Source organism: Spirosoma utsteinense (assembly GCF_014282275.1).
Taxonomy (GTDB): domain Bacteria; phylum Bacteroidota; class Bacteroidia; order Cytophagales; family Spirosomataceae; genus Spirosoma; species Spirosoma utsteinense.
The window spans coordinates 1-57671 of sequence record NZ_VFIA01000029.1 but is presented as its reverse complement, the minus strand read 5'-3'; the positions used below and the strand labels follow the sequence as shown (position 1 = coordinate 57671).

Annotated in this window: 50 protein-coding genes and 2 pseudogenes (1 of these 52 running past the window's edge); 32 read left to right on the top strand and 20 right to left on the bottom strand. The window is 53.3% G+C overall.

The annotated features are described in order from the left end of the window. Positions 1–177: the beginning of an NAD-dependent epimerase/dehydratase family protein gene (locus FH603_RS20180; protein WP_186739508.1), read on the bottom strand. It extends 810 nt beyond the left edge of the window; 177 of the gene's 987 nt are visible here — the first part of the coding sequence; its start codon is at positions 175–177; its stop codon lies off the left edge, out of view. Positions 178–242: 65 nt separating this feature from the next. After that, the gene (locus FH603_RS20175) at positions 243–446 is read right to left on the bottom strand and encodes a hypothetical protein (RefSeq protein WP_186739507.1); all 204 of its coding nucleotides are present in this window, start codon (positions 444–446) and stop codon (positions 243–245) included. Positions 447–1064: 618 nt separating this feature from the next. On the opposite strand from FH603_RS20175, the gene FH603_RS20170 reads away from it, so the two are divergent. The 4 genes and pseudogenes from FH603_RS20170 (at position 1065) to FH603_RS20155 (ending at position 7531) form a co-directional block, all read left to right on the top strand. Next, entirely contained in the window at positions 1065–4238 is a 3174-nt protein-coding gene (locus FH603_RS20170) for a SusC/RagA family TonB-linked outer membrane protein (RefSeq protein WP_186739506.1), read from the top strand. A 78-nt stretch (positions 4239–4316) separates the two neighbouring features. Beyond that, positions 4317–5777, top strand: a pseudogene (locus tag FH603_RS20165) (SusD/RagB family nutrient-binding outer membrane lipoprotein). A 65-nt stretch (positions 5778–5842) separates the two neighbouring features. Then, positions 5843–6319: a hypothetical protein gene (locus FH603_RS20160; protein ID WP_186739505.1), complete on the top strand. Its 477-nt coding sequence runs from the start codon at positions 5843–5845 to the stop codon at positions 6317–6319. 57 nt (positions 6320–6376) lie between these two features. Then, a complete protein-coding gene (locus tag FH603_RS20155) occupies positions 6377–7531 on the top strand; it encodes a pyridoxal phosphate-dependent aminotransferase (RefSeq protein WP_186739504.1) in 1155 nt (384 codons plus the stop codon). Between the two features lie 126 nt (positions 7532–7657). Here the strand turns inward: FH603_RS20155 and FH603_RS20150 are convergent, their stop codons facing one another. Together FH603_RS20150 and FH603_RS20145 are read right to left on the bottom strand one after the other, a co-directional pair. Then, complete coding sequence (locus FH603_RS20150) at positions 7658–8566, bottom strand: manganese catalase family protein (protein WP_186739503.1); 909 nt, start codon at positions 8564–8566, stop codon at positions 7658–7660. A gap of 135 nt (positions 8567–8701) precedes the next feature. Then, the gene (locus FH603_RS20145; protein ID WP_186739502.1) at positions 8702–9946 is read right to left on the bottom strand and encodes an MFS transporter; all 1245 of its coding nucleotides are present in this window, start codon (positions 9944–9946) and stop codon (positions 8702–8704) included. Between the two features lie 114 nt (positions 9947–10060). Here FH603_RS20145 and aroB point away from each other — a divergent pair, with 114 nt between their 5' ends. After that, complete coding sequence (aroB, locus tag FH603_RS20140; protein ID WP_186739501.1) at positions 10061–11089, top strand: 3-dehydroquinate synthase; 1029 nt, start codon at positions 10061–10063, stop codon at positions 11087–11089. Between the two features lie 130 nt (positions 11090–11219). After that, positions 11220–11753 (top strand): DUF4136 domain-containing protein, encoded by a 534-nt coding sequence (locus tag FH603_RS20135; RefSeq protein ID WP_186739500.1) that lies wholly within the window; start codon positions 11220–11222, stop codon positions 11751–11753. A gap of 378 nt (positions 11754–12131) precedes the next feature. Here FH603_RS20135 and gldA read toward each other — a convergent pair whose 3' ends face one another. After that, entirely contained in the window at positions 12132–13091 is a 960-nt protein-coding gene (gene gldA / locus FH603_RS20130; RefSeq protein ID WP_186739499.1) for a gliding motility-associated ABC transporter ATP-binding subunit GldA, read from the bottom strand. Between the two features lie 233 nt (positions 13092–13324). Between gldA and FH603_RS20125 the strand changes: the two genes are divergently transcribed. From FH603_RS20125 to FH603_RS20115, 3 genes are read left to right on the top strand one after another with little or no spacing between them, the layout of a single operon-like run. Next, on the top strand, positions 13325–15010 hold the full coding sequence (locus FH603_RS20125) for an amino acid permease (RefSeq protein WP_186739498.1): 1686 nt from the start codon (positions 13325–13327) through the stop codon (positions 15008–15010). A gap of 24 nt (positions 15011–15034) precedes the next feature. Beyond that, positions 15035–15286: a hypothetical protein gene (locus tag FH603_RS20120; RefSeq protein ID WP_186739497.1), complete on the top strand. Its 252-nt coding sequence runs from the start codon at positions 15035–15037 to the stop codon at positions 15284–15286. After that, entirely contained in the window at positions 15267–15641 is a 375-nt protein-coding gene (locus FH603_RS20115) for a type II toxin-antitoxin system PemK/MazF family toxin (protein WP_186739496.1), read from the top strand. Before FH603_RS20120 ends, FH603_RS20115 begins: the two co-directional genes overlap by 20 nt. Before the next feature lie 13 nt (positions 15642–15654). Here the strand turns inward: FH603_RS20115 and FH603_RS20110 are convergent, their stop codons facing one another. Beyond that, entirely contained in the window at positions 15655–16383 is a 729-nt protein-coding gene (locus tag FH603_RS20110) for a class I SAM-dependent methyltransferase (RefSeq protein WP_186739495.1), read from the bottom strand. A gap of 82 nt (positions 16384–16465) precedes the next feature. Between FH603_RS20110 and FH603_RS20105 the strand changes: the two genes are divergently transcribed. Further along, entirely contained in the window at positions 16466–16864 is a 399-nt protein-coding gene (locus FH603_RS20105) for a phage holin family protein (RefSeq protein WP_186739494.1), read from the top strand. An 83-nt stretch (positions 16865–16947) separates the two neighbouring features. On the opposite strand, the gene FH603_RS20100 is transcribed toward FH603_RS20105, so the two are convergent. The 8 genes from FH603_RS20100 to aspS all read right to left on the bottom strand — a co-directional run bounded on the left by FH603_RS20100 (position 16948) and on the right by aspS (position 26885). After that, positions 16948–17613, bottom strand: a complete 666-nt coding sequence (locus FH603_RS20100) for a zinc metallopeptidase (RefSeq protein WP_186739493.1) — start codon at positions 17611–17613, stop codon at positions 16948–16950. 215 nt (positions 17614–17828) lie between these two features. Continuing rightward, positions 17829–18254: a DUF2147 domain-containing protein gene (locus tag FH603_RS20095; protein ID WP_186739492.1), complete on the bottom strand. Its 426-nt coding sequence runs from the start codon at positions 18252–18254 to the stop codon at positions 17829–17831. 205 nt (positions 18255–18459) lie between these two features. Beyond that, a complete protein-coding gene (rfaE2, locus tag FH603_RS20090; RefSeq protein ID WP_186739491.1) occupies positions 18460–18939 on the bottom strand; it encodes a D-glycero-beta-D-manno-heptose 1-phosphate adenylyltransferase in 480 nt (159 codons plus the stop codon). Positions 18940–18974: 35 nt separating this feature from the next. Next, positions 18975–20042, bottom strand: coding sequence for a lysylphosphatidylglycerol synthase transmembrane domain-containing protein (locus FH603_RS20085; RefSeq protein ID WP_186739490.1), 1068 nt, complete (start codon positions 20040–20042; stop codon positions 18975–18977). A 76-nt stretch (positions 20043–20118) separates the two neighbouring features. Next, positions 20119–20472, bottom strand: a complete 354-nt coding sequence (gene panD / locus FH603_RS20080; protein ID WP_186739489.1) for an aspartate 1-decarboxylase — start codon at positions 20470–20472, stop codon at positions 20119–20121. Positions 20473–20615: 143 nt separating this feature from the next. Next, positions 20616–21752 carry a molybdopterin-synthase adenylyltransferase MoeB gene (moeB, locus tag FH603_RS20075; protein ID WP_186739488.1) on the bottom strand — a complete coding sequence of 379 codons (1137 nt, stop codon included), beginning with the start codon at positions 21750–21752 and terminating at the stop codon, positions 20616–20618. 155 nt (positions 21753–21907) lie between these two features. Beyond that, positions 21908–24898: a sialate O-acetylesterase gene (locus tag FH603_RS20070; RefSeq protein ID WP_235985524.1), complete on the bottom strand. Its 2991-nt coding sequence runs from the start codon at positions 24896–24898 to the stop codon at positions 21908–21910. A gap of 235 nt (positions 24899–25133) precedes the next feature. After that, positions 25134–26885, bottom strand: coding sequence for an aspartate--tRNA ligase (gene aspS / locus FH603_RS20065; RefSeq protein WP_186739487.1), 1752 nt, complete (start codon positions 26883–26885; stop codon positions 25134–25136). Positions 26886–27252: 367 nt separating this feature from the next. Here aspS and FH603_RS20060 point away from each other — a divergent pair, with 367 nt between their 5' ends. Both FH603_RS20060 and FH603_RS20055 read left to right on the top strand, forming a co-directional pair. After that, positions 27253–27942: a hypothetical protein gene (locus FH603_RS20060; RefSeq protein ID WP_186739486.1), complete on the top strand. Its 690-nt coding sequence runs from the start codon at positions 27253–27255 to the stop codon at positions 27940–27942. Between the two features lie 161 nt (positions 27943–28103). Next, positions 28104–28697, top strand: a complete 594-nt coding sequence (locus tag FH603_RS20055) for a YbhB/YbcL family Raf kinase inhibitor-like protein (protein WP_186739485.1) — start codon at positions 28104–28106, stop codon at positions 28695–28697. An 11-nt stretch (positions 28698–28708) separates the two neighbouring features. Here FH603_RS20055 and FH603_RS28980 read toward each other — a convergent pair whose 3' ends face one another. Both FH603_RS28980 and FH603_RS20050 read right to left on the bottom strand, forming a co-directional pair. Beyond that, positions 28709–28909 carry a DUF2490 domain-containing protein gene (locus FH603_RS28980; RefSeq protein ID WP_262891299.1) on the bottom strand — a complete coding sequence of 67 codons (201 nt, stop codon included), beginning with the start codon at positions 28907–28909 and terminating at the stop codon, positions 28709–28711. Beyond that, positions 28828–29157 carry a DUF2490 domain-containing protein gene (locus FH603_RS20050; RefSeq protein WP_317171297.1) on the bottom strand — a complete coding sequence of 110 codons (330 nt, stop codon included), beginning with the start codon at positions 29155–29157 and terminating at the stop codon, positions 28828–28830. The genes FH603_RS28980 and FH603_RS20050 overlap by 82 nt, the downstream gene beginning before the upstream one ends. A gap of 371 nt (positions 29158–29528) precedes the next feature. Between FH603_RS20050 and FH603_RS20045 the strand changes: the two genes are divergently transcribed. The 10 genes and pseudogenes from FH603_RS20045 to FH603_RS29445 all read left to right on the top strand — a co-directional run bounded on the left by FH603_RS20045 (position 29529) and on the right by FH603_RS29445 (position 42075). Further along, positions 29529–32096, top strand: a complete 2568-nt coding sequence (locus FH603_RS20045; RefSeq protein WP_186739484.1) for a TonB-dependent receptor — start codon at positions 29529–29531, stop codon at positions 32094–32096. A 381-nt stretch (positions 32097–32477) separates the two neighbouring features. Next, positions 32478–35378 carry a TonB-dependent receptor gene (locus FH603_RS20040; RefSeq protein WP_186739483.1) on the top strand — a complete coding sequence of 967 codons (2901 nt, stop codon included), beginning with the start codon at positions 32478–32480 and terminating at the stop codon, positions 35376–35378. A gap of 106 nt (positions 35379–35484) precedes the next feature. Beyond that, complete coding sequence (locus FH603_RS20035; RefSeq protein ID WP_186739482.1) at positions 35485–35703, top strand: DUF2281 domain-containing protein; 219 nt, start codon at positions 35485–35487, stop codon at positions 35701–35703. After that, complete coding sequence (locus tag FH603_RS20030) at positions 35703–36095, top strand: type II toxin-antitoxin system VapC family toxin (protein WP_186739481.1); 393 nt, start codon at positions 35703–35705, stop codon at positions 36093–36095. Before FH603_RS20035 ends, FH603_RS20030 begins: the two co-directional genes overlap by 1 nt. Before the next feature lie 4 nt (positions 36096–36099). Continuing rightward, the gene (locus FH603_RS20025) at positions 36100–37845 is read left to right on the top strand and encodes an alpha-glucosidase (protein WP_186739480.1); all 1746 of its coding nucleotides are present in this window, start codon (positions 36100–36102) and stop codon (positions 37843–37845) included. A gap of 1 nt (position 37846) precedes the next feature. Beyond that, complete coding sequence (locus FH603_RS20020; RefSeq protein WP_186739479.1) at positions 37847–39013, top strand: LLM class flavin-dependent oxidoreductase; 1167 nt, start codon at positions 37847–37849, stop codon at positions 39011–39013. Positions 39014–39069: 56 nt separating this feature from the next. Next, positions 39070–39426 (top strand): four helix bundle protein, encoded by a 357-nt coding sequence (locus tag FH603_RS20015; RefSeq protein ID WP_186739478.1) that lies wholly within the window; start codon positions 39070–39072, stop codon positions 39424–39426. Between the two features lie 63 nt (positions 39427–39489). Further along, positions 39490–41325 carry an SLC5 family protein gene (locus FH603_RS20010; RefSeq protein WP_186739477.1) on the top strand — a complete coding sequence of 612 codons (1836 nt, stop codon included), beginning with the start codon at positions 39490–39492 and terminating at the stop codon, positions 41323–41325. Between the two features lie 27 nt (positions 41326–41352). Continuing rightward, positions 41353–41589 (top strand): UPF0175 family protein, encoded by a 237-nt coding sequence (locus FH603_RS20005; RefSeq protein ID WP_186739476.1) that lies wholly within the window; start codon positions 41353–41355, stop codon positions 41587–41589. Then, a pseudogene (locus FH603_RS29445) lies at positions 41590–42075 on the top strand (PIN domain-containing protein). Between the two features lie 201 nt (positions 42076–42276). Here the strand turns inward: FH603_RS29445 and FH603_RS19995 are convergent. Then, positions 42277–44085: a hypothetical protein gene (locus FH603_RS19995; RefSeq protein WP_186739475.1), complete on the bottom strand. Its 1809-nt coding sequence runs from the start codon at positions 44083–44085 to the stop codon at positions 42277–42279. Positions 44086–44389: 304 nt separating this feature from the next. On the opposite strand from FH603_RS19995, the gene FH603_RS19990 reads away from it, so the two are divergent. Genes FH603_RS19990 through FH603_RS19980 form a run of 3 tightly spaced genes read left to right on the top strand, consistent with a single transcriptional unit; the run spans position 44390 to position 48441 of the window. Beyond that, complete coding sequence (locus tag FH603_RS19990; RefSeq protein WP_186739474.1) at positions 44390–47842, top strand: pyruvate carboxylase; 3453 nt, start codon at positions 44390–44392, stop codon at positions 47840–47842. A gap of 24 nt (positions 47843–47866) precedes the next feature. Further along, positions 47867–48106, top strand: coding sequence for a DUF433 domain-containing protein (locus FH603_RS19985; protein WP_186739473.1), 240 nt, complete (start codon positions 47867–47869; stop codon positions 48104–48106). Continuing rightward, on the top strand, positions 48103–48441 hold the full coding sequence (locus tag FH603_RS19980) for a DUF5615 family PIN-like protein (RefSeq protein ID WP_186739472.1): 339 nt from the start codon (positions 48103–48105) through the stop codon (positions 48439–48441). Before FH603_RS19985 ends, FH603_RS19980 begins: the two co-directional genes overlap by 4 nt. Before the next feature lie 169 nt (positions 48442–48610). Here FH603_RS19980 and FH603_RS19975 read toward each other — a convergent pair whose 3' ends face one another. Beyond that, entirely contained in the window at positions 48611–49330 is a 720-nt protein-coding gene (locus FH603_RS19975; protein ID WP_186739471.1) for a sterol desaturase family protein, read from the bottom strand. Between the two features lie 93 nt (positions 49331–49423). Beyond that, positions 49424–50008 carry a Crp/Fnr family transcriptional regulator gene (locus tag FH603_RS19970; protein WP_235985523.1) on the bottom strand — a complete coding sequence of 195 codons (585 nt, stop codon included), beginning with the start codon at positions 50006–50008 and terminating at the stop codon, positions 49424–49426. A 68-nt stretch (positions 50009–50076) separates the two neighbouring features. Here FH603_RS19970 and FH603_RS19965 point away from each other — a divergent pair, with 68 nt between their 5' ends. Then, complete coding sequence (locus tag FH603_RS19965; protein WP_186739470.1) at positions 50077–50466, top strand: DUF4870 domain-containing protein; 390 nt, start codon at positions 50077–50079, stop codon at positions 50464–50466. An 83-nt stretch (positions 50467–50549) separates the two neighbouring features. Beyond that, positions 50550–51338, top strand: coding sequence for a DUF2490 domain-containing protein (locus FH603_RS19960; RefSeq protein WP_186739469.1), 789 nt, complete (start codon positions 50550–50552; stop codon positions 51336–51338). Between the two features lie 48 nt (positions 51339–51386). Here FH603_RS19960 and FH603_RS19955 read toward each other — a convergent pair whose 3' ends face one another. Continuing rightward, positions 51387–51974 carry a hypothetical protein gene (locus tag FH603_RS19955; protein WP_186739468.1) on the bottom strand — a complete coding sequence of 196 codons (588 nt, stop codon included), beginning with the start codon at positions 51972–51974 and terminating at the stop codon, positions 51387–51389. Between the two features lie 181 nt (positions 51975–52155). Here FH603_RS19955 and FH603_RS19950 point away from each other — a divergent pair, with 181 nt between their 5' ends. The 5 genes from FH603_RS19950 to FH603_RS19930 all read left to right on the top strand — a co-directional run bounded on the left by FH603_RS19950 (position 52156) and on the right by FH603_RS19930 (position 57497). Beyond that, positions 52156–53454: a glucuronyl esterase domain-containing protein gene (locus FH603_RS19950; protein ID WP_186739467.1), complete on the top strand. Its 1299-nt coding sequence runs from the start codon at positions 52156–52158 to the stop codon at positions 53452–53454. 19 nt (positions 53455–53473) lie between these two features. Continuing rightward, the gene (locus FH603_RS19945; protein ID WP_186739466.1) at positions 53474–54088 is read left to right on the top strand and encodes an NUDIX hydrolase; all 615 of its coding nucleotides are present in this window, start codon (positions 53474–53476) and stop codon (positions 54086–54088) included. A 93-nt stretch (positions 54089–54181) separates the two neighbouring features. After that, positions 54182–55342: a pyridoxal phosphate-dependent aminotransferase gene (locus FH603_RS19940; protein WP_186739465.1), complete on the top strand. Its 1161-nt coding sequence runs from the start codon at positions 54182–54184 to the stop codon at positions 55340–55342. A 251-nt stretch (positions 55343–55593) separates the two neighbouring features. Then, positions 55594–56451: a prephenate dehydrogenase gene (locus FH603_RS19935; RefSeq protein ID WP_186739464.1), complete on the top strand. Its 858-nt coding sequence runs from the start codon at positions 55594–55596 to the stop codon at positions 56449–56451. A gap of 596 nt (positions 56452–57047) precedes the next feature. After that, entirely contained in the window at positions 57048–57497 is a 450-nt protein-coding gene (locus FH603_RS19930) for a DinB family protein (protein WP_186739463.1), read from the top strand. The last annotated feature ends 174 nt before the right edge of the window (positions 57498–57671 follow it).

Below are 57671 nucleotides of genomic sequence, written 5' to 3'. Positions count from 1 at the left end.
TACATTGGCCGGATCGCGGAGGTCACCGGACCATATATCTACGGGTAAACCATCAAGCACCGTATGATCCGTATTGGGTCGTACGAAGGCCCGAACGGCATAACCCCGCTGGAGTAACTCCCGGCACAGATGACCACCCAGAAAACCGTTTGCACCCGTCAGTAGCACTGTTTTCATTTGTCAATTGTTGAGTTAGTCGGTCAGCTAATTAAAGGCTTGCCCGTTGGTTTTATTTCCTTATCCTATAGGTGGCAGGTCAGTATAAACGAAAAGGCATTGGTAAAAATCGTATCAAAAAGCTCCGCCGATAGCAATGTATAGTCCCGCAACCGATTTCCACTTCCTGCCAGCGATAACGCGTTGAAAGTGGCTATTTCGCCGGTCATACGTACGATATAACTGAGCGCTACGATTGCCTGGCGGTCTATTTTATGATACGTAGACACATCGATCATGTAACGGGCACGCTGGAAGTCAGTACCAATATTTTTGCTATGGCTTAACTAGGTTAGGTCGACTACAATACCTGTCGCTACTGGCACGTAATTAAATTTGGATTAAAGCAAGAAAAAATAGGGATTCTGTATTGTAATATATTTTGTTAAATGTTCATTTATAAAAATTTATTAAAAGCATTATTGAAAAATGCCAGAATAGTATTTGGATTTTAGGTTAATCACCTATATTTGAACTATTAATTAAGTACAACAAAGCATCTTCTTGTACTACATGCTCACTGGCCGCACTTGTGGAGCATGTAAGTGATGACTGGTTTGGTTGGTCCACCATAAGCAAACCGGTTAGGGTATTCGTCAGATCAGGTTAGTTAACCCGATGGTCAGGCGAAGACCATGAATGAATCGGATTGCCCGACGTCGGTCGGCGTAATCAACGTATACCTTATCTACTGTATTTATCTCTGTGTTCCACCCGCAGGCCGAAAGGCTGGCGAGGGCAATTGCATTGCGCCCGGTTGGTTCGGGCGGTTCGGATCGGGCGGCCAGTATTCGGCATCGCCCGGATGGCCGGGCGCAGGCAATTGTTCTAAAACCGACTGACAAATTATGCGAAAACAAGTACTGTTATATGTGTTGATCTGGTGTTGTACAGGGCTGGCAGCTTATGCGCAGACCCGCCAGCTGACCGGCACTGTCATATCGGCCGAAGAAGGGCCGCTCCCGGGTGTTAACGTTGTACTAAAAGGCACCTCGATCGGTACAACCACCGATGCAAAGGGTAAATACGTAATGAGCATCCCTAATGATGCCGCTATCCTGACATTCAGTTCTATCGGTTTTGCAACCGGCGAGGAAAAAGTAGGCAGCCGGTCTGTTCTGGACGTAACGATGGTGTCTGACATCCGGGCTCTCTCGGAAGTTGTCGTTACCGCCTTCGGGGTGAAAAAAGAAGTAAAATCGCTGGGCTACGGCGTTCAGGAAATCAAAGGCCAGCAACTGACCGAAGCGCGTGCTACCAACGTCGTCAATGGCCTGTCAGGCAAAGTGGCGGGCCTTCGGGTAAGCAGCAACGGTGGCCCCGGCAGTGGTTCCACGATTCAGATTCGGGGCGCATCGTCGGTGTCGGGCAACAACCAGCCGCTTGTCGTTATCGACGGAGTACCCATTCAACAAACATTCGACAAACAGTTTGGCTCTGGCCTGGCTGAAATCAACCCGGACAACATTCAGGAAATGACCGTCCTGAAAGGCCCGAACGCAGCGGCTCTTTACGGATCGCGGGCGGCCAACGGTGTCATTCTGGTAACCACCAAAACCGGCGCCGGGACCAAAGGGATCGGAGTCGAAATAAACACCAACACAACCTTCGAACGGCCCTGGGTAAAACCAAACTTCCAGAACACCTATGGCGGGGGCAATGGCTACCGGACCTGGTATAACGATGGCTGGAGCGGCTCCATCACCGACCCCCTTGAAATCAGTCAGTACCGGGCCGCCTACGGTCCGAACGCACCCCTCAACGGGACAGAGGGAACGGACGAAAGCTGGGGGGCACCCATGGACGGACGGCTGGTACGGCAATGGTATACCGGTAAAGAAGTGGCTCCTCTAACGCCCCAACCCAATAACTATGATGAGTACTGGGCCACGGGAAAAACCTTCACCAACAACATTGCCCTGTCGGGCGGCAATGACAAGGGTAACTTCCGGATGAGCATCGGGCGGCTGGATCAGCAGGGGATCATGTATTACAATGACTTCCACCGCAACAACTTCAAATTTAACTCTGGCTACAACTTCACCCCCAAGCTGAACGTGATGCTGTCGGCTGAGTACATCAAATCGGGTTCTACAAACCGTGGCTACACAGAAGGCCAGCAGTTTATCTGGTCGCACCGGCACGTATCGTGGGATCAGTTACGGAACTACGAAGCGTATCAGGACATCAGCATCAACCGCGCCGTTCCCGGCAAACCTGCCGATACCGATCCACCAAACTGGCAGCACACGTTTTTTACCAACCCCTATTTTACCCAGAAGGAGCTTCCTTTTGGCAACGACAAAGACCGGTTGGTGGGCAACATAGCGCTGAACTACAAGATTCTGCCGTCGCTGAGCCTGCTGCTGCGCTCCGGAACCGACGTCTGGACCGATACAAGGATCAACGTCCTGAACTTCGAGCGTGTCCGGAATGGTAACACCACGCCCGGCTCGTATTCGGAAGAGATACTTCGTCGTCAGGAGAGCAACAGTGATTTTATCTTCACCTTCAACAAGAATATCACCAGCGATTTCTCTCTCAACGCGCAGGCAGGTGGCATTAGCCGCTCCAACTATTACAAGCGGAACTTCCTGCGGGTAGGCCAGCTGGTGGTTGATGGCGTGTACAATGCCGGCAATGCCAACCCGAGCCAGAACACGGCCGAGAGTGCCATTGAAAAGTCACAGGTGAACAGTGCCTTCGGATCGGTTGAGCTGGGCTGGCGCAATGCCTTGTTCCTGAACGGAACGGCCCGTAACGACTGGTCGTCGACGCTGCCTGCCGAAGCGCGGTCTTACTTCTACCCATCGGTGTCGGTGAGCGCGGTGTTGTCCGAACTGTTCAACGTACAGAGTTCGGTGTTATCGTTTGCCAAAGTGCGGGCCAGCTGGGCGCAGGTGGGTAACGATGCCGATCCGTACCAACTGCTCCAAACCTTCCGGGCCAATGGTTCCTGGAATGGCTCTGTACCGGAATTTTTCGAGAACAAAAAAATCGCCAACTCCGGCCTGAAGCCTGAAATCACGACAGGTACCGAATTAGGTCTGGACCTGCGCTTTCTGAAAGGCCGCATCGGGCTCGACATAACGTACTATGATCAGCTGTCACGCAACCAGATACTGGGTGTCGAAATCTCGAAAGCCAGCGGCTACGATTCCCGGATTCTGAATGCGGGTAAGATCTCTAACAAAGGGATGGAGATCGTATTAACGGGTTCGCCGGTTCGTCTCAATGGATTCACCTGGGAAACGACCCTTAACTTCTCCCGCAACCGCAACAAGGTGCTCGAGCTGGCCGAAGGGCTGACAACCTACGTGCTCTACAGCCGTCAGGGTCTGAATTCGGAGGCTCGTGTTGGGCAGCCATATGGCACGCTATACGGTATTGGCTTTGAGCACGCGCCCGACGGGCAGGTAATTTACGGCGCCAACGGCTATCCGGTCGTTTCGTCGACACCCCGGGCGTTGGGCAATATCCAGCCGAAATGGACGGGTGGCTGGCAGAATTCATTCAGCTACAAAGGTATCGTGGTGTCGGCCCTTGTCGATATCCGGTCGGGTGGCAATCTGTTCGATGAAGGCACCGGTACCGCCCGCTGGACAGGTCAGTATGCCGAAACGGGCATTGGTCGGGAGGAAGGGATTATTGGTAAGGGTGTCGTAAAGGTTGGAACGGTTGAGCAGCCAACCTACATACCCAACACAACGATTGTACCGGCCAGCGCGCTTTATGGGTACAACAACCCCCGCCGGTATCATGAAGCCGCTATTTTCGATGCGAGCTACGTCAAACTACGGGAGGTAACGCTGGGCTACCAGATTCCGCCCGCCCTGCTGAGCCGAATCAAGGTTCGCTCGGCAAAGATTTCGCTTGTTGGTCGTAACGTGCTGATGCTGTTCAAAAACACGCCCCATATCGACCCGGAGGCCGACCGTTTCGGGTCTAACTCGCAGGGCTTTGCTTACGGTGAATTACCAAGCAGCCGGAGCATGGGCGTGAACCTGAATCTCTCCTTCTAATTGAGTTTTCTGCAACCCTGCCAGTGGCCTGACAAGGCCCTGGTAGTGGTTGAGGACTAACTCTCAAACCACATACGCATGAAACGAATCCTCCTTATTCTCCTGCCGGCGCTATTGGTCGTTGCCTCCTGTACAAAGGATTTCGACACCATGAACGTAGATCCCAACAACCCTACGGCTGTGGGTCCGCAGTATCTTTTGCCGTTTGCTACCGAAGCGTCTGTCGATCGCTATTGGGGTAGCAACGTCCGCTTTGAACGGCTCAACCTCGACGGAGCTATGCTCTGGATGCAGTATCTGACCCGTAACATCTATTCCAACGAAGGCGATAACTACGGCATCTCGGTAGCCTTGTACAACAACAACTGGAAAGGCTTTTATAACGACGGCCTGGTTAATTTTTAGCGTATCGTCACGCTGTCGAAGCCGGGCGGCAAGTATGAAAATGCCAATTACGAAGGTATCGGTATCGTAATGCGCACCTGGGTGTATTCGCTGCTGACGGATGTATACGGTGCTATACCCTACGCGGAAGCCATCAAAGGAACCGCCGAAGCACCGATTTATACGCCTAATTACGATTCCATGGACCAGGTCTATGCCGGTATGCTGGCCGACCTGAAAACGGCTAACGAAAAGTTGAGTACTGCCGGTCCTGCTGTAGCAGGTGACATCCTGTACGGGGGAGATATCCTGAAGTGGAAGAAGTTCGCCAATTCGCTGCGGTTACGGCTGGCCAACCGGCAGGCGGCCAAGAAGCCCGCCGAGTCGAAGGCGATCATGGCGGAGATATTGGGCGATGCGACAAAGTATCCTATTTTCACCAGCAATGCCGATAACGCTACACTCAAGCACACGGCTACGCGCCCCAGCAACAACGAGTGGAACGAAGTGATGGTGTTTGGCAGCCGCACCGACTGGAACATCAGCAAGACGCTGGCCGATAAGCTGAACGACCTGGGCGACGCCCGGATTACTGTATACGCCCAGCCTACAAAAGATGGTAAATACGTTGGTCATGCCAATGGCCTGCCCGATGCCATTGCCACTACCTATCTCGCATCGAGTTCGATGCTGGGAAGCTATTTTACGCAACCCAGCACGCCAAGCGTACTGATGACCTACGCGGAGTTGAACCTGACACTGGCCGAAGCCGCTGTCGATGGTGACATCACCGGCGATGCCCAGGCTTACTTCGTGAAAGGGATGACGGCCTCGTTCGATCAGTACGGGCTGAAAATCACAGATGCTTACCTTAAAACGGTGGGCGCGGCTACGAAAGCGAAGGTCATGGAGCAAAAATGGATTGCGCTCTTCGGGCAGGGAATCGAAGCCTGGACAGAGTACCGCCGGACGGGTCTGCCGGTGCTGCCTGCTAAAGACCCCCGCGCCATCTTTGAAAACGACGGCGTGTTACCAACCCGCATCAAATACCCTACCTCCGAGTACTCGCTCAACGAGGCTAACGTCCGGAAAGGTGTAACAACCAACGGGGGAGACGATTCGATGAAGACCAAACTATGGTGGGCGGAGAAGTAACCCGTAACGCGGCTGGGCGGACGTCTCCGCTTCAGTCCGCGTTACATAACCTAAAAAATCGAGCAATGAAGTCCTATAAACTATTGATACTGAGTGGTACCTTGCTGGTGAGTCTGGCGGGCTGTATGAAAGTAGATGACCCTTTCGTAGATCGGGTCGTAGCGCCGGTGCTGGTCGTGATCGACAATACCGTGGGTGACGGGGGCGGCCAAACGGGCGAACCGGTCGTGTCGCAGAAGGTGGCTGGACCGGTAACGTTGGGGGTACGTATTTATGAACTCGACAAAAGCGGAATTCTGGATAATAAAGTTGGAATCGACTCTATTCCGGTAACCTCGCTGGCCATCAAACTAACGACGCGCGCGGGTGTGGCCATTGGTGAACTGAAAACGGATGGCATGGGCAAAGCAACCATTTCGAAGACCTGGGCTGAACTGGGTATACCGGCTCCGGCTGCCGGGAGCAGTGTTTCGCTGACCTGGACGGGCGAGTACAAAGGGCAGGCATTTTCGCGGCTGTCGCGGGTGCAGGCCGTGAACTAGCCTTCACGCAGAACAATACATTTATAATTTGTTACTCATAATTCATCGTTAACGAATATGTCGATCAATCGTCGTGACTGGCTGCGGGCCAGTATGTTATCTGGCCTGGGTCTGGCCGCCCTGCCGGGTGTAGCTTCGCCACTCTCGCTTTGCGAGCCAGAACTGGAGGTGCCTACCGGGTACAACCCGCCTGTTGGCGCGCTGAAAGCCCGGTTGTCGGCAAACGAGAATCCCTATGGTCCTTCGCCAAAGGCGCTTAAGACCATTACCGAAGCCGCCCCCGATGGCTTTCTCTACGCCATGGAGTATGCAAAACAGTTTCGTAAGCTGGTTGCTGAAACCGAAGGTGTTCCGGAAGACCATGTATTACTTGGTGCCGGTTCCGGCGAGTTGCTGACAGCCGCTTCTCTCTGGGCGGCTTACCGGCCTAATGCCGGGCGCACAATTGTCGCTCCAGACCCAACGTTCGATGCGCTTCCCCGCGCGGCCATTCGTCACGGGATCACGATGGACCGCGTGCCGCTCGTTGCGGCCGATGGCTATGACATCAATCTGAACAAACTGGCCGAGCGCGTTGGTAGCCAGACGGGTATGGTGTACCTCTGTAACCCGAACAACCCAACAGCCATAACCGTCGATCCTACGAAACTGCGGGCATTCTGCGAAGCGGTCGGGGCGAAAACGCCAATTCTGGTCGACGAAGCGTACATTGACTACACACCCGATCCAAAGGGCTATTCGATGGTCGATCTGGTCCGGAAGGGCAGCAATGTGATCATTACGAAGACGTTCTCGAAAGTGCACGGTTTCGCAGGTCTTCGGGCTGGTTACATGATCGCCAAACCTGAACTGCTGGCCGAGATCGGCAAGTTTGCAACGGGCGGCAGCAGTATGAGCATGACTACGCTACGGGCGGCTATCGTTAGTTTGCAGGACAAGGACTTTATCAAATACTCGCTGGGCAAAACCAAAGAATCGAAAGAGTATCTAGCGGGTGTGCTCAAGCAGCACAACTACGAGCCGCTGCCATCCGGTGCTAACTTCGTGATGTTCCCTATCCGGATGAAAGGCGAAGACTTTGTTGGCCGGATGATGGAGCAGGGCGTAAGTATCCGTCAGTGGAAATTTGACGGGCAGTACTGGTGCCGTGTCAGTCTGGGTACCATGCCCCAGATGCAGGCATTCGCTGAGGGCTTGAAAACGATATCGTAAAACAGTCGTAAGTCGTAAAAAGAGTCATAAGTCGTAAAAGTCGAAGAGTCGTAAGGGGCTGACGCGAAAGCAACACGCGCGTCAGCCCCTTACGACTCTTCGACTTTTACGACTTATGACTCTTTCTTAGTACTCGTACTTAATCCCCATTTTCTTCGCCATATCGGCAAACATTTGAGGGTCAAAATCATCGGCACCAGGAGCGTTCAGTTGAGGCTCTTCTTCAAGGTCGGGGGGCGTATGGCCGGGAATGGCACCTTCGATGACAACACACTCCTGTCCATCTTCCGGGTGAGGCCCGTTCCAGATCAGACCAGCCTGCTTATAATCACTCTGGCTGAAGGTATACAACTGAAGGTGGAGTTTCTGCTCCATAAACTTCATCGCTTCGGGGAAGGCAGCGTTGCTCAGGTCGGGGATAGGTAGCAGTTTGGTTACCTCTACACCGGTTAGCTTTTCCAGCGCTTTAGCATAGGCTACTACGTGCAGGCCACCGCGTACGAGCAGGTAACCAACCATAGTCCGGGCGGTGGGATCGTCGACCATTTCGTAGACCCGCATTTTATTAGCACGTGCGCCACACTCCAGGAAGAAGTTATGTAACAGGTCAAGTTTAAGGTTACCGCTGCTGAAAACGTTCTCGCCACTCCAGAACCGGCCCATCGAATCCATGGGTAACGCACTCTGGCCACTGGCAATAAAATGGCTCGTATTACGGGCATCGACACCGTTTGCCAGGGGCGTTGTCGTTGGGTCCATACCCCGCTTGCTAACGCCCGTCAGCAGTAAATTGGTTGTATAAGATACCACTTCAATGTGACCATACTCTTCACCGGCAATGCTGCAGATCAGGTCATAGAAAGGGCGAAGTTTCTTGCGTCCCCGAAAGTTGAACGACTGCATCGTGTAGTTCATCAGCGTCGACATTTCCCCAAACTTACCACCCAGTAGCTCCTGGACAGCAGCAGCGTCGTTGGGCGAAGGGTTTGTTGGTTTAGGCAACTCGATGGGCAACTGATCCATTTTTAAAATCATGGCCTTGGGGGTTTGTTGGTTTGAGATAACTCGTAATGTTATTAAACCAACTTAACCTATAGGCTTTAGTTTATCAAAAGGAATAATTAATCTAAATAAATAGGAAGTGGCCTCATCAGGTTGATAGATAAAGGGCTATTCGCGGACAGTTACGGGCTTGGTCGGGTCAATTTTCAGCCACAGCAATGCGCTGACGAACAGGCAGCCAGCAATCAGGAAAAGCGGGTAATTGAAATTTTTGGTCTGCTCGACAATCATCCCGAACAGGATCGTGATGAAAAAGCCACCCAGCTGACCGGCAAAGTTCATGGAACCCGTTACCGCCCCGGCGTTGCGCTGGCCAATATCGATACATACCGCAAACGCAACCGGCAATGCCAGGTCTTTCATGAGTACGCAGGTAGCCAGCAGGTAACCCGCCGTCTGGTTATCGGTAGCAAGTCCGGCCAGCAGAAAAAAGACACTCGACAGGCCCAGGCCACCCATGCCAACCGCCCGCCGACCGATTTTTAGCCCGTAGCGTTTGCTCAGTGCGTCGCTGAGCAGACCGCCAACCAGACAGCCGATGGCACCCAGGAAGTAAGACAGTGAGATAAAGTTCTTCGAATCGTCTTCGCTCATACCGCGCCCTTCCTGAAAGTAAACAGACGACCAGTTAGTGAAGAAATACGAGCCATAGAAAAACAGGTGACACATAAGCATGAGCGCCCACAGGTCGGGGTTGCGCAGTATGGTTTGCCAGGGAATCCGGTGATCAGTTGGCCGGATGTTACGTCCCGTTTCAATTACCTCCAGTTCGGCCGCGCTAACCCCAGCCTTTTCTGTTGGTTCATCACGGAACCAGCTATACCAGCCAACGGCCCATACCACACCCACCAATCCCAGTACAGCAAACGCCCACCGCCAGCCCGCCCAGTGTACTAGTGGAATCACCAGCAAGGGCGTTAAGGCACCACCGAGCCGACCGGCGGCCCAGATGACCGACTGCGCCCTGCCGACCTCCACAGCGGGAAACCAGCGGGCAATAGCGATGGATGCATTAGGATAAGCGCCTGCTTCCCCCATGCCGAAGAGAAACCGTACGATCAGCAGATAAAGAAAATTGAAGGCGGTACCGGTAAGCATCGTGAACCCCGACCACCAGAGCACAACCCGGGTCAGCACCCGGCGCGGCCCCAGACGGTCGCCGAGCGCCCCCGTCGGAATTTCGAACAAGGCATAGGCTAACGAAAAAGCACCCAGAATCCAGCCAAACTGCTGGTTGTCGAGGTGGAGATCGGCTTTGACATACTTACTGACGACGTTCATACAGACGCGGTCGAGGTAGGTGATGGTCGAGAGGAGGAACAAACCGGTGAGGACACGGTAGCGAACGGTCATTGACAGGTGGTTAGGGGAGTGTGAAGGTAAAAACCGATGGCTAAATAGTCGGGCTGTCTGAAAAAATAAGTTGGGTCCCGTCGTAGCCACTCGCCGTCGATGTATTTTTACGGCATGTCAACTGTAACGATTGCTCCCCTTGCCGAAAGCCTGCCTGCTTTCCTCGATTCCAATGATTTTTCGGCTGTTGCCGTCATTGTCGATAACCATACCTTTAAATTTTGTTATCCCGAAATAAAAGGGCTGCTACCGAAGCATACGCTCGTTCGGATCAAGGCGGGCGAAGAGCAGAAGCATTTGGCTACGTGCGAATTGATCTGGGATGCGCTGACACGGGCCAATTTCGATCGACACGCGCTGGTGCTGAATCTGGGTGGTGGGGTTATTGGCGATATGGGCGGCTTTTGCGCAGCTACCTACAAGCGGGGCATCGCGTTTGCGCAGCTGCCTACCACCCTCCTCTCGCAGGTCGATGCCAGTGTGGGTGGCAAACTAGGGGTTGACTTCAATGGCTTGAAGAATCACATCGGCGTATTTCAGCAACCCAATGCAGTATTGGTCGACCCCGCATTTTTGACCACGCTGTCTGAACGCGAACTCCGGTCGGGTTTTGCGGAGATAATCAAGCACTGTCTGATTGCCGATGCGGCCATGTGGGAGCAGATCCGTCGGCGCGACCCCGACGAGCAGGACTGGTCGGCACTGGTGGCCCACTCAGTAGCCATCAAACAAAATATAGTGGCCCAGGACCCAACGGAGAAGGGCCTGCGCAAGATTCTAAACTTTGGTCATACGCTGGGCCATGCCGTTGAAACGCATTTTCTATCGCAGCCCCGCAAGCGGTTACTGCACGGCGAAGCCATTGCCGTTGGTATGGTGACGGAAGCGTTTATTGCGCATGAGAAAAAAATGATCGACGAAGTTTTGCTGACGCAAATCGAAGAGTATGTGTTTGCCGTATATGGAAATGCACGACTAACAGAAGCCGACGTTGAGCCCGTGCTGGCGCTGACCTTGCAGGATAAGAAAAACAGGGGTCGGGAAGTGCGTATGTCGTTACTCGATGGACCAGGCCATTGCGCCTTCGACGTGCCCGTTACAACGGCTGAAATGCGTCGGGCACTGGCTTATTACAATGGATAACCATAGTATTAAAATTTGGTATTACACCATTGTTTGCCAAACATTTACGATTAACTTTGAGTTCGACCAGTACAAACCATCATCAATTATAAACAGACATAAGTGTAGCAAAACCTTTACAAAGTACAGCATGAAAACATTTGTCGGAATTCTGTTTACGCTGGCCGTTATCGGTATGGCGAGCTGCTCGCCCAGCCGGTTATTTGTAGAGCATGATTATAGCTATGAAGGCCATTTCAAAAACTACGAATCCTTTAATTTCCTGGAGTGCGAATTTGTTGATTCTACCTTGCTTTGTTCCGACATTCAGGACGCCATCCGGCATCAGATGGAAGCTCGGGGTTACAAAGTAAGTAACCGTTCTCCCAACCTACTGATCTCTTACAATATCTTCCGCTCCGATCTGCGTTTCCGGGGCTATCAGCAGCCTGTTATCAAAGACTGGGTCGTTCGCGAGGATGACGAGGCAACTTACAAACGCATTGATTATAACCTTGACGAAGGTACCCTGATGATCTCGCTCATCGATGCCGAATCGTACCAGGTGATCTGGAAGGGCTACGCATCCAAGATGCTGCGAAACCAGAACTTCAAGAATAACTATTTCAAAGGCATTGTCCGATCCATATTTGACCAGTACCCGTTGATGGCAACTGCGCGCTAAGGCGAACATATACCCTCTTTCATCCAGAACGGCGAGACATGTGTCTCGCCGTTCTGCGTTTAAATTCAGGCTATGTAACGCAGCCGGACGGGCGATCCCCCAGCGTGTTCGCTGTGTTACTGAACCTGTCCTGGATTTTACGTTGGTCCGAATATTATCCAATCGAGGGGTTTGGCAGGACGGGCGTATCCTGGACGGCCACGTCCGGGTGATTCGCCATTTCACACCCGGACGTGGCCGTCCAGGATACGCCCGTCCTGCCAGTAATCCCATTAGCAGACATTTTTTACGTTATAGGCTGTTAACATCGCCATCTATTAGGCTTGACTATAGACTTTTTCTCAAGGGACAGGATGCGGGATCACTTGTCTGGCGGCATCACTTTGTCAACTCTTTGAAAATGGTTTCCAGTGAGTTTTCCTGTTGACGCAGGCCCACGAGAGTGAGGTTATGGTCGGCGGCAAGGCGAAAGATGGCGCCCCGCAAATCAATATCAGTCCCGGCCGTAATACGGTACTGGCCGTGTTCCAGGGGTTCTACCTGTTCCACACCCGGTACGCTCGTGAGCAGTTCCGGATTTGGCAGGGCACCCTCGAACTCGGCTACGACAACGATAGCCCCTGCTGACGCACTTCGCAACTGGCTCAACGGCCCATCGGCAACGATACGGCCCCGGTTGATAATAACGACACGGTCGCAGATAGCTTCAACTTCCTGCATGATGTGTGTGGAGAAGAGTACCGTTTTGTCCCGGCCGACGTTCCGGATCACCTGTCTGATTTCGGCTAATTGATTGGGGTCAAGTCCGGTAGTAGGTTCGTCCAGAATCAGAACGGGTGGGTTGTGCAGCAGTGCCTGGGCCAGGCCTACACGTTGGCGGTACCCTTTGGAGAGTTGCCCGATGCGTTTATGCTGTTCGCGCCCCAGACCGACCAGCTCGATCATGTCGGTGATACGCTGGCTCAGCTCACGGCTTTTAATCCCATGCAGTGACCCCGCAAAGCGCAGGTATTCTTTCACATACAGGTCCAGGTACAGCGGGTTGTGTTCGGGCAGGTAACCAACACTCCGGCGCACGTCCATCGGGTGGGTCAGAATGTCGAACCCGTTAACTTCCACCGTGCCATCAGTAGGGGGGAGGTAACCCGTAGTTATTTTCATGGTCGTCGACTTCCCTGCACCATTGGGGCCCAGGAAGCCGACAATCTCGCCAGGCTGCACGGTCAATGAAATATGGTCGACGGCTTTTTGAACCGCGCGGTCCGACGATTGGCCGCTGGACTTTCGGCCCGACGAGCCACCATATTCTTTAGTCAGGTTCTGAACCCGGATAGACATAGATAAAACGAGTAATACTGTAGACCGGTTCTTGTGTAACGAACGGGATCGATGGTTTGCTACTTAACGTCCGGTCGGGGGTGTGAATGCACAAGTAACGTACAAAAAACCGGAAAGTATCCCTATTTTTAGCGGTTTAACGCTCGTCTGGCCCTAATTTGTCGGAATATTCCTGTTGAGCAGTTCGTTCCCGGCGGTTGCTCCCTCTTCATCTCTTACCCCCGTTTTTACCCATGTCCCTCTTTCGTAAAAAGACCGTAACGCAAATTCTGAGTGATGCCGCCGAAGGCGAATCCAGTAAGCTTGTTAAAACGCTGGGCGTTCGCGACCTGACTTCGTTTGGTATTGCCGCCATTATAGGGGCCGGGATTTTCAGTACCATCGGTCTGGCCAGTTATAACGGTGGGCCGGCTGTATCGCTCCTGTTTGTTTTTACCGCCATTGCCTGCGTGTTTACGGCCTTAAGTTATGCTCAGTTTGCCAGTACGGTGCCTGTGAGCGGTAGTGCCTATACCTATGCGTATGTGGCCTTTGGAGAGATCTTCGCATGGGTCATTGGCTGGGCACTCATTCTGGAGTATGCCGTCAGTAATATGGTCGTTGCCATTTCCTGGTCCGAATATTTCACGTCTATGCTGAGTGGCTTCGGAATTACTTTCCCCAAGTATTTTGCCACCGACTATGGCTCGGCTTCCCGCGCCTTTGCGCTTGTTGAGCAAACGAAACAGTCGGGTGCAGCCCTCGACACCTTACCCGAAAATACACGACTGCTGGCCGATGCGTATGCCAACGCACCTTTGATCGGCGATCTGCACATAATTGCCAACCTGCCCGCCGGAGCCATTACCGTACTTATTACCGCGTTGGTGTACATCGGCATTAAGGAGTCTCGTACGGCAAGTAACATACTGGTTGTCCTTAAACTGGCCGTTATTGCCCTGGTCATCGGTGTCGGTGCGTTCTACGTAAAACCGGCAAACTGGTCGCCGTTTGCACCAAATGGCGTGTCGGGGGTGCTGAGTGGCGTAGCGTCGGTGTTCTTCGCGTTCATCGGTTTCGACTCAATATCAACCACCGCCGAAGAGTGCAAGAACCCTCAGCGCGACTTACCCCGTGCTATGTTGTACTGTCTGGCTATCTGCACGGTGTTATACGTGATGATTACACTGGTACTGACGGGTATGGTCAACTACAAAGAGCTGGGCGTCAGTGATCCACTAGCTTATGTGTTTCAGAAAGTAAATCTGGACTTTGTCGCGGGCGTTATTTCGGTGAGTGCCGTAGTGGCCATTACCAGTGCTCTGTTGGTATATCAGTTAGGCCAGCCCCGTATCTGGATGACCATGAGCCGCGATGGTCTCCTGTGGAAACGGTTCTCCACCATTCACCCCAAATACAAAACGCCTTCATTTGCGACCATTGTTACAGGCTTTCTGGTCGCTATTCCGTCGCTGTTCATGGATCTGAAATTCTTTGTCGATCTCACCAGTGTCGGCACGTTCTTCGCTTTTATCCTCGTCTGTGCCGGTATTCTGTTTCTGGATGCCAAGGGATTGACTGCGCAGTCGAAGTTTAAGGTGCCCTATATCAATGGCAAATACATCATTGGTGTCGTGCTACTGGCCGTAATGGGTTATGCCCTGACAACCGGCCACCTGATCCAGACCCTGGAGAGTAAACCACTGCTGGCCGTATTCTGGGGGGTCTGGATCATACTGGCGGTGCAGGGATTCCGGTATAACTTCTCGTTACTGCCCGTAATCGGAGTGCTGACAAACCTGTACCTGATGACTGAGTTGGGGGCCAGCAACTGGCAAATTTTTGGCATCTGGCTGGTGATCGGCCTGGTGATCTACTTCTCGTACGGCTTCAGAAAAAGTAAACTGGCTGGTCGCGAGAACGTTGTGAACGTTGATTGATGTTATGAGGGAAACCGGGAAGCTATGAAAATTACAATTGAAGTAGAGGACAGGCACAAGCTGGAAACGCTTATGGATTGGCTTCGGGATAATAAGTTTCTTGACGAATTAACGGTGAAGTCAACAGATCCGAATGCTGTGTCAGTACCTGAATCATCCGCTAATGATGGGCAGAAAACTGGCTGGCTGAAACTTGCCGAGGAAGTACTTCGAGACGATTGGGAGGCCCCCGAGAACGACATCTGGGACGAATTCTATGCTAAGCAAAACCCCTGAGTATACACAGGGCGAAATTGTATGGGCTGATTACCCCTTGTCCGATAAGCCCGCCAAATCAAAAATTCGTCCTGTTATCATTGTCAGTAATGCTAATTCCAATGCGTTGGATAACGATTTGCTGATTCTTCCTATCACGTCTAGAATAAGATCTGAATTATTCGAGATTGTGCTAACGGATGAAATGACAACTGTTTCATTACCGGCTCGCAGTGCTGTACGGTGTAACAAACTGCACACGATCAGAAACACACGAATAATAGGCAAGATTGCTGCCGTAACGCCAACGGCATTAAAAGAAATTATTAAGACTGTATGCCTGGCACTAAGCTTGCTGGACGAAACGAGTGGATAAAGCCTTAAGCTGCTCACTTCCCAAAGAACATGATATGCTGCTGGGGCAAACGCTTGTCGTTTTTCAGTAATTTCAGACCAACGGCTTTCATCTCTTTGGTAGCCTGCGCCACACTTAGTTTATGCAACTCCTTGATGGGTACGTTCGGGTCTTCGGCCCGGTATTCGACCAGCGCTACCCGTCCACCCGGTCTTAGGGATGACGCAATCCGGCTCATCATCTCACGCGGATACGAAAACTCGTGATACGCATCGATCAGGATGGCCAGATCGACGGTATTTGCCGCTAGTTTAGGGTCCGCTTCAGTACCCAGCACGGGCTGTACATTCGCTAGTTTTCGCTTTGTCTTTCCTTCGTTCAGGTATTCGATCATTTCCGGCTGAATGTCTACGGCCAGCACTTTCCCTTTAGGAACCCTGGGTGCCATCTGAAACGTGAAAAAGCCGGTTCCGGCACCAATATCGGCCACGACATCGGTTGGTTTGAGGGCAAGTGCTTTCAGGAGCAGATCGGTACGCTCTTCCTGCTCCCGTTCGGGCCGGTCGAGCCACGATGCGCCCAAATGGCCCATGACATGCGCAATTTCGCGTCCTGCATAAAACTTGCCGATGCCGTCGCGGCTGGCCTCGCCGAAGCGGTATGCCTGCGCCGAGTCGGCTGGGGCGGTCGTTGCTGCCTGTTGCGATGATCCCTGGCCACAGGCCATCAGGAACGTAAGGGCTATAATCCAGAGACGGTACATAGACGTAGGGCTGATTGTAGGGGTTAAACCATCTGTATACGAAAACAGTTGTTGAATGCGAATCATCTATTCTGTTTATCGCATGAACCTCATCCTACATTTACTACTTGATGCCGCTGTAATCTTTGGACTGGCTTACCTGTTGCCTCAGGTCGACGTCAAAAGTTTTGGAACTGCCCTGCTCATCGCGGTATTGCTGGGGTTGCTCAATTTCTTCGTTGGCTGGGTTATTCGGTTTCCGCTCAATCTGGTTACCTTCTTTCTGCTCTCGGGTATCGTCCGAATTATCGTGACGGCCATTCTGCTGAAGCTGATCGATAAGTTCATGGACAGTTTCACCATTGTTGGTTTCTGGCCAGCCTTACTGATTGCCATTGCTGTAGCAGTAGCCGGTACGCTGATCGACCGGTCGGCACCAACCCAGCAGATGGTCGACTCTGGCTACATGGCCAGTGTGCTGTCACAGCTTCGTTTCGCCTGATATAACGTCGTTGAACATGAAAAAGCCCGGTCGTCACTGACCGGGCTTTTTCGTAATAAAGAGGTTCATAACAGCGGTGGCCACTAGCTACTCCGGCGACCGCCCAGCAGTATACTGGCATAATACATAAGGGTAGCCAGCGAGCCCAGCGCAGCCACAACATAGGTCATTGCGGCCCACCACAGGGCGTCTTTTGCATAACCGTACTCGCGTTGATTGACAACGCCGTTGGTTTGAATCCAGGCTAGTGCCCGTTTACTGGCGTCGAACTCAACCGGTAAGGTCACAAAACTGAAAATTGTTGTCAGAGCGAACAGGGCCACCCCAATCGCGAGGGGAATGGGCGTAGTTTGCAGCAGCAAAATGCCGCCCAGCAGTACCCACTGCATGTAGCGCGACGACAGGGTTAGTACCGGCACCATACTCGAACGAAGTTTCAGCGGGGCGTAGGCCACCTGATGCTGCACGGCATGACCACATTCGTGGGCAGCTACAGCAGCCGAAGCCACACTGCGTCCATAATAGACGTCGGCACTCAGGTTAACGGTTTTATCCTGTGGGTTATAGTGGTCGGTAAGCATACCTTCAACAGAAAGCACACGTACGTCATGAATGCCATTTTCGCGTAGCATCTGCTGCGCTATTTCTGCTCCGCTCAGGCCATTGCTCAGGCCAATCTGCGCGTATTCATTGAATTTACTCCTTAGCCGCCAGCTCACAAAGGCGCTGAGACCAAAGATGATAATCATTAATATCCAGGGAGATGCCATCGTTAGTCAGGTTTGTTGTTCAATAGCGGGCAACTTAGCCGTCCGTTATTAACAAAACAACAATTGGACCGAAAAAGTATCCCGCCAAATTGACCACTTATCAGGGTAGCGATCCATTCAACAACCGCCAGAATGTCAATCGTTATACCAGCCTGGTCCAATGAACCAGTTCTATAATGACAGGATAAGAGGACTTATAAGTTCGTCGGCCGGGTGAGAACATACTCTTTACGAAGCCACCGGAAACCCTTGTAAACAGAAGCGGTGAGGGTTTTGGCGTCGCGCATGCTCAGTTCAACGCCGAAGTGGTTACCGGTTTTTGGGTTGATCAGTTCACCCCCCGACCAGCCGCGCCCGTCGAAAGTGAGGTTCTTCATAATCAGCTGATCTTTGACCAGTCCCATTTCTTCCCGACTGACCGGACTAACCTCTACCACCCGCCCAAAATACAGATCACCATGCCGGTAGAGTTCAACGCTGGCTCCCTGCGACGGGAATAACCAGCGGCCCAGAATCTGATCGGCGGTGTGGTCGGCTGATGAGTTAGCCGAGCTGGGCCAGAGCGTAAGAAACACCAGGCTCAATGCCCAAACGTAGTTTCGATTTTGTGATACGTTCATCGGCTAATGTTGTTTTACGGCGTGAGGTACACAGAGAACTGACTGGTAATCGACAGAGAAGCAAATCATCCCATAGGCAACAGGTTGCTAAAAATAGGGAATGCTTCTGTACAATCCCAGTAACGTAGTGGATTAAACTAGGGTGAAACAAAAAAAACGGCTGTAAGGCCGTCTTCTGAAGGGGATAAAGATGGGGAATACGTCGTCAATAACTCTGTTTGATGCGCTCAATAAGCTTCGATGTCGAATAACCGGGTACGAGCGCTACTGTTTCAACACGTCCTCCGCGGGCTAGCACAAAATCGGCACCTACAATAGTGTCTACCGTATAATCGTCACCTTTTACCAGCACATCGGGTTGAACGGCCTCAATCAGCTCAAGGGGCGTGGGTTCGCCAAACAGCGTTACGGCGTCGATAAATTCGAGAGCCGCCATCAATCGGGCGCGGGCATACTCGTTGACAACGGGGCGTAAAGGGCCTTTGATACAGCTAACGGATGTGTCGGTATTGAGACCCAGGATGAGCCGTTGCCCCAGGGATCGGGCCTTTTCGAGGTAATCGATGTGGCCGAGGTGGACAATATCGAAACAGCCATTGGTAAATACAATCTGCTGCCCGTCGGCCCGCCATTGGTCGGCCCGTTGAACAACCTGTTCGCGGGTAAGAATTTTAGATTCGGTCATACGATCGACAGCGTTCTTTTTATGAAAACAACCCCTTACCGTTCCAGTCGAACCGAGTTTGGGTCGGTCAGCACATCGCTGGCGGCAGTAGTTTTGTTGCGTCGGAGCAGCACGACCAATAAGCTAAAGATGCCCAGAATAATGATCATCAGCGTAGAAACGCCATGGATGAATGTTGCCAGAATTTGCCCATCCTGACTTGTCAGACCGTAGAGCAGGGCTACCTGCCCCACCAACAGATGGAAGGAGCCAATACCGCCCGGTGTGGGTGCGGCCATTCCCAACGACCCAACAACAAGGATCGTTAGACCCGCCAGCGGACTAAGGTTAGCGGTGGCAGGCATGGCAAAAAACAAGGTGTACGACATAAGGTAGTACATTGTCCAGATCAGCAGGGTGTGAAACACGAAGGCCCCCGGCCGACGGATTTTCCGGACGCTGAGGAGCCCTTCGAGCAGCCCTTTCGTGAAGGCCATCACTTTTTGATAGAGCGGGTGCCGGCCCAGGGCGTCGCGGTAGCGGCTGTACAGAAACCAGCCCAGCAACGCCAGCCCGATCAGTGCGGCCCCAATCAGCAGCAGTATGCCTGTTAGGCCATCGCCCGAATCAGCCCGTTGTCCGCCTACTTTGCTGCCAAAGAACTCCATAAAGAACTGGCTCAGCCGGTCGAACTCAAGAACGAACGTAGCACCCAGCAAAATCAGCAGCATCAACACGTCGAAAAGGCGCTCGGCTACCACGGTCCCGAAACTAACGTTGACCGGCACCCCGGCCAGTCGGTACAGCGTGCCACATCGGGCCACTTCGCCCGCGCGGGGCAGCGCTAAATTTGCCAGATAACCCGTAAGTACGCTGGTTGTGGCATCGACAGCGGTGGGCCGCTGAGGAACCACCGGCTCCAGCAGAATCCGCCAGCGTTGGGCGCGGCTCCAGTGGGCAACGATCGTCAGCAGTGCCGACGCGAGCACCCACCGGAAATCGGCCGCGCTGATCTTGGCCCACAAGTCACCCGCATCAAGGTGGCTCTGCTTAAACGTAAACCATAGCAGCCCCCCGGCAATTGCCAGTGAGATGAGGTATTTGAGTACATTCTTTGGATTCATACGGAAAAAAGGAAAGGGGCATAAAAGAGGAGGGGAGCAACCAGACAGACCATCTCGTTGCTCCCCGCTCTCCTTGTTACACGGTCACTAAGCGATTGTTGTCGTCGGGAAAAACGACAGTAGGTTTGTGTGTTCGAGCTTCGTCGGTGGTCATCATGGCGTAGGCAATGATGATGACAATATCGCCGACCTGTGCCCGGCGGGCCGCAGCTCCGTTCAAACAAATAATGCCTGACCCACGCGCTCCTTTGATAACATAGGTGATAAGCCGCTCTCCGTTATTGTTATTGACGATGTGAACCTGCTCATTCTCCAGTAAACCGGCGGCATCCATCAGATCTTCGTCGATGGTAATGCTGCCGACGTAGTTGAGTTCTGCCTGCGTGACTTTGACGCGGTGCAATTTCGATTTTAGTACGTTGACGAACATGATTGGTTAGATACCATTTAGGCGCGGCAAAGGTACGATTAAATCAGTTGATCAGTTAGTCGGTGAGTCGCAGAGTCGGTAAGTCGTAGAGTCGGTAAGTCGTAGAGTTACTGACTGACTGTACGACTTATGACTTCTACGACTTAATACACAGCCATCTCTGGCTCTATGTCCCGTGCCCAGGCGTTGATACCCCCATCGAGGTTATAAAGGTTTGTTAAGCCGCCCTGTGCGTAGAGGTATTCGGCTACATTGGCCGATCGGATACCGTGGTGGCAATAAACGACTACCGGTCGGTCGGTCGGAATGCGCTTGCGGTTATTGGGAATCATGCCCACGGGAATGAGTACCGCGCCATCCAGGTGGCATAGTTCAAACTCAGGCCGCTCGCGAACGTCGAGCAGGAACAGTTCTTCGCCTGCCATGAGCCGACTGGCCAGATCCTGGGGTGACATTTTTTGTGGTCCCGACGTAGCCACTGGCCGCATACCTGACGACGTGAGACCCTGCCGGGCGAGGTCATCGGCATCGGGCCGGCGTTTAGTCCTTATTTTTTGCTGGCTCATCGCAAGTAAATCGACCATCAGCAGGTGTTCGTTCAACGACTGTCCGATGCCGGTAATGAGCTTGATCACTTCATTTGCCTGATACGTGCCGATAACGCCCGGAAGAACCCCCAGCACGCCGGTAACACTGCAATTGGGAATTTCGATGTCGTTTGGATATTCCGGAAACAGACAGCGATAGGTAGGTCCTTTGCGGCCATTTCCCAGGTCAGCATTCAGCACGGCAACCTGTCCTTCAAAGCGATGAATGGCCCCGTAAACAAAAGGCTTACCGAGCGTAACACATACATCGTTGACCAGATAGCGCACGCTGAAATTGTCGGTACAATCCACGACTATATCATACGATTCGATGATGGACCGGGCGTTTCCCGCTTCCAGCGCCATCGCATAGGTATCGAATGTCAGGCCGGGGTTGAGCCGGTTGAGGTGCGTTACGGCCGCTTTGGCTTTCGGCTGGCCAACTTCATCGGTGGTATAGATCACCTGCCGCTGAAGGTTGCTCAGATCGACCACATCAGGATCAATAACCCCAATGGTGCCAACCCCGGCCGCGGTCAGGTATAGCAGCACCGGACAACCCAACCCACCGGCTCCTACCACCAGTACACGGGCATTTTTTAGCCGTAGCTGTCCCGGCTGGCCTATTTCGGGGAGGTTCAGGTGCTTCTGGTAACGTTGTTGTTCGGCGGGTATGAGGGTCGTTGCTTCCATAAAATCAAGCGTTGGGCAATCCCAAACATTATGCTATACTCCAACAGATTTCAGTTCGCTAAAATTGCGTAAAGCTAAAAATGCCGGGCTTATTATTTCAAATCTGTTGACTAAAAGGAATAAACCTGTATAGCCGTTGGTCAACAAACAAACAATTAACGGATACGTAGGCTCACACTGGCTTCGTCATCCTCACCGGTTGTATACCCATTTCCGGGCGTTGAGTCGGGGTCAGCCGGGGTGGCGCTACCTATCTGGGCCTGTATCAGACCGGTACTGGTCACTCGTACCGACAGGGTAAGCGTGGCTGAACCACCAGCTGCAATGGAGGAGATCGTCCCATTTACTGTCTGGCCGCTCACCGTTAAGCCGTTGGTATTGGTAAGTTGCCAACCGGCTGGCAGCAGTGTCTGAACCGATACGTTGCTGGCCGTAGCCCCGCCCCGGTTGCTAACGGTGAGGGTAAGCTGACTGATTTGATTTGACTCCAGCGTCAGACGGTCAGACACCAGGCTCAGGCTCAGGTCGGCGTTGGCTGAACTGGTTGGCGGCTGACTGGATTGCACCGGGGGCAGGGGAGTCTGGTTTGGATTTGGCGATACCGTGAGCGAGCCGTTGCTATCAAGTGTCCGGAGATCAACCAGTGCTTCGTCGTCCTGGCCGTCGCCGGTGCCTGAATTGGGTTGCGAGTCAGGATCGGGGACACTACTGGCCGTAATCTGGGCCGCCGTCGCAAAACTACCTGAACGCGTGGCCCGGAGCCGGAATGTAGCCGACGTACTCGCGCCACTGGCCAGGCTACCCGCGCTGATGTTTACGGCATTGGGTGAGGCACTTACCGTGGGTGATGAGGAGTCCAGAAAAACCAGTCCATCGGGGAGTAAGCTGCCTGCCGTTACGTTCGCTGTTGGTTGCGGCCCCGTATTCGTGAGCACCAGCGTCACCGTAACAGGTTGCCCTACGAGGGGCGTTCGGTTGCTCAGGCGCATAGCCAGCGATAGGTCGGCACCGGCGCAGATCGACAACGGTTCACTGGGTGCGCTGGCTACGGCCGGGTTGCTGGCTACCACCCGTATCCGGTACTGACTGCCGCCGGGTAAGGAGCTTGGCAGGGTTACCTGAATAGGACTGGTTGGGCCGCTACCGATGGTCGTTTCGCTGGCAAAAGAACCAGTGGCATCCGACAGGCGGACGCTGAACGTGTTGCCGCCGTTCAGGGTACCGTCGGTGACGTCGACGGCCACCGGAAAGGAAGGGCCAAGACAGGTTGCTGCGGCTGGACTGGTGATGGTAACAACTGGAGGAATAGCCGCAATGGGTTCCATGGTAAAGTAGAGGATTTGCCGCCCGTCGAGCAGCGTAGCGTCAAACCAGACGCCTGATCCGGTAGTACCCTGACGCCGTACCGATAGCCGGTAGCGTCCCGGCTCCACACCGCCTACGCCAAACGAGGTGGGCGGGTAATTACGCAGGTAATTGAAATCGGCAAACTCGGCATAGTCCGGCAGCTGCGAACTGGGTAGTGGCTGATACCAGCCAGCGTCATTGAATCCACCACCATCGATCCGTTCCATCCTGATCTCCACCTGCGCATCGGCCTGAACCATGAAATAAAAACCATGACTTTGCATTTCATAGCGGTACCCTATCCGCGTAATGGCTGCATCGGCTACGCCACTCGCTACGGGTGATCGCAGAATGGTTTGTGGTGCCGGGGTGGCTGGCGCTGACTGCCGTACCATGAACGGCTCGCCCAGCGCACCCGTCGTAACAGGATGGTTTGAAAGCGTTCGCAGGCGATAGGTACCATCTGCCAGGTTGGTGGGGAGCGTTACTAACAGCGGGTTCTCCGAGCTGGCCGGTGACTCATATACGATGGTATTGTCAGTAGCTTTCAGTACCTGTGCCCGGTACAGATTGTCGAATTCGTGGGCATCGCTGCGCAGTGATGCCGCTATGATCGTTTCGCCCGGCCGACGTGTAAGGGGAAGCGTATAGCCGCTTGTGATCAGGGCCGATTCGTCGGTTGGGGTAAACGGGACCGCCTTACTGAAAAAATCAGCCGTCAGGCTCTGATCCCAGCTGTTGGTGAAGGTAAAGAACCCGGCACCCCGAAAGTGAAGGCCATCCGGCCGCTTGTCAGGGCCCTGGATGGTATCGGTGGCGGGTCCGGCATAGACACGCGGTACCTCGGCAATAAGCCGGTTCTGGGCTGCAATGATAGCCGGGCTGCTTCGGCCGTCTATAAAACTGGCGCGGGCCACCATCCAGGGCAGCATCTCCTGCCCGAGTTGCTGACGGCTTTTGTTGATCACATACTGAATATTGTCGAAATACGCCTGAGTCGTTGTATTGTTAAGCAGGTCACTTTCGCCCTGGTGCCACAGGACCGCCCTGGCCCCTGTTCGCCGGACATAATGCAGCAGGACGGCTCCCAGCCTCCTGTAGACAGCCGCATTTACGGAGGCACCGATGTTGCCGGCCGCCGACTGCTGCCACTCGAAACTATTGGTACCACCCAGCGCTGCGCCTATGAACAGCACGGGTACGTTGAGTCGTTGCGCCAGTTTGTCACCCAGCAGGCTCCAGATGTGCGGGGGCTGGCTGGGGCCAATGTTGGTGCCGTAACTGATATGGCTGAAGGCAAGGGGTAGCAATTGCTCACTCAGGCTGTCCTGCCGGAAATCGATACACGACACGCGATCGTCGACGGAACTGGGTACCCGTTCAAATCCACCGTATGCATTCGACTGTCCGGCTATAACAAACACTTCACCCACACCGATACGATTGACGTGGGTCTCGGTGAGTAGCGTTGTGCCGGCTTTGGCGCGTACATCCAGGCGGTACCAACCTGCGGATACGGTTACCTGCCCCCGGAATGATGACGAGTTCGGCAGGATGTCTATCGCTGTCCAGGCAGTTACGCTGCCCTGCCCCAGTGTTAAGGGTACGAACCGTGCCTGAATGCTGGTCGCCGTAGAAGGAGCTATGCCCGTTACCGTTATCGTGGCTTCGTTACTGAGCGTACGCTGAAAAACCATCCGGGGTACCGGACTCGTGATGCGTAGTTGAGCCAGAGACAAATAGGGCAACAGACAGGCTAGTACCAGTATCCATCCGGAGCGACAGTGGTAGAGTAACATAAAGTAATTCTATATATGGTGTAGAGTAATGAAAACCTGTTCGTGTTTTCACATTTTGCTGGATCAAATATAATACCCAAATAAAGTGCCTAAACAACTATTTCTGATAACTAAACAAATAAATGCCCCAACATAGCTAAAAGGGCCTCAGGAAGGAGCTACACAATGCGTAGCTCCTTCCTGAGGCCCTTTTAGCTATGTTGGGGTAACCTCCTTACAGACTTTGTTGGCTTATTTACGAAACGGTCGTCGTTATTTTCAGTTCGGCCAGCTGGGCTGGCGAAATCGTTGACGGCGAGTCGATCATCACATCCCGGCCTGAGTTGTTTTTCGGGAAGGCGATAAAATCCCGAATCGAGTCGGCACCGCCAAACAGCGAACACAGCCGATCGAAACCAAAGGCAATACCGCCGTGTGGGGGGGCTCCATACTCGAAAGCGTCCATCAGGAAACCGAATTGGGCTTTGGCTTCCTCGTCCGAGAAGCCCAGGATGCTGAACATGCGGGCCTGTAGTTCACGGTTAAAGATACGGATGGAGCCACCACCTACTTCAGTACCATTGATGACCATGTCATAGGCATTCGCCCGAACAGCGCCCAGGTCGCTGTCCAGCAGGGATATATCCTCCGGTTTAGGCGACGTGAAAGGATGGTGCATGGCGAACCAGCGGTTCTCATCTTCGCCGTATTCGAGGAGGGGGAAATCCAGCACCCACAGGCTGCTGAACGTGTACGGGTCGCGCAGGCCGAGCCGGCTGCCCATCTCCAGGCGTAACTCGTTCAGGTACTTGCGGGCTTTGGCGGCCTCTCCCGATACGATGAGCATCAGGTCACCGGGGTTTGCATTGAGCTGTTCGGCCCAGGCTTTCAAATCAGCTTCGCTATAGAACTTGTCAACCGACGATTTGAGGCTGCCATCTTCGTTGTACCGAACGTAGATCAGCCCTTTTGCGCCAATTTGTGGTCGTTTGAGCCACTCCGTCAATTCATCCAGTTGTTTACGGGTATAATGGGCGCAGCCCGGGGCGTTTATGCCAACAACCAGTTCGGCAGAGTCGAAGACCGGGAACCCTTTGCCCTGAGCCAGTCCGGTAAGTTCGGCAAACTCCATTCCGAAACGCGTATCCGGTTTGTCCGAGCCGTACCGGCGCATGGCTTCAGCGTAGGTCATGCGGGGGACTTCGGCCAGGTCGATGCCTTTTACCGCTTTGAACAAATGCCGGACCAGCCCTTCGAACATGTTAAGAATGTCTTCCTGCTCCACGAATGACATCTCGCAGTCGATCTGCGTGAATTCCGGCTGACGGTCGGCGCGCAGGTCTTCATCACGGAAACATTTTACGATCTGGTAGTAGCGATCGAAGCCGGATACCATCAGCAGTTGTTTGAAGGTCTGGGGCGACTGGGGCAGCGCATAGAACTCACCGGGGTTCATGCGGCTTGGCACGACAAAGTCCCGCGCTCCTTCGGGCGTCGATTTGATCAGCACGGGTGTTTCGACTTCAATAAAATCGTTCCCGTCCATATATAACCGCGTTTGCTGGGCCATTCGGTGGCGCAGTTCGAGGTTGCGCCGAACGGGATTCCGGCGGAGGTCGAGGTATCGGTATTTCAGACGCAGGTCATCCCCTCCGTCGGTTTCGTCATCGATCAGGAACGGTGGAAGTTTCGCCGGATTGAGCACCGTCAGCGACGTTACCTTGATTTCAATGTCGCCGGTGGGCAGATTGGGGTTTTTAGATTTCCGCTCGATAACGGTTCCCGTTGCCTGCACGACAAACTCACGCCCAAAGGAACGGGCTGTGGTAAACAGGTCGGGCGATGTCTGACCATCTTCGAGCAGGAGCTGGGTGATGCCGTAGCGGTCGCGGAGGTCGATCCAGAGAACACCGCCTTTGTCGCGGACGGTTTGAACCCAGCCGCAAAGGGTTGCGGTGGTATTGTCGTCGGTTAAGCGGAGCTGGCCGCACGTGTGGGTTCTTAGCATTGGAGAATAAGCGAATTCGTAATAGAATGATTGGCTTCGGGCTGTACTCGTTTTCAGGCAACGGATACAGCGCCCAAAAATAAGCACGCAGCTATCGGTTTGAGCCGCAAAGGTAGGGAGTTTGCGGGCGCATACGGCATGGAGTTGTCGAAGCCTGTAAATCCGGCGCGTAGGCGCTCCTGAAAAGCGGTTGCGGGCCAATTACGCGTAGCTGGCCGGGAGGCTGCCGGATGACCGGTTATCTTTCTGATCGGGCTTCTACATGAGCCGTTTATTTCGTATATTTACCTCCCTTATTGGCAACAAACAACCATACTAATGACGCCGGTAACTGGCCTGAAAACCAGCGTGTCGGCGCCCCAACCGCATGAAGCGAGGAAGAAATAATCCAAACCAACTTCAGATCGATTTTCTGGCGTCTTTTCGCCGGATGCTGGTCAGTCTGGGCGGCCCAGAAAAATTGACCGTCAACGAGAGTTTATTTATGCGCATGACCGACCAATGGGAAAATACCCAGGTCATGCCCGCCGATTTATTGTTTCAGAAAAGCCCCGTCGAAGCCGTCGTATTCCGCTTGCAGAAAACCGATCCCGACCGGCTCCGGTTTCCTCAGGAGATGATTGCCGGTGAGATTCGGGGTGAGCAGGGCCTGACGGGTTTCTCGGCTAAGTTCCGGGAGCAGGGCTGGGTCATTTTGCCAGCCGAACTGTCGGCGATGTACAAGAATTTATTCCTGAACATTCTGACCGCTTCTGTCGGCCTGGAACATATGTACCCCTCGCGTTCAGCTTTGCTGGTCGAAGCTGAGCGGCTGGCGCTGGCGGCTATGCTGCCGGAAGAAGAAATTCGCAAGTTTTTCGGGCTTCGGCTGTCCCGGTTTCCGGATAGTTTCCGTAGCGAAGTGGTCAATTATTACAACATACCATTCGACTATGTGCTGAAACGCGCGAACCACGTCGGCCTGGTATCGGAGCAGGTTATCGAGGAGTCGCGCAACAACAGTCAGCCTACGCGCGCTACGCTCCTGCGCCGTCCGTCGAGTAGCCGGGCGGCCTGACCCGGGCTGTCGGTTAGTAGCGCTGTTTCGGTCACATATATGAAAGAAACAGGTCCGTGCGATAGTTGTTGCTCAACCGTTCATGTGTAGATAGGCAACGTAACGGTTTTTACGCTTAATTAGCCGGTCAGATACCCTAACGTACTTGACCGGCTTTTTATATGCGCCTGATCTCCCAAATTCTACTAGGATTGTTCGTTGTCCTGGTAGCTGTTGCAGTTACCATGCATTGGCTGGCCAGGAGGGGGCGCGAAAACGAACTGGCACAGCTGGGTACTCTCCGCAAGACGTTGACCCTGTCTAGCAGTTCATTTCCTCCCAATGGCGATTTGCCCGTTAGTTGTAGCTGTAAAGGAAAAGAACTGTCGCCTGCCCTGCTTTGGGAAAACCCTGATTCCGGGGTTGGGTCTTATGTCGTGCTGGTAACCGACTATGACGTGCCAACACCCGATTATTCACTCTACAACCTCTCCCACTGGGTCGTCTACAACCTACCTCCATCGGTTCGGAGTTTGCCGGAAGGGGTTATGCCGGAACAACTGCGGATGCTGGGCGCGCGGGTTGGTAAGAACGGAACCGGCGGTATGAAGTTTATTGGTCCCTGCCCACCCATTGGTCGGCATGCCTACGTATTTCGGGTATATGCCCTCGATCAGGTTCTGTCGTTTACCGACCTTCCGGGGAAGCAGGATGTGCTGGAGGCCATGAATGGCCATGTGCTGGGCTATGGTGAACTGACCGGCTACTTCCAGTAAGCCGCACTCCTTCAAGGCTGTCTGCGCAAGTCCAGCGTATGGAACAAAAGCAGCCGGGCCACGTGATTATTGACGAATACATTGCCGGTCGCCTGCTGTTGAAACAGATTCCTGTAGCCCGCCTGCTCGGTCAGCGATTTGCTGAACGGATAAGAAAAGCCCATGAAGAACCTATTCTGGTCGAAGTAATTATAGGTGATCTGTTTTCCCAAATTAATGAAGGCTTCATCCTGAATCCCGAAATTCGGCACGCCCGGCCGGATCGTTTCTCCTTTCGGGGTATCTGAAGCATGAAATTATACCTGACCCGCCAGTTGGAGCTATAGCCAGCCGCCAGCTGGTCGCCCTTTATGCGATGATTAAATCGCTGTTCAGCCCGAATCCACTGTAACAAATTAAGCCACCCCGACCGGGATGTCCACCAGACCTGTTGCCAGGAGCGGTGTTCAGGCCAGACAATACCGCTCGTAACAGATAAGAATTTACATAGGATACGAATGGGCTATTCCTGTAAAATTGACTTTTTTCGGGTAATGCTGTTTGCAAACCAAGAAAAAGGTCAAATACACCAATAATTTCATCGGTGCATTTGGATGTGCAGCAAACATAATGGTTTATTTGCAAACTCTATATAATCAATAGAGTATAACTACTAATAGTCTATCTACAACCGGGAGTACTGGGAGTAGTAGGCGTAATTAGCTTGAAGAAGATGAAAATCAATTATTTATCGCACTACATTTTCTGTTTTTGTTGTCGCGAAGGCATTGACGACACAGCTCCAGCACAGCTAATCAACACCATTCATCCATACAATACACACAGTTCACAATGAGACAAATTTTCAAGTCGGTTTTCTTTTTTGGCCTCTTTATCATTCCCTTATTTTTATCAGCGCAGAACGCGCCTGTTATTAATGCAACGGTTTCCGGAACGGTTGTCGATGCCCAGTCCAACAAGAGGTTAGTTGGCGCAACGGTAGCGATCAAAGGCACGACTAATGGGGCACCAACCAAAGAGGACGGTCAGTTTATGCTGATTACCGGCCAAAAGCTTCCCTTCACGGTCATTGTGTCTTTCGTTGGGTATCAAACAACCGAAGTAATAATCAATGAGGATAATACAGAAATAAAACTCCAGGAAGGCGCGAATCAATTATCCGACGTGGTCATTACCTCCAGACGCCGTCAGGAGTCGGCGCAGGACGTTCCCATTCCGATTTCGGTTGTCAGCGGTGTCCGTGCCGAAGATGCGGGTGCGTTCAACGTGAACCGCTTAAAGGAACTGGTTCCCAGTGTACAGCTCTACGCATCCAATGCCCGTAACACGACGCTCAACATTCGCGGGCTGGGGTCGAGTTTTGGCCTTACCAACGATGGTATAGACCCGGGGGTAGGGTTTTATGTAGACGGCGTGTATTATGCCCGTCCGGCGGCCACGTCGCTCGATTTTATCGATATTGAGCAGGTAGAGGTACTCCGTGGCCCGCAGGGGACGCTTTTTGGCAAGAATACCACGGCCGGTGCGTTTAACGTTGTCACACGTGCCCCCAGCTTTCAGCCCGGTGCCAGTTTTGAAACAAGCTTTGGCAACCTGAATTATATTCAGGCGAAAGCGTCTATAACCGGCCCGCTGAGCAAAAAGCTGGCAGCCCGGGTTTCTTTTTCGGGTACGCAGCGGGACGGGACCATTTATAACCTCACAACGCTTAAACCTACCAATACCCTGAATAACGTAGGGTACAGAGCACAGTTGCTGTATACCCCATCGGACAGGGTGTCTGTTACGGTAGCGGGTGATAACTCCCGGCAACGCCCCGACGGGTATGCAACCGTTTTAGCTGGGGTAGTACCAACGAAGCGGGCGGCTTACCGTCAATTCAACACTATAATTGCCGATCTCGGTTACAAACTGCCTACTACGAATCCATTCGACCGGGTCACCGATACCGATACGCCCTGGCGGTCAAACAATGATTTCGGGGGTGCTTCGGTCAATGTCGACGCCCGGATAGGGGGTGGCAAACTGACGTCGACCACGGCCTGGCGGTATTGGAAATGGGATCCATCCAACGACAGAGACTTTACCGGTCTTCCGGTGCTGACCAAATCACAGGGTAACTCGCAGCATCAGCAATGGACACAGGAAATTCGGTATGCCGGGCAGTTCTCGTCCCGCCTGAGCGGAGTCGTTGGGGTGTTCCTGATCGATCAGGATCTCCGGTCAGATCCCGTTCAAACGGAGGAATCGGGTTCGGCCCAGTGGCGTTTTTCACAAAGCTCGACCAGCGCCTTATGGAAAACGCCCGGTCTTCTCGATGGATTCGGTACCCGGACAACATCGCGGCTCAAGACCCTGGGTGGAGCCGTATTTGGCCAGCTCGACTGGACTATCGGCGACAAATGGCATTTACTGCCCGGCCTGCGGTTCAATTACGACAAGAAAGACGTAGACTATAAACGGGAGACCTACGGGGGGCTGCAAACCACCGAACCGGCTTTGCTGGCCCTCAAAAATGGCGTTTACACCAATCAGGCATTCGCGTTTGGCGTCGAAGAGAACAACTTCTCGGGCCAGTTGACCCTGGCTTACCGGGCCAGCAAGCAATTTAATGCCTATGCAACGTATGCGAACAGTTACAAACCGGTTGGCGTCAACCTGGGTGGATTGCCGACGGCCAACGGCGTCGTTCTGATCGATCTGGCCAAAGTGAAACCAGAATACGTGACCCACGTAGAGGTTGGCGTGAAGACCCGCCCAACACCGGGGTCTACGCTGAATCTAACGGTCTACAACACCGACATCAGAGACTACCAGACGCAGGTGCAAACCGCTGAAGTAGGAGTAAACAGGGGGTATCTTGCCAACGCGGAGAAAGTACGGGTGAAAGGTGTCGAACTGGATGGAAACGTTCGGGTCACCAGCAATTTCACGGTAAACGGTGCCCTTGCCTACACCGACGGTAAATACATTTCCTTCAAAAACGCCCCTGTACCCCTTGAAGAAACCGGTGGAGAGTCTGCGTTCAAGGATATCTCGGGGGGTGTTCTGCCGGGTATCTCTAAATGGGCTGGCTCGTTGGGTGGCGAGATTTCTGGTGCCGGGAAGCTGTTCAGCCAGAGCGGGCGGTACTTCCTGGCCCTCGATACCTACTACCGGTCCTCTTTCTCGTCGAGCGCGTCGCCCTCGCTATACCTGAATATCGACGGCTACACCTTGCTGAACGCCAGAGTTGGTTTCCGGGCCTCCAATGGGGTATCGATCCTGCTATGGGCACGTAACCTGACGAACAAGGATTATTTCGAACAACTGCTCCCGGCGGCTGGCAATGCCGGCCAGTATGGAGCCGTACTCGGCGACCCCAGAACCTACGGAACCACCCTGCGGTACACGTTCTGACCGATTGGGAAAAAGGCGCAGATCTCATGGGGTCTGCGCCTTTTTCATTTCCACCCAGGCCGGTATCTTCAGGGCACCGGATTACGGGCATGGTTCTTGAGATAAGTTGCGCTGTAAGGCTGATGCCACTATCGTTTTTAATAAGGCGCGTGGCTGCCAGGCCGCTGAATCAGTCATGGGTGGTTTGTGCTAAGTGGCAATTACTTACACCGTGACGCGGTTACGAACAGGACGGAAAAATGGCCTTATTGACGCGATAAAGCCTTTAGTTACTAATGCTGCTGTAGAAAAAACAACCTAAGTCTGTTTCGCCGTTGTCACGAATTTTAGTAACCTTTGTATTGGACGATCGAACGTTATTACTTTTCTGGCATCTTACATATGAGACAACTTTCTTTAATCTTACTGTTCATATGCCTGGCATCAGCTATGGTCCTGGCCCAAACCAGCAGGTCTCTCGACGAAGGGGCCGGTTCGGGCCAGTCCGTAACGAACCTGGCGGGGTATGTCAGGGATGAGAATGGTCAGCCACTGGCCGGGGTAACAATCGTTGTAAGAGGTACCAACAAGGGTACGATTACGAAAGCCGACGGGCGTTTCTCCCTGTCGACCGCCGAGCCGCTGCCGCTTACCATCAGCGCATCATTTATTGGCTACCGACGGCAGGACATCGTGGCGCGGGGCAACAACTTCCGGAACCTGGATATGAAACTGATCGAAGAGGCTGTTATGGCCGACGAGGTCGTTGTGTCGGCAAGCCGCGTACCAGAAGATATCCAGAAAGCCGCCGTAACCGTAGAGCGGCTCGGTGCCCGGCAGTTTGCTAACTCCCCGGCCGCCAGCCCGTTCGATGCGCTGCAAAACGTGAAAGGCGTTGATCTGCTGACCCAAAGCCTGACATTCAAATCGGTAAACCTGCGCGGTTTCGGGGCGAATAACAACAATCGGTTTTTACAATTGACCGACGGCATGGACAACCGTTCGCCGGGTCTGGGATTCGGGTTTGGTAACGTAGCGGGAATTTCTGATCTGGATGTCGAGAGTATCGAACTGATTCCGGGCGCATCGTCGGCTCTTTACGGACCAGATGCGTTGCAGGGGTTGATGTTGACGACCAGTAAGAGTCCGTTCTCGTACCAGGGCCTGAGCGCTCAGGTAAAGGTGGGCATGAACAACGTTGGCAAAGAGAACTTTGGTCCCAAAGGGTATTCCGACCTGGCCATTCGCTATGCGAAACAACTGGGCACGCGCTTTGCCATCAAAGCCAGCTTTCAGCGCCTTAGCGGTACCGATTTTATAGCCGACGATTATACTGATCGCTCCACCCGCGCCCGCGCCGGGTTCTTCTCCACCGATCCTAGTCGGGGCGGTATTGCTACCGGCATCGGGTATGTTCCGGTTAGCAACAAAAACGCCAATTTTGAGTACGATGGCGTAAACATTTACGGCGACGATATCAATGCGGGCGGTGCTTTCAAATACCCCGCCGATTATGAAAATTCACTGTTGCAGAACAGGCTTGTGACCCGTACGGGCTATACCGAGCTGGAGGTGTTGGGAAATAACGGGAAGGTATTTAACAACCGCGCCAATGTGTCGTTACACTACAAAGTCGGCCGGAATATGGAGGCTTCGGTTGGTTGGTACTACGGAAATGGTAATTTCATTCGTACCGCCGGCTTTCGGGAATACTTCCCCGACTACAAACGCAATCAGTTCAAGGCCGAACTAAAAGGCGACAACTTTTTCGTAAGAGCCTACACTACCCAGCAGAATGCCGAAGGCTGGAACATCGGGCAGGCGGCTACCGCTATTAACAACGCCTGGAAGCCGCTGAATCAATGGGCTACTGAGTTTGGTCAGGCCTATGTTGAAAACAAAGTAAGTATCGACGCGGCCCGCACAACCGCCGACCGGGGGCGGTTTTTGCCGGGATCGGCTAGTTTCAACCGGGTGCGCGACTTGTTTGCCAATACCTACAACACCGATTCAGTTCCGGGGTATAAAGCTAAGGGATTACGGTTTCGGGACAACTCGGCGCTGTGGCATTACGAAGGCATGTACAACCTGACCAAGCTGATAAACAAGGTAGCCGAAGTGCTCGTAGGTGGTAGTATCCGGCATTATGCGCTCAATACCGGTGGTACGGCCGTAACCTTGCAGTCCACTGGTTCGGAATACACGATCAACGAATATGGCGCGTACGCTCAGGTGGGTAAAGTACTGAAACTGGGCTCAGTCGTAACGGTCAAGCCAAGCGTGGCTATCCGGTACGACAAGAACCAGTATTTTCAGGGTGGGTTTACGCCCAGAGCTTCAGCGGTGGTAAGCGTAGGGGCACATAATTTCCGGGGTTCCTGGCAGAGCGCGTTCCGGAATCCTTCGCCGGGGCAGTTGTTTGCGGTACCGGGAACGCAGGGTGGCGAAGTGGGCGGGTCGCGTCTGGCAGCTGAATCGGCCCGGTTATTTACCAATCCGGCCTACCTCGATTCCGACGTCAGGGATTTTACCGCCGGACGCATTTCCGAATCGCAACTCCGTAGCCGGGCGTATGACCCGACGACTTTCACGACGGAAAAAATAAAAACGTGGGAGGTCGGTTATAAAGCGCTGGTCAGCAACACGTTTTTTGTCGATGCTTTTTACTTCCATAGCCGTTACAACGACTTCATCGCTGCTCAGAGTTTCTACCAGCCAACCAACGGTCGGATTGCTGACTTTTCTACCAACGCGTATCGCACGTTACAGATCAACTTCAACAACTTCAACGAAATCTTCGTAGATGGTTACGGCCTGGGCGCTGAGTATGGCCTGGGGCGGGGATTTACTGTTAGCGGTAACTACGCGCATCAGGTAGGGACCGTTACGTTGCGCGATGCGCAGGGCAACATCCGTAACGATCTGTCTGGTGCGCCCGTGATTAAGCGGAAAATGAGCAACCCCGAAGTGTCACAACTGGGACGTAATTTCTTTATCTCCCCCGAGAATCGCTATAATATCAGCCTGAATAATCCACGCATTACCGACCGGATTGGCGCTACGCTTACCTACCGCTGGACCAGTGAAATGTGGGTAGAGCAGGGTACTACGGCAGGTGATGTATGGCTGCCATCCTGGACAAGCGTCGATGCGCAGGTGTCTTATAAGGTGCCATCCTTTAAGTCGGTCGTTAAACTTGGTGGTACCAACATCTTCAACAAGTACTATACACAAGGCTACGGACTGGCCAGTATTGGCGGGTTATACTACGTCAGTATCACATTCGATGAGTTGATGCGGTGATGAATCGATGACGCATCCGTACCTCACGTAAGAACCCTCTCGCGTCATCAGGGTAAGGCCGTGCGATGCGGGATTTTGCTACCTTTGAGTAAAACGAATGTGTGCTATGCTGACAGCTGTAAAAGCAACTTATGACAACGGGCAGATCATATGGGATGAACGCCCACCTGTGCACAAAAAGACCCGGGTTGTCATAACGTTTCTGGAAGAGGATGCATTTATTGACCCAGCCCTTAAAAAGCGTCAGGGAGGAAGCATGAAAGGCCAGATTAGCTTATCTGAGGACTTTAATGAGCCTCTGGATGATCTTAATGAGTATATGTAATGAGTTTTCTACTGGATACTGAGGTTCTGCTGTGGTTCATTGAAGGGAATGATCGATTACTGGAAACCAATCGATTAAAGATCCAGACAGCAGATACTATCTACGTCAGTCAGATCAGTTTGTTTGAAGTCGCTATCAAGACTAAAGTTGGTAAGCTGTCGATTAAACGGGGCCTGGCTGGTTTGCTTCAGGATATGATGCTCGAAAACATTCAGATTTTGCCTTTGCAAAACGAGCACATTGCCGCCTATGATCAAATTCCTTTTTTTGACGACCATCGTGATCCTTTTGATCGGCTTATTCTGGCAACGGCCTTACACGAGGGCTGGCCGGTAATGACAGCCGATCCTAAGTTCAGTTGGTACAAAGACCAGATCGAGGTGATCTGGTAAACTCATGCCCGATTTCAAGCAACAAGTCATTTATCAAATCTACCCGCGCTCCTTTGCCGATTCCAACGGCGACGGCATTGGCGATCTGCCGGGAATTATCAGTAAACTCGACTACATGGCCGACCTGGGTGTCGATATCCTCTGGCTGAGTCCTATCTTCCCGTCGCCCAACGCCGATAACGGGTATGACATTTCGGATTATGAAGGCATCATGCCCGAATTCGGCACCATGGCCGATTTCGATACGCTCCTGGCAGGTGTTCACCAGCGCGGGATGCGGCTAATTCTGGACCTGGTTGTCAACCACAGCTCCGATGAGCACCGCTGGTTCCGGGAGAGCCGCAAAAGCAAGGATAACCCGTACCGGGACTACTATATCTGGCGGGCACCCTCACCCCCGGCCCCTCTCCCTAAGGGAGAGGGGGGAAAACCTCCGGATGGCCTGCTCCCCTCTCCCATGGGGAGAGGGGCCGGGGGTGAGGGTACCCCGCCCAACAACTGGCAATCTATCTTCTCCGGCCCGGCCTGGAAATTCGACGAGATAACGGGCGACTATTACCTGCACCTGTTCGCCGAGAAACAGCCCGACCTGAATTGGGAAAATCCGAAACTCCGGCAGGAGATTTATACCATGATGCGTTTCTGGCTCGACAAAGGAGTCGATGGGTTCCGGATGGACGTCATCCCCTTCCTGTCGAAAGATCAGCGGTTTCCTGACTATCCCGAAGGCCGGTTCGGCGACGTTGGTGTCCATGCCAACGGCCCACGCATTCATGAATTCCTACAGGAAATGCACCGGGAGGTACTGAGTCGTTACCCGGACGTGATCACGGTAGGCGAGGGGATCGGCGTATCGGCCGGGCAGGCAAACCGCTACGTTGGTCAACACCGGCATGAACTGGAGATGATCTATCATTTCGACCACGCCATGCCCCGCGATGAACAGCATTTCATCGACCCCGCCCCGGAGTTCACACTACCCGAACTAAAAACGATCTTCGCTACCTGGGACAGGGCGCTGGAAACAGGACCCGATGCGCCGGGCTGGCAGAACATCTATTTCGGCAATCACGACAACCCCCGCGTATTATCCCGGTTTGGCGATCCGGATGGCCCATACGCCTATGAGTCGGCGACGATGCTGGCAACGCTGTTATTGACCCATCGCGGCACACCGAGTATTTATCAGGGCGATGAAATCGGGATGACAAACTGCCGGTTCGACAGTATCGACGAGTTTGACGACATCCAGGTAAAGAACGCCTGGAAAGCCCTCATTACCCCAACAAATGACCCCGACCTTGGCAGGAAGTTTCTGAAGGCGGTCAACCGGATCGCCCGCGACCATGCCCGAACGCCCATGCAATGGTCCGACGCGCCGAACGCCGGATTCACCAGCGGGCCAGCGACGTGGCTGAAAGTGAATCCCAATTACCCGGACATCAACGTAGCGAAGCAGCAGGCCGAGGAGCGATCGGTGCTGAACTACTACCGCCAGTTGTTGCATGTACGGCGGCAGACACCAGCCCTGCAAGCTGGAACGTACCGTGACCAGCTGCCCAACCACCCGACTGTCTGGCTCTATGAACGCCTGCTGGGGGAGGAGCGGTTGATCGTTGTTGCGAACGTCAGCCAACACGAAACAGACATGCCCATTGACCTGACGGGCACGGTTGTACTGGCCAACTACGCGTCCGTCACCGGTACTTTACGTCCCTTTGAAGCCCGAATTTTACTTGAACGTGCGTGACATGCTCGATACCATCACACCTGTTCCCGTCCGGACCACTAATCGCGTAGCCGAAATTGGCTGGTTCTGCGATCTCTGCGGGGGCGACACCGAATTTTTGGGGCAACTCGACCCCAGCCGACGCAGTAGCTTCGAACACTGCAAAAATATTCTGCTTACCGCCGAAGCACAGGGCTTCAAGAATATTCTGTTGCCTACCTCCTACGTAGTGGGTCAGGAACCTATTGCGTTTGCCTCGGCGGTGGCGCAACTGACGAGCGATATCAGCTTGTTGGTCGCCATCCGTACCGGCGAAAATCACCCGCCCATGCTGGCGCGGGCCATCAGCACGCTCGATCACCTGCTGGAAGGCCGCCTGACCGTTAACATCATCAACTCCGACCTGCCCGGCTATAAAGAAGAGGGCCCCATGCGCTACCAGCGCTGTACGGAAACCATCGATATGCTGCGGCAGGGGTGGACCCAGGAGCAGATCGTACATGACGGTCCTGTATTCGGGCAGATCAGCTTGCCGAGCGCTCCGGTCAAACCCTATCAGCAGAATGGCGGACCCCTGTTGTACTTCGGTGGTATTGCCGATGGCGCGCGCGAAGTCTGCGCCCGGCAGTGCGATGTATTTCTGATGTGGCCCGAGAAAGAAGAGAGTATCTACGCCACGATGCTGGACGTATCGGCCCGGGCCGCCCGCCACGGCCGCACGATTGATTTTGGCTTACGTATTCACGTGGTCGTTCGCGAGACGGAGGCCGAAGCCCGTGCCTACACCCGGCGGCTGATGAGTAAGTTCGACGCCCGGCAGGCCGAAGCGCTCAAGCAGCGCACTCAGGATGCCAACTCGCTGGGTGTGGTTCGGCAAAACGAGATGCGCCGGGAAGCCGACGATGAAGGATTTGTCGAGCCAATTCTGTGGACCGGTATCGGCCGGGCGCGGTCGGGGGCGGGTGGTGCGCTGGTAGGAACGCCGGAGCAGATCATCGCGCAACTGAACCGCTACATGGACATGGGTATCCGGTCGTTTATCTTCTCGGGCTACCCGCTCATCGAAGAATGTGAATACTTCGGCAAACTGGTGCTGCCCCACCTGCCCAACGTCCGATTGGGCGACGTGCAGGGGCGCCGGCCGGCCGCTACACCCGCGACGCCGTTGACGTTTGGCGGTATTGAATGATGAATGATGAGTGATGAATGAGGAACGATGAATGATAAAACAAACCGTCTTGTATTATGAAAAAAGAAAATGTTGTACGTGAAAAAAGCTTTCGGTTCGCCATTCGTATTATTCGACTCTATCAATATTTAAAAGACAGGCAGAAGGAATACGTGCTGAGTAAGCAACTGTTACGTTCTGGAACATCGGTTGGTGCCAATATTCGCGAGGCTGATAATGCAGAGAGTAAGGCCGATTTCATCCATAAAATGGGAATAGCGCAGAAAGAAGTTGATGAGACAATGTATTGGCTCGAACTTTTGAAAGAAACGGATTATCTGCTGGAGAATGAATTCGTTAGCATACATAAAGACGCTGATGAGTTGCTGAAACTGATTCGAAGTATTATTATAACAGCCAAGGCCAACCGATAGGTAATTCATCATTCATCACTCATCGTTCATCACTCATCGTTCATCACTCATCACTCAACACCCTTGTTAAGTCAACTCGAAACCGTCGATATCGTTGTCCTCGTCCTGATGCTGGCGATCATGCCCACAGCGGGGATCATCGTGGCGTTACGTAAAAAAAGCGCCGAGGATTATTTTCTGGCGGGTCGCAGTATCCGCTGGTGGACCGTAGCTGGTTCGGTGTTCGGGACCAACATCAGCTCGTTTCACTTGATCGGGATGTTGGGTATTGGCTATTCGATCGGTTTTGTGCAGGCCCATTACGAAATCGTGTTCCCGGCTATTCTGCTGCTGTGCTTTGTGTTCCTGGCTTCGTACCGTCGGCTGGAGGTTTTTACGCTCTCGCAATACCTGGAGGTGCGGTATAACTCGACCGCCCGGCTTATTTATACCATCCTGCTGGTGCTGATCATTCTGGTGCAGCTGGTGGGCGCGTTCTATGTGGGAAGTATTACACTGCAATGGCTGTTTGGGGGCAGCAGTTTCGAGATCTCTTACCTGAGTGGCCTGCTGCTGATCGGTGCCGTTACGTGCAGCTATACCATTTGGGGCGGTATGGAGTCGATCGTCATTACCGACACCATCCAGACGCTGATGATGCTCACCGCCGGATTTGCCGTGGCTTATTTTACGCTGTCGCAACCCGAGATCGGCGGCTTTTCGGGCTTGTTGGCCCTTGATGGGGCTGTCCCGCGCGAAGCCCAGAAAATGCACCTTTACCTGCCCGCTAACCACCCGAACCTACCCTGGACGGGCATTTTTACGGGTCTCATGCTCCAGCACTGTTTCAACTTCACCACCAACCAGTTTCTGGTGCAACGCGTACTGGCCGCCAGTAGTGACGATGACGCCCGCAAAGGCATTATTGCCAGCGGCTTTCTGAAACTGACGATTCCCTTTTTCTCCATTTCGGCGGGCGTAGCAGCCTACTACTTGTTCCAGGCCCGCTTTGGCAACACCGCCGATTTCAATTCGGACAATGCCTTTCTGAAGCTGGTCGAGACGGTGATTCCGCCCGGCGTTGGCCTGACGGGCATGATCCTGGCCGGTCTCACGGCTGCAACCTTCTCCTCCGTCGACTCGATGATGAACGCGGCTACGACCCTGCTCACGCTGGACGTGTATCAGAAATACATCACGCCCAACGCTACCGACCGGCAAATTCTTCGCTTCGGCCGACTGATGATTGTGGCCATGGTCTTCGCGTCGATCGGGATTGCGCTGTTCACCTACACCCCCGACCGGTCTAACAACTTCTTCCTCAAAGTATCGGCGCAGCTGTCGTATTTCACGCCGGGGATCATGGTCGCGTTCTTTATGGGCGTGATGTGGAAGCGGGCGAGTGCCAAAGCGGCTGTAGCCGCGCTCGTGCTGGCACCGGTATATGGGCTGCTGGTCGAATGGATCTACAACGATGGGTTGTCTCAGATTCCGGCGGTCGTTGCGGTGTTCGGCGACAGACTCAACTTCATGCACCGTGTTTTCCTAACCTTCCTGCTCAGCGTAGCCACCCTTGTCGGCCTGAGCCTGACGCTATACCCGAATGCTAATTTCGACGGTTTTAATAAATTACGCGTTGAGGTAAAAGCGGGTGAATTGTTCCGGGCCATCGGGCTGTTTCTGGCGATCCAGGCCGTATTCATCAGCCTGATCTTCATCGTCGGCCTGTCGCCGAAAGCCGTTGCCGGTTGGGCCGCGCTGGCTACGTTCGGCCTGTTCTTCTTCTACCGCGACAAAGCCCCGGCCTTGCAGCCCAACGGACCAGTGCGGGCTGGTGCGGGACCCATCTGGCAGGACAACCACCTCTGGGCGGGCCTGCTCACAGCTATCAGCGTGGGCGTGCTGTATTATTTTGCGTAGATTGCTATACAGAATCACAACGTCCCCATGATCATTACTATCCCTGATGAGCTGATTGAGCAGGCAAATCTATCGCCTGCCGAACTGCGCACCGATCTGGCCGCTTATCTCTACGAACATCGTCGGCTTACCCTAGGGCAGGCCCGACGGCTGGCTGGTATGGACTTGATCGCTTTTCAGCATGAGCTAGCCTCTCGTGATATCGATATACAATTCGACATTGCTGAGTTAGAGAAGGACGTCAGAAACCTGAATCTGGATTAGATGCTGGTTATCAGCGATACTTCGCCAATTACCAACCTCATTCAGATTGGTCACCTCGATTTGTTGAGACAGGTGTTTGGGCAAGTTATACTCCCAAGGACGGTTTATGACGAACTAGGCGAACTGCCTCGGTAACAACTGGTCATTGATGGCCAAAGCTGGTTAACGGTTCGAATCGTGCACGATATGGACGTTGTTGCCACCCTTGCAGACGAGTTAGATCCTGGGGAAGCGGAAGCCATTGCACTGGCTCTCGAAATCAAGGCTGATTATCTGATTATAGACGAGTTGAAAGGTCGCCACAAAGCTGAAACGCTCGGTTTGCGAATCGTTGGTTTATTGGGTGTTCTGATCCAGGCTAAAAAAGCCGGGTACATCCAGACGGTAGAGCCTTTACTCATCGCATTACGGGAAGAAGCAGGGTTTCGAATCCATTCGGCCTTGTACAAACGCGTTTTACAGTTGGCTGGTGAGGTACCTCTATAAGCGTGGGCGTGCTGTATTATTTTGCGTAGATTTGACTATAACCAAACTCGACCATTATGATCGTTGATCCAGCCACACGACCATTGCCCAACCATCTGCAAACCGTAGATGAGTTTGAGCAGTGGGAACGTCAGTATCATCGTCAGCAACTCCCGTCATGCCGCAATTTAACTTCGTGGTAGCGGATGTGTTTGTGTAGTCCTACAGCAACTCACACTTCCCGGCTTCTACATCACTTTCCACCTTTTTGTACTTCACATCCCTCACTACCTTTCCATCGGTATATCGCACGGATACTTTGTCATTCCGGTTGGGGATGGGTTGCCTAATGATAGGCTCCTGCGGCAGAAATCGGTTTTTCCCGCTCGGGAACAAAGCCCCGTTGGGTAGCTCCTCCGTTTCTTCCTCCTCATCGTCGTATAAAAATGCCCATTCATCGTCTTTCGCTTCCATCTTGCTCATCAGCTCATCGCTGATTTTCTGGCGTTCGGGGTCAGGGTGCGCTTTACGATAGGCAACCGGATCATGCAGGTACGCGTACTGCTCGGCCAGTGGGCGAAGGGGGTGCCGATCAACGGGATGCTGTTGTTGTAACAGTTCCTGCTCTACATCGGACAAATTACCCTGAATGTTCTCCGAAACCAGACGGCGCTCGAAGGCCGTCTGAATCAGTGGCAGCAGGTCGGTCAGGTGGAGATCGATCATAGCGCCAATGAGCCAGGCATTCAGGTCGGTATCCAGCAGGTGTTCGTCTTCGGCGTGGTCGAGCAGGAACGTAAACAGGTCGGTAAGCCACGTTTGGGCTACTGGCTTGAGCGCCGGGTTGGTCAGCGCTTCCTGCACATAAGCTCCTAAAACGACTTCCTTTGCGTAGGTGTTGATATCAGCTTCGCGCATAAATACCTGTAGCTCACTGGCACGGGCAGGTAACAGGCTCCTGAAATACGGCTCGTAGAAATCGTTGAGCCAGTCGCCCCACCAGAACTCCTGAAAATCACTATCCTGTCGGAGTGTTTCCAGTACGGCTTCCAGACACTCGTCAGCCCGCAGCTCAGTGGCCAGTAGCAGGGCGTGGCCGGCAAAGTTATGCTGGCTGTCGTTCCAGTCCTGATCATTAAAAAATTCGTACCGGTACACCGTGTCCAGAAGCACTTTCGATAAATCACGCGTAAGCGATGGGCGGGGAAGGGCCAGTAGTATATCGCGTTTGTCGACGGGTAGCGGCTTCGACGTTTCAATCAATCCATAGGCATAAAGCCACTGCATTTCGGGGTGCTCAAACAGGGGTGGCTCGGTCGTTTGCCGGTCATCGGCCCGAAAGTAACCGTCGATGGAAATAGATTCCTCGAATCCCGCCTGCATCTTGGCCAGATTCTGCTCCATCCGCGCCATATCGAGCCGGTTTTTCATCGTTCGCAACTGGTCGATTGTGTGGTACTGGAGATCGCGCATCAGCCGCAACCGGTTTTCAGCTTCCTCGGTATTCCCTTTTTCGAGGAAATAGTCGAACGCTGCCATACTAAAATGTCCTACCTCCGAAGCCTGAAAAACCGACCGTTCGGGGTAAAGTTGCCCTAAACCGGTTAGTGGGCCACCAAATAAAGCTTCCACCGCGTCGGTATCACCATTGACCAGCAACTGATTGGCCTTGTTAACTAATCCCAGCAAATACCGTGGATGCTGTTGAATCGTTTGTTCGAGAACGGCATCGCCCCGGCTTTTCTGGCCCGTGAGTACGTAGGTAGTCATCAGGTAGTTTTTCAGTACCGGCACGTTGGGATACTGTTGCACAAGTTGACGCAGTCGCTCGGCTAGGGCGCGGTCTGGGTGGTGGCGGGAAGCGTCATATAAGCCTGCAAGTTGCGAACTAAGCTCGGGAGGTGCCGTGCCATCGTCCAGTGCGTCCCAGGTAATCGTGTAGCCAAGGGTCGACAAACTGCTAGGTTTCGGGATAGCGGGCAGGTTATTTGGTGACGGGAACAGGTCGGAAAGCTTGTCGGGCAGAGGCATAAGACAGCGCGTTTGGATTGACAGGACGGCAGATGGGGCTTACCCGGCAGGATTTCATTGTCTTATGAAACCGTAGCCCTGCCAGTTTATTTAGTATAGAATTTTAAACAAAGCTAATAAACCGTGTTAACGTCGTCAAGGCTATACTGACTTGTTTGGGATGTCATACCATCTCCTGCATTATCCCGCCAAATAGTAGCCTTTTCCAACGTTTCCACCGATCCTTGCCCTTTTTTCAGAATTTTCAACAATCTTGCTTTGTCATTTGATGACACACAGCCTGAAGCCGTATTTGTTGAAAATTATGAAAGACTACATCCGCCCGATTAAACGCCTGCTGGTTGCCAACCGGGGCGAAATTGCCATCCGCATCATGCGGGCCGCCACCGAACTTGGTATCACAACCGTTGCCGTTTACACCTACGAAGACCGTTACTCACTCCACCGGTACAAGGCTGATGAAGGCTATCAGATCGGGCGCGACGATGAGCCGCTAAAGCCCTATCTCGACGTAGAAGGCATTATTCTGCTGGCCAAACGCCATAAGATCGACGCTATCCACCCCGGCTACGGGTTCCTGTCGGAGAACGTGAAGCTGGCCCGGCGATGCCGCGATGAGAATATTATTTTCGTGGGACCGTCGCCCGAAGCGATGGACGCGCTGGGTGATAAGGTGCGGGCTAAGAACCTCGCCATGAAGGCCGGTGTGCCGCTCATTCCCGATTCGCTGGAGGAGAACATGACAGCCGCACGGGCGCAGAGCGAAGCCGAGCGGATCGGTTACCCCGTTATGGTGAAGGCCGCTGCCGGGGGCGGGGGCCGTGGGATGCGCGTCGTGCGTAACCCCGACGATTTTGAGAAGTCGTTCAACGAAGCCAAGAACGAAGCAAAAAATGCGTTCGGCGACGATACCATCTTCCTCGAAAAATTTATTGAAGACCCCAAGCATATCGAAGTGCAGCTGCTGGGCGATCAGCACGGCAACATCGTGCACCTCTATGAGCGCGACTGCTCGGTGCAACGGCGGTTCCAGAAGGTGGTCGAAGTAGCACCGTCGTTTGGTCTCAAGAAAGAAACCAAAGAGAAACTGTACGAATACGCGCTGCAACTGGGACGCGCCGTCAACTACTCCAACGCAGGTACGGTCGAGTTTCTGGTCGATAAGAACGAGAATATCTACTTCATCGAGGTAAACCCCCGGATTCAGGTTGAGCACACGATCACGGAGGAGGTAACGGGTATCGATATCGTCCGGACGCAGATCCTGATCGCGATGGGCTACCAGCTGTCGGACAACGGTATCTATATCAGCCACCAGGACGAGGTGCCGCTTAATGGGTACGCCATCCAGTGCCGGATCACCACCGAAGACCCGGCCAACGGATTTAAACCCGATTTCGGTACCATCATTGCTTACCGGAACGCGGCTGGTTTCGGTATCCGGCTCGACGAGGGCAGCAGCTACGCGGGGGTTAAAATTTCGCCTTACTTCGACTCCATGATCGTGAAGGTGTCGGCGCGGGGACGTACGCTCAAGGGAGCTACCCAGCGGCTGACGCGGGCCCTGCTGGAGTTCCGGATTCGGGGGGTTAAAACCAATATCGGCTTTCTGCTCAACGTCATCAGCCACCCCATTTTCCAGCGGGGCGAAGCGCGGGTGTCGTTCATTGAAAGCCATCCCGAACTGTTCAACATGCGTCAGCCACAGGACCGCTCGACGCGCGCGCTCAACTACCTGGCCGATGTTATTGTAAACGGCAATCCGGAAGTTAAGAAACCCGATCCCAGCAAGGTCTTCCGCACGCCCATCGTACCCCCTTTCGATGTGTACGGCAACTACCCGGCAGGCAACCGCGACCGGCTGAAAGAACTGGGACGGGATAAGTTTGTGCAGTGGGTGACCGATCAGAAGTGTGTACTGTATACCGATACGACCTTCCGCGACGGTCACCAGTCGTTGCTGGCAACCCGCGTTCGGACGCAGGACTTGCAAAAGGTAGCTGAGGGGTTCGCCAAGAATCACCCCGAGCTTTTCTCGATGGAAGTATGGGGCGGGGCCACCTTCGATGTATCCATGCGGTTTTTGTACGAAAGCCCCTGGAAACGTCTGGAAGCGCTGCGCGAAGCCATGCCCAACATGCTCCTTCAGATGCTGTTCCGCGGCTCCAACGCGGTTGGTTACTCGGCCTATCCCGATAACCTGATCGAGAAATTTGTGGAGCAGTCGTGGCAGTCCGGTATCGACGTGTTCCGGATTTTCGATTCGCTGAACTGGATCGATGCCATGAAAGTAAGCATCCGGGCCGTCCGCGAACGGACCGATGCGCTTTGCGAAGGGGCTATCTGCTATACCGGCGATATGCTCGATCCAAAGAAGCACGCGAAATATAACCTGCAGTATTACCTCGATCTGGCCCGTCAGCTTGAAGATGAAGGCGCGCATATGCTAGCCATCAAAGACATGGCTGGCCTGCTGAAGCCGCTGGCCGCTGAGGTGCTGGTGGCCGAGCTGAAAAAAGCCGTCAGCATCCCCATACACCTGCATACCCACGACACGCCCGGCATTCAGGCGGCTACGTACCTGAAAGCCATCGACGCGGGTGTCGATATTGTCGACTGTGCGTTGGGAGCCCTGTCGGGGCTGACCTCGCAGCCGAACTTCAACTCGGTGGTGGCCATGATGCAGGGCCACGAGCGCGAGTGCCCCATGGACCTGCCTTCGTTGAATGCCTATTCCAACTATTGGGAAGACGTTCGGGAGTACTACTACCCGTTCGAGTCGGGTATGAAAGCGGGCAGCGCGGAGGTCTACGAAAACGAGATTCCCGGCGGTCAGTATTCGAACCTGAAACCGCAGGCCATTGCTACGGGCCTGGGCGACAAGTTCGAGACGCTCAAGAAAAACTACGTGATTGCCAACCAGCTCTTCGGCGATATCGTGAAGGTAACACCGTCGTCTAAAGTCGTGGGCGACATGGCGATCTTTATGACCGCCAACAACCTCACCGCCGACGATGTGGTGGCGCGGGGCGAGTCGCTGTCGTTCCCCGAATCGGTAAAGGGCTTCTTCAAAGGGGAGTTGGGGCAACCCGTTGGCGGCTTCCCCGAGGAGATGCAGCAGACGGTACTGAAGGGCGAACAACCTATTACGGGCCGCCCGAACGAGCACCTGAAACCCATCGACTTCGACGCTGATTTCGACGCGTTCAAGGTTAAATACCCGCACAACGATGGCTTCGTGGATTATCTGTCCTACCAGATGTATCCCAAGGTGTACGACGAATACTACAAAGCCAACGAGCAGTACGGCGATGTGAGCATGATCCCGACACCGGCGTTTTTCTACGGTCTGAAAGAGAACGAAGAGATCCTGATCAACATTGAAGAAGGGAAGAATATTCTGGTTCGGCTGCTGTTCAAGTCGGAGCCGGACGAGTTTGGGATGCGGACGATAACGTTCGAACTAAACGGCCAGAGCCGGCAGGTGCAGGTACGCGACCGGGCCTCGAAGGTAGAGAAGCAGATGAACGCCAAAGCCAGTAGGGATGGCGATGTGGGCGCTCCGTTGCAGGGCCGACTGACGCGCATTATGGTGAAGGAAGGCGACGTTGTGAAGAAGAATCAGCCGCTGTTCGTGATCGAAGCCATGAAGATGGAAAGCATCGTAGCCGCGCCCAGAGAAGGCAAGGTGTCGAAGGTGTTGCTGAAGGAAAATACGACTGTCGAACAGGAAGACTGTGTACTCGAATTAGCGTAACTTTAGGTTATAATCAGCATAGGTATGAACTTGGTAGAGCGGATTACGGTCGTGCCTGACGTTTGTAATGGCAAGCCGACCATTCGGGGGATGCGGATTACGGTCAGAACGGTTTTAGAGTATTTGGCGGCTGGTGAAACTGCCGAAAATATTCTGGATGCATATCCAAATCTGGAACTAGCCGATATTCAGGCATCTTTGGCATATGCGGCTTTACTGGCCGATGTTCGCATCGACTCATTGCCCCTGCCAATGGCGGCATGAGATATCTGGTAGACGTTAACCTGCCCAAGAAGTTCCGGTTTTTTAACACACCGGATTTCGTCTTCGTCGTTGATATCCAAGTCACATTACCGGATACAGAAATCTGGCCGTATGCGCTGCAAAACGATTTAGTCATTTTAACGAAAGACACTGATTTTTATGCCCGTTCATTAACGGCCAACCGTCGACCAAGTATTATTCAATTTAGTCTGGGAAATCAAACGCTGGCTGGTTTGCATCATTATTTTATCGATTACTGGCCTTTGCTCACTGATCTAATTCGGACACATTCACTGTTGGTGGCCTATCCCGATCGGATCGACATAATTTTTTGACCAATAGTAGGATAAGCGTCAATACCGTACTTTTTTCAGGCCTGGTGTTGACAGAAAACACGACCGTCGAACAGGAAGACTGTGTACTCGAATTAGTGTAACAGCAGACACGTGCCCGATATTGGGTTTTGCCAAGGTCACCGTATGCCAACGGTGACCTTGTTTTTTTCTACTCCCGGTGAACGTCCCGGAATCGCAGCATATCGCCCAGCCGAAGCTCTTTTTCTTCATCGAACCCGCAGGTAGCGGTAAACTCTTTTGGGTTGCTGTATGTCCCGAACAGCATGTCCCACCACACTATATCACCGTAGTTACTCTTGTGCTTCTCATGCTCATGATGAATCCGGTGCATCTCTGGTCGCTGGAAAATGTAACCGATCCACTGGGGCGTTTTAACATTTGTATGGTAGAAAAACTCCCCCAGCGCCGTGCATAGCGTATAGATAGCCCCCGCTTCGGCGCTTAATCCTAGAAAGGTGTAAATCAGCAGGCTGCCAATCAAGGAGTTGACCGTCATTTCGAGCGGGTGTTTATAAAACGACGTGATCACTTCCAGCCGTTGCGGACTGTGGTGTATTTGATGGAAATGCGTCCACAGAAAATCGACGGTATGACGCCAGCGGTGCCACCAGTAAAAGATGAATGTGGCTATAATGTAGGCAATGATGCCTCCGGCTATAGGGCTGACCTGGTCAGACAACTGAAAAACAGAATAAGCCGAGACCCATTTCTCCCAGGTAAATCCCGCGATGACTACTACAATCAACTGGATAAAATTGATGGCCAGTACCCGGATGGTCCAGGTAGGAACAGCGGGTAGTTTCCAGCCGGGAATGAGCCGTTCGAGCAGGAAACAGAACGCGAAAACACCAAAGATGACAGGAAGCATATGGTTTGGAATTTATAGGGTATAAAGTTCCAAAGCAACGGCTTAGACTTCGCCCGAACATTGACCAATATCAATTTCGAAATCCCGTTGTTTTTAGTCCCGGCGGCCCCGTAACCGGCTCAGGGTTTCGGGCGATATGCCAAGGTGCGAGGCAATGTATTTGAGCGGCACGCGCCCGAAAATAGCCGGGAAATCAGCCAGAAGCTGAGCGTACCGTTCGGGCGCTGTTTGCATACGCAGGTTTTGCGTACGCCGTTCACTCTGCACGTAGTATTTCTCTGTTATCAACCGCCCAATGGCATTGAACTCAGGGAAGTCGCGGTAGAGCTGTTGCAACTGAGTATAGTTGATGGACCAGACAACACTGTCGGTGAGCAATTCGACGTATTCGCGGGCGGGTTGACGGCTATAGAAGCTGACGATAGAAATGATAAAATCGCCTTCGCGCATAAACCAGGAGGTCACTTCTTTGCCTTCCTTCAGGTAATACCCCCGCACCACGCCCCGCTCAATAAAATAGAGCCGGTCCGATACCTGGCCCGGTTGAAGTAGCCATTGTTTCCGGGGCAGTGAGTCGCGCCGGAGTAGCTGCGATATGGTCGTCTCCAGCGCGGGTGAGATTGGCTGTAGGGTTTGTAAAAAGGCTAGCAATGGCTCCATCGATTCACTAATTTTCAATCGTAACGTTGTGTTAGACAAAATTTTACGCCAAATTTCCTGTCTCAATCAAACCGCTCCTCTCGCTCATGGAAAATCAATCGTCACCGCCCCCTTATGCACCCCCTCCCGCACCCCTGAACCAGTCCGACGAGCGGATGTGGGCGATGATTACGCATCTGAGCGCCCTGCCTGGCTCGTTCGTGCTGATCGGTTCTGTTGTGGCCCCGCTTGTCATCTGGCAAATTCAGAAAGAGCGATCCGCCTTTGTGGATTATCACGGTAAGGAAGCGGTCAATTTTCAGATTACGATGGCCCTTGCAGCTCTTGCATCGTTCCTCCTGTTTTTTGTTCTGATCGGTTTTGTGCTGATCTGGGTTGTTGGTGCGGTATGGCTTCTGTTCACCGTCATTGCGGCCGTCAAAGCCAATAACGGTGAGTACTACCGCTATCCGATAACGATTCGGTTTATTAAATAAATCAAAAAATAGTCAGGCCACTCGAGTTAACCAGATGACCTGACTATTTTTTGATTTGGCGGTAAGGCTCTATTTTTGCCCTTATGTTACTCCGCCCCCCGTACGTCTTCCTGCTTATCTGTTTATTCGCAACGGCTCGTCTGTCGGCTCAAACAACGTCTCAGCCCACGACAACCTGGGGGACCTGGCACATTGCCACGCTCCTGCTGCCCGGCAGTGAAACGAGCCGGTTTGGTGGATTTGCCGAAGTACAGGCGCGTTCGAACGGCGTGTTCAGCCAGTATTTTTACAACGAACTGAAAGGGGGCCTCAGCTACGATATCGACAAAAACGTAACGGTCATGCTGGCGGGCGGTCGCTACTCGACGGCCGACTACCGGGAACTGTCGGCGGGTGCCCTGAATATTGAAAAGCGGCTGTGGCAGCAACTGGTACTAAATCAATACCTTAACCGCATCAAGTTTGAGCATCGTTACCGGATTGAACAGCGCTGGTTCACCTTCCGGAATGGGCAGGAGGAATTCAGAAGCCGGATCCGGTACCGGCTCAACGTGTTCGTGCCGCTGAACGCCCGCACGATCGGCCCTAAAACGACTTTTCTTTCAGTATACGATGAAGTATTTCTGAACCCGCGCGGTCCGGCCTTCGAGCGGAATCGCCTGTATGCCGGGTTGGGCTACCAGCTCGACGCCCACTGGGTGTTGCAGGCAGGGTGGGTCAACCAGACGAACTACAATCCGGCTTCGTTCGCGCAGGGACAGTTTACGCCCATCGCGTCGGCCGGTAAGAACAACCTCGTTCTATCGATCATCTACCGACTCAACCAGCATAAGGCTTCTCCCGCCGAAAAACTGCCATCGCAGCCGGACTAAGGTGGCTGGAATGTCTCCGCCCGTTTGCCTACCGGCTTGTGGGCTCAATCAAAACCAGGGTCGGCGTACCTTCATCGACCGTTTCAGGCCGGTGATCAGCAGAAATGCACCCAGAATGCCGAAAATAATGGCGAGTACGGTGACATTCAGAATGGCGAACAACAGCGCTACAGCGATCACGATGATCGACGCTTTCAGTTTCCAGCTAATACGCTGCCACCAGTTGAGTTCTTTCCGCAGCGGCACTCCCAGTCCTTCCCGAATCCGGTTACCAAGCTTGAGCTTCTGCTTCGGTTTAGGGCGCGGCTGTTTGTCGACGGTACCGGCCGGCGCTGCCAGCAGCGACTGAATCCGGCTCATATGCTGCTGCACTCGTACACGGGTCGGGCGGGCAGCGGTGGGCTGGTTTCGCAGGCTGGCAACAAGAGGTTCGGTTGGTATGATGGCGTCGGCTACCGCTTCCGAAGGCTGGCTGGTCGAATCGGCCATACCCTCCGCTACCGGTGCTGGCTGCTGAAGGGACAGGCGGGTTGCAGGCGCATGGGCTGTGCGCTGAAAATAGGCAGTGGGGCGATGGCAGGCGGCAAAAAGGCAAAGAAAACAGAGGGGAACTAGAAAGCGAACAAAAAGGCGCATCAGGTCGTCGTTGAATGAAAGCACAAAAATCCTTTCTAGAACGATACAGACAAGCGGGTTGATATGATTTCATTGAAAAAGCCGCTGCTGCTTACCGGGAATGAGCCAGCGGACCGGTTTGTTCAGTAGGGAAACAGAGCGGCTCTGCTTTATCGGTCAGCAACTTATTCATACCCTACGCATGAACCGATCGATACACTGGCTGCTTCTTTATTTCCTTGTCATTCAGGCGGCAACGGCTCAAACCCGCACGGGTGTGCTGGCCGAACCCGTCTACAATTATGACGAAGCAAAGGTTGGCGACCTTACGTTACCCGACCTTTTGCGTACCACGGCCGGAAAACAGGTTACCAGCCGGGCCGACTGGGCTGCCCGACGGGCCGAACTGCTTCAGCTGTTTGCCGAAAACGTCTACGGAAAAACACCTGCCCAACCTGTTCGGCTACAGTTTCAAACCACGTCTATCCAGCAGAACGCGTTGAACGGGCTGGCCATTCGCAAACAGGTATCGATTGTCTTTACCGACTATCCGAAACTACCACCTATCGAAGTCCTGATTTACGTACCGAAGAACGCTGCCAAACCCGCTCCCGTTTTTATGGGGCTGAATTTCTGCGGGAACCACTGCGTTTCGCCCGAAGCCGATATTCCTCTTTCAACGCGCTGGGTGGATAATGCGATAGGCGAGGTGTCGGTCAATAACCGCGCTACGGAGAAATCGCGGGGAATGCAGGAACGACGCTGGCCCATCGATACCATCCTGAAACGAGGGTATGCCCTGGTAACGGCTTACTACGGCGACATAGAACCCGACCACAAGACGGGCTGGCGCTCGGGTATCCGGTCGGTGCTGGGCGACACGGCCCGCTACAACGGCCCTCAGGACAGCCAGTGGGGGGCTATCGGCGCATGGGCCTGGGGTATGAGCCGCATAATGGACTATATCCAGACAGACCCGGCCCTCGACGCCCGGCGGGTCGTTCTGATGGGTCATTCACGCATCGGTAAGGCCGCCGTGTGGGCGGGTGTTCAGGATGAACGCATTGCCGCCGTTATCTCGAATGAGTCGGGCGAGGGTGGGGCGGCCCTGAGTCGGCGGTGGTATGGCGAAACCGTTGAGCGAGTCAATACCAGCTTCCCGCACTGGTTCACCGGTCGCTATAAAACGTTCAACCAACGGGTAGCCGATCTGCCTGTCGATCAGCATGAGCTACTGGCCCTCGTTGCGCCCCGGCCGCTCTACGTAGCCAGCGCCGACGGCGACCAGTGGTCTGATCCCAAAGGGGAATTTATGGGTGCCCTTTATGCCGAACCTGCTTACAAGCTGTATGGAAAAACTGGATTGGGCGTCACGACGTTTCCGGGCCTGAATCAGTCCGTTGGGCAGACTGTTCGTTACCACAACCGGACGGGTAAACACGATGTCACAAACTATGATTGGGCGCAGTACCTGCGGTTTGCCGATGAATTAGTCCGGTAGCCGTGCCTACCTTTGCGGGATGATTCCCGAGAACGACCCAAAACACTGGCAAGTCGAACATGCCGATTACCTCGTTAAAACGCCATGGCTGACGGTTCGGCAGGACGCCGTTCGGTTGCCCAACGGTAGTTTCATGCCCGATTATTACCTGTTCGAGTATCCAAACTGGGTCAATGTCGTAGCCGTTACTACCGATGGTCAACTCATACTCGTCCGTCAGTACCGGCATGGCATTGCCGGTGTCCATTACGAACTATGCGCCGGTACGGTCGATCCGGTAGACGGTACATCCGAGGCCGGACTACTGCTGGCGGCTCAGCGCGAGTTACTCGAAGAAACGGGCTATAGTGGGGGAGAGTGGCAGCCCTTCATGACGCTCTCGGCCAACACCGGTACGCATACCAACCTCAACTATACCTTTCTGGCAACGGGTGTCGTGTGGCAGCAACCGCAGCAACTCGACGATACCGAAGACATTGCGGTACATCTGGTTTCGCCGGAGCAAGCGCTGGCTATTGTCGACAGTGGGCAGATGGTGCAGGCGATGTGTGTAGCGCCGTTGTTGCGGTACCTGTGTGGGTTATCGAGTGGCCCCGCCGGATTAAGCCGGAGTGAAAAGGTCGAACAAGACTAGCGAAGCGCGTATCTTTGCCCCTTATTTCATCAATAAGCTGCTTCCATAAAGTTGTTTAATTCTTTATAATTCCCGGTCCAGACCGGTTCAGACGTGATTATTCCCCTGGCCCATCGTGCCGATCAAGCGCAGGAGTACTACTTTTCTGTCAAGCTTGCCGAAGTCCGCAAACTCGTGGCGGCTGGTCATGATGTTATTAACATTGGTATTGGCAACCCCGATATGATGCCCTCCGATGCAACGCTCGATGCGTTGGAAACCTCGGCTCGGCAACCCGGTGCCCACGGTTATCAATCCTATAAAGGTATTCCGGCGTTTCGGGCGGCCATTGCCCGGTTCTACGCCCACACCTATGATGTGGCCCTCGACCCTGAAACGGAAATCCTGCCGCTGATCGGTTCAAAAGAAGGGATTACGCACCTGTCGCTAACTTTCCTGAACGATGGCGACCGGGTGCTGGTGCCCGAACTGGGCTACCCGGCCTACCGCGCCGTGAGCCAGATGGTGGGTGCCGACGTGCAGGAATACCCGCTTCTCGAAAACGAGAACTGGCAACCCGACTGGAATGCCATGGCTGATCTGGTGACCGAGAAGACAAAGATGATCTGGCTGAACTATCCGCATATGCCAACGGGGGCACCGGCCACGCGGGCGCTGTTCGAGCGGGCGGTTCGGTTTGCCCATGACCACCGGGTGCTGCTGTGTCACGATAATCCATACAGCCTGATCCTGAACAAAAAACCGCCTATCAGTCTGCTGTCTATCGACGGTGCCCGGGAGGTAGCCGTGGAGTTGAACTCGATGAGCAAGTCGCACAACATGGCGGGCTGGCGAATTGGCTGGCTGGCCGCTGCCCGGTCTTACATCGATGCGGTGTTGACGATCAAAAGCAACGTCGATTCGGGGACCTTCCTGGCCATTCAGCAGGCTGCCGTAGCCGCCCTGGCCAACTCCGACGACTGGCACCGGCAACGGAATGCCGTGTATGAGGACCGGCTCGATGCGGCCAAAGCGTTCCTGGATGCCCTCGGTTGCACGTATACCAACGATCAGGAAGGTATGTTTCTGTGGGCCAGGCTGCCTGACTCGATCGCGTCAGCCGAGGTACTGGTCGACGAACTGCTCTACAACCGGCATGTGTTCATTGCACCGGGCTTTATTTTCGGCCCCAAAGGGAATCGTTACATCCGGGTGTCGTTATGTATGCCTAAAGAACGGATCTGGGCTGCCGTAGAACGGCTGAAGACGGTCTGAGTCAGGATTTTTTTTTATTCTGATTAGCCGTTTAAATAAGTTTGTAAACCTTGTTATCACCACTACCAGGGGCTCCGCCCACTGGCAGGGTTGAATCCACACCCTGCCAGTGGGCGGAGCCCCTGGTAGTGGTGATAACAAGGTCTCGTGCGGTCTAATGATAGTTTGCGGGACGATTAAATACTAATAAAACGGAGGTGATCAGGCGAAATCCTGAAAATCTGTTCAATCCTTTAATAATCCTGGTTTAGATGACAGTCTCCATCATTGGTATTGGCCTGCTGGGCGGATCGTTTGCTCTCGCCATCCGGGAGAAATACCCTAAAATGCGCTTCATCGGTGTCGACTCGTCGCCGGTAAATGGTCAGTTAGCACTGGCCAAAGGAATTGTCGACGAGGTAATGCCGTTGGCTGTGGCTGTGTCGCAGAGTACGCTTGTGGTGCTGGCAACGCCCGTCAACATCATTATGGAACTGTTGCCAATGGTGCTCAACCAGCTGCCGGCGGGCGCAACAGTCGTGGACCTGGGCTCTACAAAGGGGCTGATTTGTGCCGTTGCTGACACCCACCCCAGGCGGAATCAGTTCGTAGCGGCTCACCCCATGGCGGGTACCGAAAACTCCGGCCCCGGTGCTGCGTTCAGGGAGCTGTTGTCGGGCAAGAACCTGATCATCTGCGACCGGGAGAAAAGCCACGCCGATAGCCTGACCTTAACCGAGAGTCTGTTCCGGGACGTTGGCATGAAGCTGTTCTATATGAGTCCGCAGGAGCATGATCTCCATCTGGCTTATGTTTCCCACCTGAGTCATATCAGCGCTTTTGCGCTGGGCCTGACCGTACTGGAGAAGGAAAAAGATGAGCAGGCTATTTTCGACATGGCCAGTACCGGTTTCAGCAGTACGGTTCGGCTTGCCAAAAGTTCGCCCCAGATGTGGGCTCCCATCTTCGACCAGAACCGGGAAAACGTATCCGACGCACTGGCGGCATACATTGAGTTTCTGCAACAGTTCAAGCAGGTGATCGATGATCAGAACGTAGCCACGTCACTCGATTTCATGCAGCGCGCCAACGTCATCCGGAGGGTGCTGGATGGCATTGAGAAGCGGTGAACGTTATTGATGGGATGGCTTTGTTTTTGCCGACGATCAAACAACTATCGACCCGTGCATCAGTCTATACTCTATTAACCAGTCTACGACTGATTTAACTATTGTCAATCTGGTATGGACTAGATCGGATCCCAATCATATATACAATGAGATTGAAGTCAGTGAACACGATTTTACCATCAAGAACGCTTCCGACCGCTTTGCTTATAATCGGATCGTAATTAGGGCCAGGTACTAAATCAGCCTCGGTTAATTCACTCAATGCCACTCAAGAACTTCAGCCAGCCGACAGGGGTAACTGATGCAATTGAACGGCTTTGGTTAACATAAAGGCAGTGGCTGTTGCAAAAGTCACAGAACTATTTGTTGAGCCAGCTAAGATCCCCAACGATGAATAGTTTTAGGCCATGAAATAGCAGGCAGAATCGTTTGGTCAAGTGCCTAACCGGCTTTTGCAACAGCCACGGCACTTATACAACAGTAGAACTTTTGTATGTACAGGGTAAATTACCCCCTTATTTTGTCGTAATAGTATCCCTTTGAGTATGTGAAAGGCTCATAGATTTACACACATAATAAACGTTCTACTAAGCAGTATGCAAAAACAGGTCTTTCTCGATATGTTAGCCCAAAATCAAACGACTTGTTCGTATGCTTTTGAACAGATTACGCCCCAAACTGCCACGCTTCGACTTAATCCAGAAACGGCCTCGATTGGCTTTATCTATCGCCACATTGGAGAAATGATGAATCTGTTTGGGTTATTTTTTGGTCTTCCGGTAACGGTCCAAAATACGACGATGGGCCAAACCGATATGGGTCAAGGACAAGATACCGAGCTTAGTCAGCGGTTGGTTGAAGGAGGCTATCAAATGTTCCAAACTTATATTGAGACGACCCCTGACGATGCCTGGCAGGACCTCATTGAAACGCCTTTCTTCGGTGCAGTCTCGCGGACTAGGCTTTTTGGCCATGTTTTATTCCATACAGCGCATCATGCTGGACAGATCTCTCTAACTTTAAATAGAGGACAGAAATTCGACTAATACTTGTAGTACTTTAGTTAGATTAATAATGCTTTATCCTTAAGCAACTTTATTAACTTAATCGGGTCGTGCCTTAAAAGTGGATATTAAGCTTGAAAAAGAGATGGTTAATCAGCAACCCAATCACCGTGTCGTGCATTAAAACCGACTTGGAAAAACAGATGGTGCGACGCG

Coding starts and splice junctions, on each gene's coding strand:
- FH603_RS20135 (WP_186739500.1), top strand. CDS start 11,220: ATGAAAACATTTGTCGGAATTCTGTTTACGCTGGCCGTTATCGGTATG.
- FH603_RS19975 (WP_186739471.1), bottom strand. CDS start 49,330: ATGCTTCCTGTCATCTTTGGTGTTTTCGCGTTCTGTTTCCTGCTCGAA.
- FH603_RS20170 (WP_186739506.1), top strand. CDS start 1,065: ATGCGAAAACAAGTACTGTTATATGTGTTGATCTGGTGTTGTACAGGG.
- FH603_RS20045 (WP_186739484.1), top strand. CDS start 29,529: ATGAGACAAATTTTCAAGTCGGTTTTCTTTTTTGGCCTCTTTATCATT.
- FH603_RS20145 (WP_186739502.1), bottom strand. CDS start 9,946: ATGACCGTTCGCTACCGTGTCCTCACCGGTTTGTTCCTCCTCTCGACC.
- FH603_RS20015 (WP_186739478.1), top strand. CDS start 39,070: ATGAAAAAAGAAAATGTTGTACGTGAAAAAAGCTTTCGGTTCGCCATT.
- FH603_RS20125 (WP_186739498.1), top strand. CDS start 13,325: ATGTCCCTCTTTCGTAAAAAGACCGTAACGCAAATTCTGAGTGATGCC.
- FH603_RS20160 (WP_186739505.1), top strand. CDS start 5,843: ATGAAGTCCTATAAACTATTGATACTGAGTGGTACCTTGCTGGTGAGT.
- FH603_RS20150 (WP_186739503.1), bottom strand. CDS start 8,566: ATGATTTTAAAAATGGATCAGTTGCCCATCGAGTTGCCTAAACCAACA.
- FH603_RS20025 (WP_186739480.1), top strand. CDS start 36,100: ATGCCCGATTTCAAGCAACAAGTCATTTATCAAATCTACCCGCGCTCC.
- FH603_RS20020 (WP_186739479.1), top strand. CDS start 37,847: ATGCTCGATACCATCACACCTGTTCCCGTCCGGACCACTAATCGCGTA.
- FH603_RS20005 (WP_186739476.1), top strand. CDS start 41,353: ATGATCATTACTATCCCTGATGAGCTGATTGAGCAGGCAAATCTATCG.
- FH603_RS19985 (WP_186739473.1), top strand. CDS start 47,867: ATGAACTTGGTAGAGCGGATTACGGTCGTGCCTGACGTTTGTAATGGC.
- FH603_RS19935 (WP_186739464.1), top strand. CDS start 55,594: ATGACAGTCTCCATCATTGGTATTGGCCTGCTGGGCGGATCGTTTGCT.
- FH603_RS20100 (WP_186739493.1), bottom strand. CDS start 17,613: ATGATTATCATCTTTGGTCTCAGCGCCTTTGTGAGCTGGCGGCTAAGG.
- moeB (WP_186739488.1), bottom strand. CDS start 21,752: ATGGAAGCAACGACCCTCATACCCGCCGAACAACAACGTTACCAGAAG.
- rfaE2 (WP_186739491.1), bottom strand. CDS start 18,939: ATGACCGAATCTAAAATTCTTACCCGCGAACAGGTTGTTCAACGGGCC.
- FH603_RS19950 (WP_186739467.1), top strand. CDS start 52,156: ATGAACCGATCGATACACTGGCTGCTTCTTTATTTCCTTGTCATTCAG.
- FH603_RS19930 (WP_186739463.1), top strand. CDS start 57,048: ATGCAAAAACAGGTCTTTCTCGATATGTTAGCCCAAAATCAAACGACT.
- gldA (WP_186739499.1), bottom strand. CDS start 13,091: ATGTCTATCCGGGTTCAGAACCTGACTAAAGAATATGGTGGCTCGTCG.
- FH603_RS19965 (WP_186739470.1), top strand. CDS start 50,077: ATGGAAAATCAATCGTCACCGCCCCCTTATGCACCCCCTCCCGCACCC.
- FH603_RS20095 (WP_186739492.1), bottom strand. CDS start 18,254: ATGAACGTATCACAAAATCGAAACTACGTTTGGGCATTGAGCCTGGTG.
- FH603_RS20155 (WP_186739504.1), top strand. CDS start 6,377: ATGTCGATCAATCGTCGTGACTGGCTGCGGGCCAGTATGTTATCTGGC.
- FH603_RS20055 (WP_186739485.1), top strand. CDS start 28,104: ATGCGCCTGATCTCCCAAATTCTACTAGGATTGTTCGTTGTCCTGGTA.
- FH603_RS20105 (WP_186739494.1), top strand. CDS start 16,466: ATGAACCTCATCCTACATTTACTACTTGATGCCGCTGTAATCTTTGGA.
- FH603_RS20120 (WP_186739497.1), top strand. CDS start 15,035: ATGAAAATTACAATTGAAGTAGAGGACAGGCACAAGCTGGAAACGCTT.
- FH603_RS20110 (WP_186739495.1), bottom strand. CDS start 16,383: ATGTACCGTCTCTGGATTATAGCCCTTACGTTCCTGATGGCCTGTGGC.
- aspS (WP_186739487.1), bottom strand. CDS start 26,885: ATGCTAAGAACCCACACGTGCGGCCAGCTCCGCTTAACCGACGACAAT.
- FH603_RS19995 (WP_186739475.1), bottom strand. CDS start 44,085: ATGCCTCTGCCCGACAAGCTTTCCGACCTGTTCCCGTCACCAAATAAC.
- FH603_RS19990 (WP_186739474.1), top strand. CDS start 44,390: ATGAAAGACTACATCCGCCCGATTAAACGCCTGCTGGTTGCCAACCGG.
- FH603_RS20085 (WP_186739490.1), bottom strand. CDS start 20,042: ATGAATCCAAAGAATGTACTCAAATACCTCATCTCACTGGCAATTGCC.
- FH603_RS20030 (WP_186739481.1), top strand. CDS start 35,703: ATGAGTTTTCTACTGGATACTGAGGTTCTGCTGTGGTTCATTGAAGGG.
- FH603_RS20040 (WP_186739483.1), top strand. CDS start 32,478: ATGAGACAACTTTCTTTAATCTTACTGTTCATATGCCTGGCATCAGCT.
- FH603_RS20060 (WP_186739486.1), top strand. CDS start 27,253: ATGAAGCGAGGAAGAAATAATCCAAACCAACTTCAGATCGATTTTCTG.
- aroB (WP_186739501.1), top strand. CDS start 10,061: ATGTCAACTGTAACGATTGCTCCCCTTGCCGAAAGCCTGCCTGCTTTC.
- FH603_RS20070 (WP_235985524.1), bottom strand. CDS start 24,898: ATGTTACTCTACCACTGTCGCTCCGGATGGATACTGGTACTAGCCTGT.
- FH603_RS19980 (WP_186739472.1), top strand. CDS start 48,103: ATGAGATATCTGGTAGACGTTAACCTGCCCAAGAAGTTCCGGTTTTTT.
- FH603_RS20115 (WP_186739496.1), top strand. CDS start 15,267: ATGCTAAGCAAAACCCCTGAGTATACACAGGGCGAAATTGTATGGGCT.
- FH603_RS20035 (WP_186739482.1), top strand. CDS start 35,485: ATGCTGACAGCTGTAAAAGCAACTTATGACAACGGGCAGATCATATGG.
- FH603_RS19955 (WP_186739468.1), bottom strand. CDS start 51,974: ATGCGCCTTTTTGTTCGCTTTCTAGTTCCCCTCTGTTTTCTTTGCCTT.
- FH603_RS19960 (WP_186739469.1), top strand. CDS start 50,550: ATGTTACTCCGCCCCCCGTACGTCTTCCTGCTTATCTGTTTATTCGCA.
- FH603_RS19945 (WP_186739466.1), top strand. CDS start 53,474: ATGATTCCCGAGAACGACCCAAAACACTGGCAAGTCGAACATGCCGAT.
- panD (WP_186739489.1), bottom strand. CDS start 20,472: ATGTTCGTCAACGTACTAAAATCGAAATTGCACCGCGTCAAAGTCACG.